The sequence below is a fragment of the Neobacillus sp. SM06 genome, from assembly GCF_050496765.1.
Lineage (GTDB): Bacteria > Bacillota > Bacilli > Bacillales > Cytobacillaceae > JAEVLT01.
Genome location: NZ_JBNWEO010000017.1, coordinates 1 through 57,671, shown reverse-complemented (window position 1 = coordinate 57,671; position 57,671 = coordinate 1). Strand labels below are relative to the sequence as shown.

Annotated in this window: 46 protein-coding genes, 6 tRNA genes and 3 rRNA genes (1 of these 55 running past the window's edge); 39 read left to right on the top strand and 16 right to left on the bottom strand. The window is 42.3% G+C overall.

The genetic code is table 11. The annotated features are described in order from the left end of the window. Together ACQYAD_RS13525 and guaB are read right to left on the bottom strand one after the other, a co-directional pair. Positions 1–763, bottom strand: the 5' portion of a protein-coding gene (locus ACQYAD_RS13525; RefSeq protein ID WP_430239393.1) for a D-alanyl-D-alanine carboxypeptidase family protein. It extends 548 nt beyond the left edge of the window; 763 of the gene's 1,311 nt are visible here — the first part of the coding sequence; its start codon is at positions 761–763; its stop codon lies beyond the left edge, outside the window. A gap of 186 nt (positions 764–949) precedes the next feature. Further along, positions 950–2,416: an IMP dehydrogenase gene (guaB, locus tag ACQYAD_RS13520; protein WP_430238955.1), complete on the bottom strand. Its 1,467-nt coding sequence runs from the start codon at positions 2,414–2,416 to the stop codon at positions 950–952. A 107-nt stretch (positions 2,417–2,523) separates the two neighbouring features. On the opposite strand from guaB, the gene ACQYAD_RS13515 reads away from it, so the two are divergent. After that, positions 2,524–3,465, top strand: coding sequence for a YaaC family protein (locus ACQYAD_RS13515; RefSeq protein WP_430238953.1), 942 nt, complete (start codon positions 2,524–2,526; stop codon positions 3,463–3,465). Positions 3,466–3,528: 63 nt separating this feature from the next. On the opposite strand, the gene rrf is transcribed toward ACQYAD_RS13515, so the two are convergent. The 13 genes from rrf to dnaA form a co-directional block, all read right to left on the bottom strand. After that, a 5S ribosomal RNA gene (rrf, locus tag ACQYAD_RS13510) occupies positions 3,529–3,645 on the bottom strand. Between the two features lie 81 nt (positions 3,646–3,726). Next, positions 3,727–6,667, bottom strand: a 23S ribosomal RNA gene (locus ACQYAD_RS13505). Positions 6,668–6,789: 122 nt separating this feature from the next. After that, a tRNA-Ala gene (locus ACQYAD_RS13500) sits at positions 6,790–6,865 on the bottom strand. Between the two features lie 9 nt (positions 6,866–6,874). Then, positions 6,875–6,951, bottom strand: a tRNA-Ile gene (locus tag ACQYAD_RS13495). A gap of 235 nt (positions 6,952–7,186) precedes the next feature. Continuing rightward, positions 7,187–8,735, bottom strand: a 16S ribosomal RNA gene (locus ACQYAD_RS13490). Together the 16S, 23S and 5S rRNA genes with 2 tRNA genes alongside form the textbook arrangement of a ribosomal RNA operon. A gap of 479 nt (positions 8,736–9,214) precedes the next feature. Next, positions 9,215–10,297, bottom strand: a complete 1,083-nt coding sequence (locus ACQYAD_RS13485) for an HD-GYP domain-containing protein (RefSeq protein WP_430238951.1) — start codon at positions 10,295–10,297, stop codon at positions 9,215–9,217. 124 nt (positions 10,298–10,421) lie between these two features. Then, positions 10,422–12,923 carry a DNA gyrase subunit A gene (gene gyrA / locus ACQYAD_RS13480; protein ID WP_430238949.1) on the bottom strand — a complete coding sequence of 834 codons (2,502 nt, stop codon included), beginning with the start codon at positions 12,921–12,923 and terminating at the stop codon, positions 10,422–10,424. Positions 12,924–13,095: 172 nt separating this feature from the next. Continuing rightward, the gene (gene gyrB, locus ACQYAD_RS13475) at positions 13,096–15,018 is read right to left on the bottom strand and encodes a DNA topoisomerase (ATP-hydrolyzing) subunit B (RefSeq protein ID WP_430239392.1); all 1,923 of its coding nucleotides are present in this window, start codon (positions 15,016–15,018) and stop codon (positions 13,096–13,098) included. A 154-nt stretch (positions 15,019–15,172) separates the two neighbouring features. Next, positions 15,173–15,424, bottom strand: a complete 252-nt coding sequence (gene remB / locus ACQYAD_RS13470) for an extracellular matrix regulator RemB (RefSeq protein ID WP_430238946.1) — start codon at positions 15,422–15,424, stop codon at positions 15,173–15,175. Positions 15,425–15,433: 9 nt separating this feature from the next. Next, positions 15,434–16,552 carry a DNA replication/repair protein RecF gene (gene recF / locus ACQYAD_RS13465; protein ID WP_430238944.1) on the bottom strand — a complete coding sequence of 373 codons (1,119 nt, stop codon included), beginning with the start codon at positions 16,550–16,552 and terminating at the stop codon, positions 15,434–15,436. A gap of 11 nt (positions 16,553–16,563) precedes the next feature. Beyond that, the gene (gene yaaA / locus ACQYAD_RS13460; protein ID WP_430238941.1) at positions 16,564–16,782 is read right to left on the bottom strand and encodes a S4 domain-containing protein YaaA; all 219 of its coding nucleotides are present in this window, start codon (positions 16,780–16,782) and stop codon (positions 16,564–16,566) included. A gap of 138 nt (positions 16,783–16,920) precedes the next feature. After that, positions 16,921–18,057, bottom strand: a complete 1,137-nt coding sequence (gene dnaN / locus ACQYAD_RS13455) for a DNA polymerase III subunit beta (protein WP_430238939.1) — start codon at positions 18,055–18,057, stop codon at positions 16,921–16,923. A gap of 195 nt (positions 18,058–18,252) precedes the next feature. Beyond that, complete coding sequence (gene dnaA, locus ACQYAD_RS13450) at positions 18,253–19,599, bottom strand: chromosomal replication initiator protein DnaA (RefSeq protein ID WP_430238938.1); 1,347 nt, start codon at positions 19,597–19,599, stop codon at positions 18,253–18,255. Between the two features lie 657 nt (positions 19,600–20,256). Between dnaA and rpmH the strand changes: the two genes are divergently transcribed. The 11 genes from rpmH to ACQYAD_RS13395 all read left to right on the top strand — a co-directional run bounded on the left by rpmH (position 20,257) and on the right by ACQYAD_RS13395 (position 30,289). Beyond that, the gene (gene rpmH, locus ACQYAD_RS13445) at positions 20,257–20,391 is read left to right on the top strand and encodes a 50S ribosomal protein L34 (RefSeq protein ID WP_101658869.1); all 135 of its coding nucleotides are present in this window, start codon (positions 20,257–20,259) and stop codon (positions 20,389–20,391) included. A gap of 88 nt (positions 20,392–20,479) precedes the next feature. Beyond that, entirely contained in the window at positions 20,480–20,839 is a 360-nt protein-coding gene (gene rnpA, locus ACQYAD_RS13440; RefSeq protein WP_430238937.1) for a ribonuclease P protein component, read from the top strand. 85 nt (positions 20,840–20,924) lie between these two features. Then, positions 20,925–21,701 (top strand): YidC family membrane integrase SpoIIIJ, encoded by a 777-nt coding sequence (gene spoIIIJ, locus ACQYAD_RS13435; RefSeq protein ID WP_430238935.1) that lies wholly within the window; start codon positions 20,925–20,927, stop codon positions 21,699–21,701. After that, positions 21,698–22,318, top strand: a complete 621-nt coding sequence (jag, locus tag ACQYAD_RS13430) for an RNA-binding cell elongation regulator Jag/EloR (protein WP_430238933.1) — start codon at positions 21,698–21,700, stop codon at positions 22,316–22,318. The genes spoIIIJ and jag overlap by 4 nt, the downstream gene beginning before the upstream one ends. A 299-nt stretch (positions 22,319–22,617) precedes the next feature. After that, on the top strand, positions 22,618–24,003 hold the full coding sequence (gene mnmE / locus ACQYAD_RS13425; RefSeq protein ID WP_430238932.1) for a tRNA uridine-5-carboxymethylaminomethyl(34) synthesis GTPase MnmE: 1,386 nt from the start codon (positions 22,618–22,620) through the stop codon (positions 24,001–24,003). Positions 24,004–24,075: 72 nt separating this feature from the next. Then, the gene (gene mnmG, locus ACQYAD_RS13420; protein ID WP_430238930.1) at positions 24,076–25,965 is read left to right on the top strand and encodes a tRNA uridine-5-carboxymethylaminomethyl(34) synthesis enzyme MnmG; all 1,890 of its coding nucleotides are present in this window, start codon (positions 24,076–24,078) and stop codon (positions 25,963–25,965) included. 19 nt (positions 25,966–25,984) lie between these two features. Then, entirely contained in the window at positions 25,985–26,701 is a 717-nt protein-coding gene (gene rsmG / locus ACQYAD_RS13415) for a 16S rRNA (guanine(527)-N(7))-methyltransferase RsmG (RefSeq protein ID WP_430238928.1), read from the top strand. A 101-nt stretch (positions 26,702–26,802) separates the two neighbouring features. Beyond that, entirely contained in the window at positions 26,803–27,672 is an 870-nt protein-coding gene (noc, locus tag ACQYAD_RS13410; RefSeq protein WP_430238927.1) for a nucleoid occlusion protein, read from the top strand. Between the two features lie 184 nt (positions 27,673–27,856). Continuing rightward, positions 27,857–28,618: a ParA family protein gene (locus ACQYAD_RS13405; protein ID WP_430238925.1), complete on the top strand. Its 762-nt coding sequence runs from the start codon at positions 27,857–27,859 to the stop codon at positions 28,616–28,618. After that, positions 28,611–29,465, top strand: coding sequence for a ParB/RepB/Spo0J family partition protein (locus tag ACQYAD_RS13400; protein WP_430238924.1), 855 nt, complete (start codon positions 28,611–28,613; stop codon positions 29,463–29,465). The genes ACQYAD_RS13405 and ACQYAD_RS13400 overlap by 8 nt, the downstream gene beginning before the upstream one ends. A gap of 110 nt (positions 29,466–29,575) precedes the next feature. After that, a complete protein-coding gene (locus tag ACQYAD_RS13395; protein ID WP_430238922.1) occupies positions 29,576–30,289 on the top strand; it encodes a DUF554 domain-containing protein in 714 nt (237 codons plus the stop codon). A gap of 54 nt (positions 30,290–30,343) precedes the next feature. Here the strand turns inward: ACQYAD_RS13395 and yyaC are convergent, their stop codons facing one another. Further along, the gene (gene yyaC, locus ACQYAD_RS13390; protein ID WP_430238920.1) at positions 30,344–30,970 is read right to left on the bottom strand and encodes a spore protease YyaC; all 627 of its coding nucleotides are present in this window, start codon (positions 30,968–30,970) and stop codon (positions 30,344–30,346) included. A 190-nt stretch (positions 30,971–31,160) separates the two neighbouring features. Between yyaC and ACQYAD_RS13385 the strand changes: the two genes are divergently transcribed. The 27 genes from ACQYAD_RS13385 (at position 31,161) to ACQYAD_RS13255 (ending at position 57,290) form a co-directional block, all read left to right on the top strand. Then, a complete protein-coding gene (locus ACQYAD_RS13385) occupies positions 31,161–32,063 on the top strand; it encodes a mechanosensitive ion channel family protein (protein WP_430238918.1) in 903 nt (300 codons plus the stop codon). A 16-nt stretch (positions 32,064–32,079) separates the two neighbouring features. After that, on the top strand, positions 32,080–32,277 hold the full coding sequence (locus tag ACQYAD_RS13380) for a DUF951 domain-containing protein (RefSeq protein ID WP_430238915.1): 198 nt from the start codon (positions 32,080–32,082) through the stop codon (positions 32,275–32,277). Positions 32,278–32,381: 104 nt separating this feature from the next. After that, complete coding sequence (locus tag ACQYAD_RS13375; RefSeq protein ID WP_430238913.1) at positions 32,382–34,388, top strand: molybdopterin-dependent oxidoreductase; 2,007 nt, start codon at positions 32,382–32,384, stop codon at positions 34,386–34,388. A gap of 141 nt (positions 34,389–34,529) precedes the next feature. Beyond that, positions 34,530–35,630, top strand: coding sequence for a redox-regulated ATPase YchF (ychF, locus tag ACQYAD_RS13370; RefSeq protein ID WP_430238911.1), 1,101 nt, complete (start codon positions 34,530–34,532; stop codon positions 35,628–35,630). Between the two features lie 152 nt (positions 35,631–35,782). Continuing rightward, positions 35,783–36,070, top strand: a complete 288-nt coding sequence (gene rpsF / locus ACQYAD_RS13365) for a 30S ribosomal protein S6 (RefSeq protein ID WP_430238909.1) — start codon at positions 35,783–35,785, stop codon at positions 36,068–36,070. Positions 36,071–36,132: 62 nt separating this feature from the next. Then, positions 36,133–36,639: a single-stranded DNA-binding protein gene (ssb, locus tag ACQYAD_RS13360; protein WP_430238908.1), complete on the top strand. Its 507-nt coding sequence runs from the start codon at positions 36,133–36,135 to the stop codon at positions 36,637–36,639. Positions 36,640–36,696: 57 nt separating this feature from the next. After that, positions 36,697–36,936, top strand: a complete 240-nt coding sequence (gene rpsR / locus ACQYAD_RS13355; protein ID WP_430238906.1) for a 30S ribosomal protein S18 — start codon at positions 36,697–36,699, stop codon at positions 36,934–36,936. A 482-nt stretch (positions 36,937–37,418) separates the two neighbouring features. Beyond that, entirely contained in the window at positions 37,419–38,363 is a 945-nt protein-coding gene (locus ACQYAD_RS13350) for a YybS family protein (RefSeq protein ID WP_430238905.1), read from the top strand. A gap of 24 nt (positions 38,364–38,387) precedes the next feature. After that, the gene (locus ACQYAD_RS13345; protein WP_430238904.1) at positions 38,388–40,361 is read left to right on the top strand and encodes a DHH family phosphoesterase; all 1,974 of its coding nucleotides are present in this window, start codon (positions 38,388–38,390) and stop codon (positions 40,359–40,361) included. Continuing rightward, positions 40,358–40,807: a 50S ribosomal protein L9 gene (gene rplI / locus ACQYAD_RS13340; protein WP_430238903.1), complete on the top strand. Its 450-nt coding sequence runs from the start codon at positions 40,358–40,360 to the stop codon at positions 40,805–40,807. Before ACQYAD_RS13345 ends, rplI begins: the two co-directional genes overlap by 4 nt. 131 nt (positions 40,808–40,938) lie before the next feature. Continuing rightward, the gene (gene dnaB, locus ACQYAD_RS13335; protein WP_430238902.1) at positions 40,939–42,303 is read left to right on the top strand and encodes a replicative DNA helicase; all 1,365 of its coding nucleotides are present in this window, start codon (positions 40,939–40,941) and stop codon (positions 42,301–42,303) included. Positions 42,304–42,488: 185 nt separating this feature from the next. Next, positions 42,489–43,781, top strand: coding sequence for an adenylosuccinate synthase (locus tag ACQYAD_RS13330; protein ID WP_430238900.1), 1,293 nt, complete (start codon positions 42,489–42,491; stop codon positions 43,779–43,781). A 1,126-nt stretch (positions 43,782–44,907) separates the two neighbouring features. Further along, positions 44,908–44,983, top strand: a tRNA-Lys gene (locus ACQYAD_RS13325). 17 nt (positions 44,984–45,000) lie between these two features. Then, positions 45,001–45,072, top strand: a tRNA-Glu gene (locus ACQYAD_RS13320). 10 nt (positions 45,073–45,082) lie between these two features. Continuing rightward, positions 45,083–45,159, top strand: a tRNA-Asp gene (locus ACQYAD_RS13315). 34 nt (positions 45,160–45,193) lie between these two features. Continuing rightward, positions 45,194–45,266: transfer RNA gene (locus tag ACQYAD_RS13310), tRNA-Phe, on the top strand. 402 nt (positions 45,267–45,668) lie between these two features. Then, complete coding sequence (locus ACQYAD_RS13305; protein WP_430238899.1) at positions 45,669–47,138, top strand: peptidoglycan DD-metalloendopeptidase family protein; 1,470 nt, start codon at positions 45,669–45,671, stop codon at positions 47,136–47,138. 191 nt (positions 47,139–47,329) lie between these two features. Then, positions 47,330–48,040, top strand: a complete 711-nt coding sequence (yycF, locus tag ACQYAD_RS13300) for a response regulator YycF (RefSeq protein WP_430238898.1) — start codon at positions 47,330–47,332, stop codon at positions 48,038–48,040. Positions 48,041–48,046: 6 nt separating this feature from the next. Next, on the top strand, positions 48,047–49,873 hold the full coding sequence (gene walK, locus ACQYAD_RS13295) for a cell wall metabolism sensor histidine kinase WalK (RefSeq protein ID WP_430238896.1): 1,827 nt from the start codon (positions 48,047–48,049) through the stop codon (positions 49,871–49,873). Then, entirely contained in the window at positions 49,870–51,192 is a 1,323-nt protein-coding gene (locus ACQYAD_RS13290) for a YycH family regulatory protein (protein ID WP_430238895.1), read from the top strand. The genes walK and ACQYAD_RS13290 overlap by 4 nt, the downstream gene beginning before the upstream one ends. Further along, a complete protein-coding gene (locus ACQYAD_RS13285; RefSeq protein ID WP_430238894.1) occupies positions 51,179–51,973 on the top strand; it encodes a two-component system regulatory protein YycI in 795 nt (264 codons plus the stop codon). Before ACQYAD_RS13290 ends, ACQYAD_RS13285 begins: the two co-directional genes overlap by 14 nt. Before the next feature lie 5 nt (positions 51,974–51,978). Beyond that, positions 51,979–52,773 carry an MBL fold metallo-hydrolase gene (locus ACQYAD_RS13280; protein ID WP_430238892.1) on the top strand — a complete coding sequence of 265 codons (795 nt, stop codon included), beginning with the start codon at positions 51,979–51,981 and terminating at the stop codon, positions 52,771–52,773. Between the two features lie 185 nt (positions 52,774–52,958). Continuing rightward, a complete protein-coding gene (locus ACQYAD_RS13275; protein WP_430238890.1) occupies positions 52,959–54,215 on the top strand; it encodes a S1C family serine protease in 1,257 nt (418 codons plus the stop codon). A gap of 274 nt (positions 54,216–54,489) precedes the next feature. Continuing rightward, on the top strand, positions 54,490–54,711 hold the full coding sequence (locus ACQYAD_RS13270) for a CxxH/CxxC protein (RefSeq protein WP_430238889.1): 222 nt from the start codon (positions 54,490–54,492) through the stop codon (positions 54,709–54,711). 90 nt (positions 54,712–54,801) lie between these two features. Continuing rightward, the gene (gene rlmH / locus ACQYAD_RS13265; protein ID WP_430238888.1) at positions 54,802–55,281 is read left to right on the top strand and encodes a 23S rRNA (pseudouridine(1915)-N(3))-methyltransferase RlmH; all 480 of its coding nucleotides are present in this window, start codon (positions 54,802–54,804) and stop codon (positions 55,279–55,281) included. A 208-nt stretch (positions 55,282–55,489) separates the two neighbouring features. After that, complete coding sequence (locus ACQYAD_RS13260) at positions 55,490–55,987, top strand: hypothetical protein (RefSeq protein ID WP_430238886.1); 498 nt, start codon at positions 55,490–55,492, stop codon at positions 55,985–55,987. 25 nt (positions 55,988–56,012) lie between these two features. Then, positions 56,013–57,290: an IS110 family transposase gene (locus ACQYAD_RS13255; RefSeq protein WP_430235492.1), complete on the top strand. Its 1,278-nt coding sequence runs from the start codon at positions 56,013–56,015 to the stop codon at positions 57,288–57,290. Positions 57,291–57,671 lie beyond the last annotated feature (381 nt).

The following is a 57,671-nucleotide window of genomic DNA, read 5'->3' as shown; positions in this document are numbered from 1 at the left end:
TCGCTGTACCGGTAAAGCTATAGCCGGCAAAATCAGTCGTACCTGTTTTTAAGCCATCCATTCCTTGATACCCGAACACCAGGCTTGGAAGCATCCAGTTCCAGTTGTCCATTTTCGTCCCTTCCACAAAGGTTTTCGTTGGAGTGCTGGCTGTTTTCAACACTTCCGGGAAATCATTAATTAAGCGAAATGCTAGAGTTGCAACTGAGCGGGGGGACATGACGTTTTCCGCATCAGGGCTTGTCCCTTTTGGCTGCATTCCTTGGTAATCTTTATTATTCAAACCGGTAGAATTAACAAATTTATAATTTTTTAATCCGAGTTGTTTCGCTTTGTCATTCATCATTTTCACAAAATTTGTTTCTGACCCGGCAATCGTTTCGGCAATCGCAATCGTCGCGGCATTTGCCGAATAAATCGCCATTGCTTGATACAAATCGCGGATTTTGTATTTTCCGTCTTTTCTTAGTGGAACATTTGATAGATCGCCATTTTGTGAAATTTTATAGGCTAAATCACTGACCGAATACTGCTGATCCCATTTGACCCGTCCTTTTTTAATTGCATCAAGCAGTATATATTCTGTCATCATCTTTGTCATACTGGCAATGCCCAATGCACTGTCAGCATTTTTTTCGTATAAAACTTGACCTGTTTTTCCATCAACCAAGATAGCTCCTGCAGCATTTACATTCAAAGCCGTTTCTGCTTCTGCTTTGCCAAAGCCGGTAAAGAAGCCAAAAAAGAGAATGACCGCCATCATGCTGGCAATCCATTTTTGATAAAAGTGTTTTTTCACGGTAATGCCCTCCAACGATTTAAATACACGTTGGTTATTTTAACACAATTCAAAACTAAATCATAGACAGAGCATTGGCCTATCTTATTTCCAATTCCAACATCTTTACCAATTTTCAGGAAATACAAAAAAAGAAGCAAACGCTTCTTTTTAAGAAAGGGAATAGTTTGGAGCTTCTTTTGTAATCTGCACATCGTGCGGATGGCTTTCTCTCAAGCCTGCACCAGTCATTTTGATAAACTGGGCATTCTCTCTTAGCTCTGATAAGTCTTTCGTCCCGCAATACCCCATTCCGGAGCGCAATCCGCCAACAAGCTGGTAGATCGTTTCCGCTAAAGGCCCTTTGTACGGCAGGCGTCCTTCAATTCCTTCCGGTACAAACTTTTTATTTTCCTCCTGGAAATAACGATCTTTTGAGCCTTTTTCCATTGCTGCAACAGATCCCATTCCACGGTAGACTTTAAAACGGCGCCCTTGGAAAATTTCTGTTTCCCCCGGGCTTTCTGATACGCCAGCCAGCAAGCTGCCTAGCATAACAGCATGTCCGCCAGCGGCAAGAGCTTTGACGATGTCACCCGAGTATTTAATTCCCCCATCAGCGATAATCGTTTTGCCATGCTTGCGCGCTTCTGCAGCACAATCATATACAGCCGTAATTTGCGGAACACCGACACCGGCAACAACCCTTGTCGTACAAATGGATCCAGGTCCAATGCCCACTTTTACTACATCGGCCCCTGCCTCGATTAAATCTTTTGTCGCTTCTGCTGTTGCCACATTCCCGGCGATGATGGTTAATTGCGGATAGGCAGTGCGAATTTCTTTTACGGTATCAAGTACACCCTTGGAATGGCCATGTGCCGTATCAACAACAATGACATCAACATTTGCTTTAACAAGATGTTCCACGCGCTTCATCGTGTCTTTTGTAACCCCTACTGCAGCCCCTGCCAGCAAACGGCCTTGCTTATCCTTTGCCGAATTAGGAAATTCAATGACTTTCTCAATATCTTTAATGGTGATTAGCCCTTTTAAAACACCTGCATCATCCACAAGAGGGAGCTTTTCAATCTTATGCTTCTGTAAAATTTTTTCCGCTTCTTGCAATGTTGTCCCTACCGGTGCAGTGACAAGATCCTCTTTTGTCATAACATCTGATATTTTAAAAGAATAGTCTTGAATAAAACGAAGATCTCGATTCGTAATAATACCAACAAGCCTTTGCTCTTCAAAATTATTGACGATCGGCACGCCGGAAATGCGGTATTTTGCCATTAAATGCTCTGCATCAAATACTTGATGCTCGGGAGTTAAATAAAATGGATCCGTGATGACTCCGCTTTCTGATCTTTTTACCTTCTCTACTTGCTCTGCTTGTTGCTCAATCGTCATGTTTTTATGGATAATTCCCAAGCCGCCTTGACGTGCCATTGCAATTGCCATTTCGGCCTCTGTGACCGTATCCATACCAGCACTGATGATAGGGATATTCAGCTTTACGCCAGGTGCAAGTTCGACCCTAAGATCGACATCACGAGGAAGTACTTCCGACTTTCCTGGGATTAATAACACATCATCAAAAGTTAATCCTTCTTTTGCAAATTTATGTTCCCACATTTCCTTTTCCTCCCGATCAAAAAATTATTATTTGTAGGTTATCAATTGGACAAAATACTGTCAAGAAGAAGATATTTATTTGACTTTTCAAAAAAAGGATGATCACTGTGTTGCACTATACCGGCTGGAGAAGCTTTCTCCGTTTTTTTTCAGCAGAAGATGCTCAAGCATTTTTAAAGAAAAAATATGAGCTTTGCCATATAGAATCTGCCCATGAAAAAAGTTTTGATAACTGCTACACCTTTTTATATTATTTGGAGCACGGGCAAATTTATTATGAGCAGGCTGAAAAAGCCCCGCTCATTTTGAAGCCAATCCTAATTTTCTACGGGCTTGTTCATTTAATTAAAGCTAGCATCTTAACGATTGATCCGAACTACCCTGAGTCTACAACCGTTCTGGCCCATGGAGTATCCACACGCAAACGAAAAAAACAAAATTATCACTTTTTCCAAGATGAAGTTAAGTTACAAAAATATGGACTTTTCCCCTATATGTCGAAGACAATGTTTCACATGGAACAATTGGAAGGCGATAAAATTACGATGGAAGTACTGTTTCAGTTGGTACCTGAACTTAGCTCTCTTTTTTTCCAACTTGATGGGAAAAGAACCTTTGCAGAGCTACTGCCTCAAAATGGACAGTTTCTTATTCCTGAAAAGGTATTAGACCATTACCATATGACGGCTAGCCGCTTTAATGAATTCTTGCTTTCACGGTTTGCTGATAGCGTATCGCTTTCAGCTGACACTCTTTCCTGTACCTTGAACGACTCTTTTCTTAATAAGATTACACCTTTCAAATACAATATTGAAGACCAAACTGTTGTACTGCCATTGATTAAAAATACTTTTTTCCATTATCCAGAGCTGCTTGTTCATTATTTACTTCTCTATAACTTGAGCATGATAGCCCGCTATGAAACGGAATGGTGGGGTGATCTAACCAAATCAATGCCCACAAAGGACTATCCCTTTATCGAGGCTTTTTTATCCATTACAGAACAGAAAAGTCCTTTTCTTATCTATCAATTTCTGATGGAGAAATAAACTGGTTAGCCGACTATTTTGGGCAAAGAAAAAGACAATCCTTAAAGGATTGTCTTTTTCTTTGCTTGGCAACGTCCTACTCTCACAGGAACTTGCGTTCCAACTACCATCGGCGCTGAGAAGCTTAACTTCCGTGTTCGGTATGGGAACGGGTGTGACCTTCTCGCCATTGCCGCCAAGCTATTTTGTTGAGGTTCATTCCCTCAAAACTAGGTAATCAAGAAGAAGTAAACGAAGAACGAGTTCGCGCATTCAACTACATTGGTTAAGTCCTCGATCGATTAGTATCAGTCAGCTCCACACGTCACCGCGCTTCCACCTCTGACCTATCAACCTGATCGTCTTTCAGGGATCTTACTAGCTTGACGCTATGGGAAATCTCATCTTGAGGGGGGGCTTCATGCTTAGATGCTTTCAGCACTTATCCCGTCCGCACATAGCTACCCAGCGATGCCTTTGGCAAGACAACTGGTACACCAGCGGTGCGTCCATCCCGGTCCTCTCGTACTAAGGACAGCTCCTCTCAAATTTCCTGCGCCCACGACGGATAGGGACCGAACTGTCTCACGACGTTCTGAACCCAGCTCGCGTACCGCTTTAATGGGCGAACAGCCCAACCCTTGGGACCGACTACAGCCCCAGGATGCGATGAGCCGACATCGAGGTGCCAAACCTCCCCGTCGATGTGGACTCTTGGGGGAGATAAGCCTGTTATCCCCGGGGTAGCTTTTATCCGTTGAGCGATGGCCCTTCCATGCGGAACCACCGGATCACTAAGCCCGACTTTCGTCCCTGCTCGACTTGTAGGTCTCGCAGTCAAGCTCCCTTGTGCCTTTACACTCTACGAATGATTTCCAACCATTCTGAGGGAACCTTTGGGCGCCTCCGTTACTCTTTAGGAGGCGACCGCCCCAGTCAAACTGCCCACCTGACACTGTCTCCCACCCAGAATTTGTGGGTGTGGGTTAGAATTTCAATACAGCCAGGGTAGTATCCCACCGACGCCTCCACCGAAGCTGGCGCTCCGGTTTCTACGGCTCCTACCTATCCTGTACAAGCTGTACCGAAATTCAATATCAGGCTACAGTAAAGCTCCACGGGGTCTTTCCGTCCTGTCGCGGGTAACCTGCATCTTCACAGGTACTATAATTTCACCGAGTCTCTCGTTGAGACAGTGCCCAGATCGTTACGCCTTTCGTGCGGGTCGGAACTTACCCGACAAGGAATTTCGCTACCTTAGGACCGTTATAGTTACGGCCGCCGTTTACTGGGGCTTCAATTCAGAGCTTCGCTTTGTGAGCTAACCCCTCCTCTTAACCTTCCAGCACCGGGCAGGCGTCAGCCCCTATACTTCGCCTTGCGGCTTCGCAGAGACCTGTGTTTTTGCTAAACAGTCGCCTGGGCCTATTCACTGCGGCTCTTCGGGGCGTAAACCCCAAAGAGCACCCCTTCTCCCGAAGTTACGGGGTCATTTTGCCGAGTTCCTTAACGAGAGTTCTCTCGCTCACCTTAGGATTCTCTCCTCGCCTACCTGTGTCGGTTTGCGGTACGGGCACCTTTTATCTCGCTAGAGGCTTTTCTTGGCAGTGTGGAATCAGGAACTTCGGTACTCGATTTCCCTCGGCATCACAGCTCAGCCTAATGTCAGCGGGATTTGCCTCACTGACAGCCTAACTGCTTACACGCACATATCCAGCAGTGCGCTTACCCTATCCTCCTGCGTCCCCCCACTCGCTCAAACGATAAAGAGGTGGTACAGGAATATCAACCTGTTGTCCATCGCCTACGCCTTTCGGCCTCGGCTTAGGTCCCGACTAACCCTGAGCGGACGAGCCTTCCTCAGGAAACCTTAGGCATTCGGTGGATGAGATTCTCACTCATCTTTCGCTACTCATACCGGCATTCTCACTTCTAAGCGCTCCACCGGTCCTTCCGGTCCAGCTTCAACGCCCTTAGAACGCTCTCCTACCGCGGACACCATCGGTGTCCACCCACAGCTTCGGTGATACGTTTAGCCCCGGTACATTTTCGGCGCAGAGTCACTCGACCAGTGAGCTATTACGCACTCTTTAAATGGTGGCTGCTTCTAAGCCAACATCCTGGTTGTCTAAGCAACTCCACATCCTTTTCCACTTAACGTATACTTTGGGACCTTAGCTGGTGGTCTGGGCTGTTTCCCTTTTGACTACGGATCTTATCACTCGCAGTCTGACTCCCACGGATAAGTCTTTGGCATTCGGAGTTTGTCTGAATTCGGTAACCCGATGAGGGCCCCTAGTCCAAACAGTGCTCTACCTCCAAGACTCTTGCACGTGAGGCTAGCCCTAAAGCTATTTCGGAGAGAACCAGCTATCTCCAAGTTCGATTGGAATTTCTCCGCTACCCACACCTCATCCGCGCACTTTTCAACGTGCGTCGGTTCGGGCCTCCAGTAGGTGTTACCCTACCTTCACCCTGGACATGGGTAGATCACCTGGTTTCGGGTCTACGACCACATACTCTTACGCCCTGATTAAGACTCGCTTTCGCTGCGGCTCCGTCTCTTCGACTTAACCTTGCATGTAATCGTAACTCGCCGGTTCATTCTACAAAAGGCACGCCATTACGCAAAAACGCGCTTTGACTACTTGTAGGCACACGGTTTCAGGAACTGTTTCACTCCCCTTCCGGGGTGCTTTTCACCTTTCCCTCACGGTACTGGTTCACTATCGGTCACTAGGGAGTATTTAGCCTTGGGAGATGGTTCGTCCCAGCTTCCGACCGGATTTCACGTGTCCGGCCGTACTCAGGATCCACTCAGGAGGGAACGAAGTTTCAACTACAGGGCTTTTACCTTCTACGGCAGACCTTTCCAGATCGCTTCATTTACCCCGTTCCTTTGTAACTCCATATTGAGTGTCCTACAACCCCGAAAGGCAAGCCTTTCGGTTTGGGCTGTTCCCGTTTCGCTCGCCGCTACTTGGGGAATCGCGTTTGCTTTCTCTTCCTCCGGGTACTTAGATGTTTCAGTTCCCCGGGTCTGCCTTCATTACCCTATGGATTCAGGTAAAGATACTGTTCCATTACGAACAGTGGGTTCCCCCATTCGGAAATCTCCGGATCAAAGCTTACTTACAGCTCCCCGAAGCATATCGGTGTTAGTCCCGTCCTTCATCGGCTCCTAGTGCCAAGGCATCCACCGTGCGCCCTTTCTAACTTAACCTGCGGCTCATATCAGCTATGCTTCTATTTCGCCTTGAAAAAGGTTGAAAATCTAAAATGGCGATCACTCGGTTCTTGCTTGGTTACTTCTTCTATACGATTATCTAGTTTTCAAAGAACGAATGGTGGAGGATAGCGGGATCGAACCGCTGACCTCCTGCGTGCAAAGCAGGCGCTCTCCCAGCTGAGCTAATCCCCCAGTATGAAATGGTGGGCCTAAATGGACTCGAACCATCGACCTCACGCTTATCAGGCGTGCGCTCTAACCAGCTGAGCTATAGGCCCATATTTTATAAGAGATTGTTCTCTCAAAACGAAACAAGGCTACATCTACGAATAACTTCGCGAAAGGCCTCATTGAATTTTCTTCAAGCTGCCTTGCGACGGGCTGAGGAATTGCTTCCCCGAATCACTGCGGCGCAGGAGCAAACTTGGCGAGAATTGTTCTCTCAAAACCAAACAAACAATATACGTCAATAATCATCCAACTCATTGATGTCCGAAAGGACACTTTCCTTAGAAAGGAGGTGATCCAGCCGCACCTTCCGATACGGCTACCTTGTTACGACTTCACCCCAATCATCTGTCCCACCTTAGGCGGCTGGCTCCTTACGGTTACCCCACCGACTTCGGGTGTTACAAACTCTCGTGGTGTGACGGGCGGTGTGTACAAGGCCCGGGAACGTATTCACCGCGGCATGCTGATCCGCGATTACTAGCGATTCCGGCTTCATGCAGGCGAGTTGCAGCCTGCAATCCGAACTGAGAATGGTTTTATGGGATTGGCTTAACCTCGCGGTCTTGCTGCCCTTTGTACCATCCATTGTAGCACGTGTGTAGCCCAGGTCATAAGGGGCATGATGATTTGACGTCATCCCCACCTTCCTCCGGTTTGTCACCGGCAGTCACCTTAGAGTGCCCAACTGAATGCTGGCAACTAAGATCAAGGGTTGCGCTCGTTGCGGGACTTAACCCAACATCTCACGACACGAGCTGACGACAACCATGCACCACCTGTCACTCTGTCCCCCGAAGGGAAAGTCCTATCTCTAGGAGTGTCAGAGGATGTCAAGACCTGGTAAGGTTCTTCGCGTTGCTTCGAATTAAACCACATGCTCCACCGCTTGTGCGGGCCCCCGTCAATTCCTTTGAGTTTCAGCCTTGCGGCCGTACTCCCCAGGCGGAGTGCTTAATGCGTTAGCTGCAGCACTAAAGGGCGGAAACCCTCTAACACTTAGCACTCATCGTTTACGGCGTGGACTACCAGGGTATCTAATCCTGTTTGCTCCCCACGCTTTCGCGCCTCAGCGTCAGTTACAGACCAGAAAGCCGCCTTCGCCACTGGTGTTCCTCCACATCTCTACGCATTTCACCGCTACACGTGGAATTCCGCTTTCCTCTTCTGCACTCAAGTCCCCCAGTTTCCAATGACCCTCCACGGTTGAGCCGTGGGCTTTCACATCAGACTTAAAGGACCGCCTGCGCGCGCTTTACGCCCAATAATTCCGGACAACGCTTGCCACCTACGTATTACCGCGGCTGCTGGCACGTAGTTAGCCGTGGCTTTCTGGTTAGGTACCGTCAAGGTACCGGCAGTTACTCCGATACTTGTTCTTCCCTAACAACAGAGTTTTACGACCCGAAGACCTTCATCACTCACGCGGCGTTGCTCCGTCAGACTTTCGTCCATTGCGGAAGATTCCCTACTGCTGCCTCCCGTAGGAGTCTGGGCCGTGTCTCAGTCCCAGTGTGGCCGATCACCCTCTCAGGTCGGCTACGCATCGTCGCCTTGGTGAGCCGTTACCTCACCAACTAGCTAATGCGCCGCGGGCCCATCTGTAAGTGACAGCAAAAGCCGTCTTTCAACTTTCCTTCATGCGAAGGAAAGAATTACCCGGTATTAGCACCGGTTTCCCGGTGTTATCCCAGTCTTACAGGCAGGTTGCCCACGTGTTACTCACCCGTCCGCCGCTAATCATCAGGAGCAAGCTCCCAATGATTCGCTCGACTTGCATGTATTAGGCACGCCGCCAGCGTTCGTCCTGAGCCAGGATCAAACTCTCCGAAGAACAGGATGCTCTAGTGTCGACGTTCGCAACAGGACGTTGCGGCTTTTAGTCGACCGAAGAACAGAAACGTTTGATATAGCTCATTTAAAATTAACGTTGGCTGATGTTGCTTTTAAAAGCAAACATCATGATTATTTGTTGACGTAATTGTTTGTTTAGTTTTCAAAGAACAAAGCTACTCTAAATAGTCGCATTAAGTTCGTCGCTCAGAAGCGACTTTTATAATATATCACTTAAAAAATACTTTGTCAACATTATTTTATTTTTTACTTTCGCTAAAAAATAACTATTTTTGTCGACTTGATGATTATATCAGCAGTTATACAATTTGACAAGCATTTTTTACGAATCAAGCAAACTTGTATAAAGTAGCGCAAGAAATAATCTACAGCAGACGGACGTTTCGCCTTCTCTTGAATCCCCTCCAGTTAGTAATAAGGCAATAAAAAACACATATACGAACATGCATATGTGTTAGATTATCGAAGGATTTCATCAATGTAAAGCTGCCGGGTTCTTTCGAGGTGGAGAATCTCTCCTGTTGATTCAATTTTAATTAGCGGACGAGTTGGCGCTTTCTGATCTGCAAATAAAACTTCTGCAACATGCCCATTCGATAATTTGACTTTATCCCCTGGTGAAAAATGAATAATCGCTGAACAAATGGAAGATACGATAGCAAGATCAAACTTCCCAAAACTATCCTCCAAAATCATTTCTAACGCTTTAAATGGAGACTGCTTATTCCGGTAGAGCCTTTCCGACGTCATCGCATGAAAAGTATCCGCAATGGCTATTATTCTCGCATATTGATGTATTTTTGTACTTTTTAACGGATAACCGCTCCCATCCAGCCTTTCATGATGTTGAAGAATAGCTACTTTGGCATCTTTTCTTAAAACAGGAATGTTTTCAACAAGCTTGTAACTAAGAATAGGGTGTTTTTTAATTTCTTCATATTCGCGAATCGTTAATGACGTTTTTTTATTAAGAATAGTTGGGTTAATTTTTGCCATTCCACAATCGGCTAAGCAGCCGGCTAGTGCAAGCTGAAGCCATTCTCCTTTTTCAAGATCCAGCTTTTTCCCGATATAGCCGCTGATCAGGCCGACTGCAACTGGATGTTGAAAAAGATAGGTATCCATCGTTGAAAAACGATAAAGGTTGAAAACTTCAAAAGGATTGTCATCGATCTTTTCCAATAATGGCAGCAGTAATCTTCGAATTTTGGAAATATCAATTGGAAGTCCCGCTTGCCAAGACATAAACTCCTTTTTATATTTCAACACTGATTTCAAAAATAAATCCGTAAAGCTTAACTGAACTTTCTCTTTCTTGTCCTCATTTTCATACTCATCTGTGCTTATAAAAGACGGAATAAAACGTGAACCATCGACAAGTGTTTTTTCAACTTCAACTTCATTAATCATAAATGCCTTTAGTACTTCAATTAATTCTTCTGTCAGTACTGTTTTTTTTGCAAAAATGGGGCGGTTTGTTTTGCTGAATAGATCAGCTTCAAGAATGCAGCCTTCTTGAAGCTCTTGTACAGTAACGCGCAAAGAACTACACCTCAACTAACGTATTAGCTTTTTATTTTTTCTCTATTTTACCATAAGTGAAGGGCAAAATGTCTGATTAGGCGCACATAAAAAGGAGCCTTGAAGGGATCAGGCTCCTTAAAAATTATTCTTCAGTGGTTTCAGGCATATCGGCTTCTGTTTCTTGTTCATCATTTTCATTTTCCACTGATGGTTCTTCTTTTTCGACTTTCGCAACTGTTGCGACATTTTCATTTTCGTCTTTTAAGTTAATTAATTTGACGCCAATTGTATTACGTCCCATCGAGGAAATACTGTCAACGGCAATCCGGATCAAAACTCCACCTGTCGTGATAAGCATTAAGTCTTCTTCGCCAGTGACGGCCTTCATGGAAATAAGATCGCCATTTTTATCGGTAATATTGCATGTCTTGATTCCTTTGCCGCCCCGGCTTTGGACACGGTATTCATGTGCAGGTGTACGCTTCCCGAATCCATTTTTTGTTACAATCAAAATGTCCGTGTTTTCTTCAAGCACTTCCATGCCAACGACTTCATCATCGCTGTTTAACGTGATTCCCTTCACACCTGTTGCTGTTCTTCCCATTGACCGGACATCGGTTTCCGAGAACCGGATTAGCATGCCTTTTTTCGTTCCAATAATAATTTCCTTACTTCCATCGGTGAGGCGAACGGAGATGAGTTCATCTTCCTCTCGAAGGTTTAAAGCAATCAATCCATTGTTTCGGATATTAGCAAAAGAAGTCAGCGGTGATCGCTTGGAGATTCCTTCTTTTGTCGTAAAGAATAAGTACCAGTCATCGACAAATTCTTGTACAGGGATCATCGCATTAATCCATTCACCTTTTTCAATCCCAAGCAGATTAATAATCGGAATACCTTTGGCTGTACGGCCCAGTTCTGGAATCTCATACCCTTTTGAGCGATATACTTTCCCTTTATTTGTGAAAAACAAAATCGTATCATGAGTGGAAGTTGTAATTAAATGCTCGACAAAGTCGTCTTCATTTGTTCCCATTCCCTGGATGCCGCGCCCGCCTCGCTTCTGGGCACGGTAAGTCGATACAGGGAGCCGTTTGATGTAGCCGTTGTGCGTTAGGGTGATCACAACATTTTCACGCGGAATTAAATCCTCATCTTCAATGTTTTCAAGACCACCGGAAACAATCTCCGTGCGGCGCTTATCATTGAAGCGTTCTTTAATTTCCAATAATTCTTCGCGAATAATTTCGAGAACTTTTTCCTCATCAGCTAAAATTGCCTTTAACTCGGCAATTAATTTAACGAGGCTTTGGTATTCTTCTTCAATTTTTTCGCGTTCCAAACCGGTTAAACGCTGCAGGCGCATATCAAGGATGGCTTGGGCTTGTTTTTCGGATAACTGAAACTGCGTCATTAAGCCTTCGCGGGCAATATCGGTTGTTTGCGAGCTGCGGATTAAGTTAATAACAGCATCCAAATGATCCAATGCTGTCCGCAACCCTTCTAAAATATGAGCGCGTGCTTCTGCTTTCTTTAACTCAAATTCAGTCCTGCGGCGAATCACCGTTTGTTGATGACTCAAATAGTGTTCAAGGCATTGTTTTAAATTCAATACCTTGGGTTGGCCATCGGCGAGTGCAAGCAGATTAATTCCAAACGTTGTTTGCAATGCGGTATGCTTGTACAGATTATTTAACACAACGTTTGCATTCGCATCTTTGCGAACCTCGATATAAATCCGCATCCCTCTGCGGTCTGATTCATCCCTTAAGTCCGTGATGCCGTCAACTCGTTTTTCGCGGACAAGTTCCGCAATTTTTTCAATTAATTTTGCTTTATTTACCTGGTAGGGCAGTTCTGAGACAATAATAACTTCCTTACCGTTCGATTTTTGTTCAATTTCAACTTTTGCCCGAAGAGTAATTGAACCTCTTCCGGTCATATAGGCTTTGCGAATTCCGCCTCTGCCCAAAATAAGTCCAGCAGTAGGGAAATCCGGGCCAGGTATATAATCCATCAGTTCTTGAATGGTAATGTCCGGATCCTTGCTGAGCGCCAAAACGCCATCGATGACCTCACCCAATTGGTGTGGTGGAATATTCGTTGCCATTCCGACTGCAATCCCGGATGTACCATTTACCAATAAATTAGGAAAACGGGATGGGAGGACAACCGGCTCTTTTTCTGCTCCATCATAGTTGTCTTGATAATCTATTGTGTCTTTATTGATGTCGCGAAGCAGCTCCATTGAAATTTTGGACATTCTTGCTTCTGTATAACGCATTGCGGCGGCCGCATCACCGTCCACAGATCCAAAGTTTCCGTGACCATCAACAAGCATGTAGCGATAGTTAAAGTCCTGTGCCATCCGAACCATTGTGTCATACACGGCCGAGTCGCCGTGCGGGTGGTATTTACCGATTACTTCTCCGACAATACGGGCCGACTTTTTGAAGGGCTTATCCGCATGCATGCCTAAATCGTGCATAGCATAGAGAATGCGGCGATGTACCGGCTTTAGTCCATCACGGACATCCGGTAGCGCCCTTGATACAATGACACTCATTGCGTAGTCCAAAAAGGATGAACGCATTTCCTGACTTATATTAATCTCTTTTACTCGAGAGCTGGGTGTATCAGCCATAATTGACAAACCTCCTTATAAGAAAAGCGTACTGACTTTAAAATGCGGTGCGGCTAAGTACCGATGATGGCCAAAGCCATAAAAATCTTTTCTTTTATGTAAAAGCAGGATAGACGGCGATCTATCCTGACATTCTCATTGATGAATAAAAATTCACACATAAACGTTTCTGTTAAATATCCAAGTTTTTTACATATAAGGCATTCTCTTCGATAAATTGCCGGCGAGGTTCCACTTTATCGCCCATTAATATTTCAAACGTTTCATCCGCTTCAATCGCATCTTCAAGGCTGACTTGAAGCAATGTCCGTGTCTCGGGATCCATCGTTGTCTCCCAAAGCTGCTCAGGGTTCATTTCACCGAGACCTTTATACCGCTGAATGCTCGGCTTTGGCTGAGCACCAAGCTGGTTCATAATCTCATCAAGCTGCCGATCATTGTAAGCATATTCCACTCGCTTGCCTTGTTGTACTTTAAACAATGGAGGCTGGGCAATATAGATATAGCCTGCTTCGATAATTTTTCGCATATAGCGGTAAAAGAAGGTTAATAATAATGTTCGAATATGGGCACCATCAACATCGGCATCGGTCATAATCACAATTTTATGGTATCGGGCTTTGGATATATCAAAATCCTCCCCAATTCCAGTGCCGATTGCAGTAATGATTGCCCGAACTTCATTATTTGACAAGATTTTATCCAATCTTGATTTTTCTACGTTGAGAATTTTTCCCCTTAGTGGCAGAATGGCTTGAAAATGACGATCACGCCCTTGTTTAGCCGATCCGCCCGCCGAGTCTCCCTCAACCACATAGATTTCACTAATGGACGGGTCTTTCGAGGAACAGTCTGCTAATTTACCCGGAAGGCTCGAAACTTCCAGTGCACTCTTTCGCCGCGTGAGTTCACGTGCTTTTTTGGCTGCCAATCTTGCTCTGGCTGCCATTAATCCCTTTTCTACAATTTTCCTTGCAACCATAGGATTTTCGAGGAGAAATTTATCAAGATGATTGGCAAAAACAGCATCTGTAATGGTCCGGACTTCTGAATTGCCGAGCTTTGTTTTTGTTTGCCCTTCAAATTGCGGATCCGGGTGTTTCACAGAGACAATGGCCGTTAAGCCCTCCCGTACATCTTCTCCAGAAAGGTTTGTTTCACTTTCCTTTATCATCCCATTTTTTCGTGCGTAGTCATTGATAACCCTTGTTAAAGCTGTTTTAAATCCAGACTCATGTGTACCGCCTTCATACGTGTGAATATTGTTGGCAAACGAATAAATACTTTCTGTATATCCTTCATTGTACTGAAGTGCCACTTCAACCGTGATGCCGTCGCGATCGCCTTCAAGGTAAATCGGTTCTTCGTGAATCACCTCTTTTGTACGGTTTAAATGCTCAACATACGATTTAATTCCGCCTTCATAATGGAATTCACTATGTTTATTTTCAACTCGTTTATCATCGATTGTGATTTTAATTCCCCGGTTTAAAAAGGCAAGCTCACGAACCCTTGTTGCAAGGGTATCGTAGTCATATTCCAAGGTTTCTGTGAAAATTTCACCGTCTGGCGAAAAGTGGGTCGTTGTGCCGGTATGATCCGTTTCCCCAATAATTTTAAGATCAGCAACCGGGACTCCGCGTTCGTATTTTTGATAATAAACATGGCCGTCGCGATGGACAAAAACCTCGAGCTCTGTCGACAACGCATTTACAACAGAAGCGCCAACACCGTGCAGTCCACCTGAAACCTTGTAGCCTCCACCGCCAAATTTTCCGCCTGCGTGAAGTACCGTCATGATGACCTCTACTGCCGGCCGCCCCATTTTTTCTTGAATATCGACAGGAATCCCCCGTCCATTATCCTTAACGGTTATGCTGTTATCTTTTTCGATGATCACATTAATCTCGTCGCAATATCCGGCTAAAGCTTCGTCAATACTGTTATCAACGATCTCCCAGACTAGATGATGAAGTCCTTTGCTACTTGTCGAGCCAATATACATACCCGGACGTTTCCGTACAGCTTCAAGCCCTTCAAGAACTTGAATTTGATTGGCATCATATACTTGCTCTTCGACTTCTTTTTGTTCCATTGTCATACCGTTCACCTGCACTTTCTTTTGAAAAACGGAATATAATTCCAAACTACTTTTACTAAATTTTGAATACAGACGCACACTATGAAAAACGTTTATATGCTTTTCCCATGTCATCACAAAGGTTTGGACAAACAGGGCGCTCCATTCTTTATAAAAAACCTTGCATAACTGGGGGATTTGACCGTTTTCTAAGAGTTCCCGAAGCAAGGGGAGATAAATAGACACTGTCTTTTGTAATGACGACAGATTTAAATGATTTTTTCGAAAGGTTGATGACCATTTCCGGATGGCGTTTTAAAAACTCTTCAACAAAGAATGAAGAGTTAACGCTCTTTTTATCAATGATCGCAACAACATCTTGCGCTCGAATGTTCAGATCTTCACCGATATGAATATACACACCGACACCTCAATTCCTTTTGTTGATCGTTCCCGAATCAACCGTAAACGTTGCAGCGTTTTTTAATGTTTGGTGGTCAATGCCATCAATGCTCGTCGTGGTGACAAACGTTTGCACCTTTCCTTGAATGGTATTTAATAAATGGGATTGACGATAGTCATCCAATTCGGATAAAACATCATCTAGCAGCAAAATAGGGTATTCGCTTATTTCTGATTGAATTAATTCGATTTCTGCTAGTTTCAGCGACAGCGCCGTTGTACGCTGCTGTCCTTGGGATCCAAATGTTTGGACATCCCGTTCATTGACAAAAAAGAGCAAATCATCACGATGTGGACCGAATAGCGTCGTCCCGCGTTCAATCTCTCTTTCTTTCACTTTGTAAAATTTTTCTTCAAAACTTGCTATCATTTTCGACAATTCTTGGTCTTCTGATACCTCTAAAGACGGTTTGTATTCAATTTTTAGCGTTTCCAGACCTCTGGAAATGCCATTATGGATTGGCTGTGCCCATTTTTCCAATAAAAGGAGAAACTCAAACCGCTTCGCCACAATCTTCACAGCAGTATGAATGAATTGCTCTGTTAAGATTTCAAGCATGGTTTGATCGTTTTGCTTTTTGAGTTGCATCATTTTTAAATAATGATTGCGTTGTTGAAGTATTTTCTGGTATTGGCTCATATCATGTAAATAAATAGGGGATACCTGGCCAATTTCCATATCGATAAACCGGCGTCGAACCTGCGGACTGCCCTTGACAAGATTCAAATCTTCAGGTGCAAACATAACCACATTCATGTTGCCGACATATTGGCTCAATCTTTGCTGTTCAATATGGTTTAGCCGCGCTTTTTTCCCTCGCTTCGAAATAACGAGCTGCATCGGCAGGCTGCCATACTGTTTTTGAACCCTGCCTTCTATTTTACCATACTCTTGGTCCCAGCGAATCAGTTCTTTGTCATTGGAGGTCCGATGGGACTTTGCCATCGCTAAAACAAAGATTGATTCCATTACATTTGTTTTTCCTTGAGCATTCTCTCCTAAGATCACATTCACCTTGTTTTCAAACGTAATATCCAGCTGTTCGTAATTGCGAAAATCTTTTAACAATAATTGCTCAATAAACATGGATTAATCCTCTACCGATCCTTAAGGATAAAGTCACCGAAGCCTTCAACCTTGATTTGATCTCCAGGGTAAAGTTTTCTGCCTCTTCTCTGATCTTGTTGGCCATTAATCAAAATTTCGTGTTCACTTAAAAACCATTTTGCCATTCCACCGGTTTGAATCACATCCGCCAATTTTAAAAATTGGCCAAGCGTAATATATTCCGTGTCTACCTCGATTTCAATTGTCAAAGGTTATCACTCTTTTCTAAAATGGTCTCCAATACTTTATTTTACTAAATAATCGGCTTAGATACAAAGAAAACTAAAAATCCACTAAAAAGAACAAAAGCTGCCTTAGGTAAAGCAGCTTTGATCTATTTTCACATTTTAATACGTCCTGACTGGCAAAATTAGCTGCAGGATGGTTTCATCATGAAGGGGGCGAATGACAAATGGTCGCATGGCTCCTGTGAAGCTGACCCTAATATCGGTTCCTTCCAATGCTTTCAGTGCATCCATCATATATTTAGCACTAAAGGAAATTTTCAACTCTTCCCCTTCAATTGATTGACTCTGAACTTCTTCCACAACTTTCCCGATTTCTGGCGTATTCGAAGAAATTTCAATGCTTTCTGCTTCGATTGTTGAAAACTTGACAACATTGTTCTTTCCTTCCCGAGCCAGAAGCGACGCGCGATCAATTGCTTGTAAAAATTCCTTTGTATTCACAGTGACCTCTGTTTTGCTTTCCGTTGGAATCAATCGTGAAGTATCCGGATAATTTCCTTCAAGCAATCTTGAGAAAAACAATAAATGCTTGGCTTTAAACAAAACTTGATTTTCTGTTATAACAATATCAATTAAATCGCTTGTATCATCAATGATTTTACTTAACTCACTTAAACTTTTTCCTGGAATAACGACATTGTATGTTTCGTTTGCTTCACTTTCAACCTTTGCCTTTCTCAATGCAAGCCGGTGGCTATCTGTTGCAATACAGATCAGTTCATCGTTTTCAACCTTCCAGTTGACACCTGTCAAGATCGGTCGTGTTTCTGAGGTGGACACTGCGAAAACAGTTTGGCGAATCAAGGCTTTAAGAAGGTCGGCAGCAATTTGAAATTTGTTGTTTTCTTCGATCAACGGAAGGCGGGGATATTCCTCCGCATCAAGACCATTTAAATTAAATTCGGATTTCCCGGATCTGATAATGGTTTGCAAATGATTCAATACTTCAATTTCAACAAAATCAGTCGGCAGTTTTTTGACAATTTCGCTAAAGAATTTTGCTTGAAGGACAATGGAACCGGTCTGTTTCACTTCGACAATTTCATCGCCATTTTCTTCTTTCGGAATAGAAGATTCAATGGAAATATCCGAATCACTTCCTGTTAACGTTACCCCATTTTCAGTTGCAGTGACTTTGATCCCCGTTAAAATGGGAATTGTTGTTTTTGAGGTAACAGCCTTCATAACGTCTTGCACACTTTGAACTAGACGATCTCGTTGGATTATAAATTTCATTTCATAAATCCTCCCGCATTGGCATATATTTAGAATGATGTGCAACTTTGCAGATTGTATATAATAAAATTTTAAAAAAAAATAGAAGTACTAGTAGGCGCTGTTGATTTGTGGATAACTTCATTTTTCAAAGGAAACACAGTCTATCCACATGTGGACAGACTGTGTATAAGTCCAAAGAAGTTATGCACAATTTTATAGTTTTAACATTTCATTTAATTCTTTCATTTGCTTTTGCAATTGGGCATCCGACTGCAGTAGTTTTGAGATTTTTTCATGGGCATGGATCACTGTCGTATGATCTCTGCCGCCGAATTCTTCCCCGATCTTTGGCAAGGAGTAATCCGTTAATTCCCTTGATAAATACATCGCAATTTGCCGTGGAAATGCAACCGACTTTGTTCGTTTCTTTGCTTTAAAATCTTCAAGCTTAATATTAAACTGTTCCCCGACTGCTTTTTGAATATCATGGATGGTTACAACTTTTGGTTTCGAACTTGGGATAATATCCTTTAATGCTTCAGCTGCCAGATCGGCATTAATATCTTTATTGATCAGTGATGAGTAGGCAACAACCCGAATCAGTGCGCCTTCTAGCTCACGGATATTGGAATCTATTTGATTGGCAATATAAAGCATTACTTCATTCGGAATATCCAAACCATCTGCTTTTGCCTTTTTACGCAGAATTGCAATCCTCGTTTCTAAATCAGGCGGGGTAATATCTGTGATTAATCCCCATTCAAAGCGTGAACGTAAACGATCTTCCAGCGTTGGGATTTCTTTTGGCGGCCGATCACTTGATATGACAATTTGCTTGCTTTCTTCATGAAGACTGTTAAAGGTATGAAAGAATTCTTCCTGGGTTGATTCTTTTCCGGCCAGGAATTGAATATCATCGATTAACAGGACATCGACATTGCGATATTTGGTACGAAAATTTTCAGCTTTATTGTCGCGAATGGAATTGATAAATTCATTTGTAAATTTTTCCGAAGACAGGTACACCACTTTTGCTGCTGGATTATGTTCCAACACATAATGGCCGATTGCGTGCATTAAATGAGTTTTGCCTAATCCTACTCCCCCATAGATAAACAGCGGATTGTATGCTTTTGCAGGCGCCTCGGCAACAGCCAGTGATGCTGCATGTGCAAAACGATTTCCTGATCCAATCACGAAAGTGTCAAATGTATACTTCGGATTTAAAATATTTTGCGGAAAATCGCTGTGATCATCATCTTTTTTTTGTTTTTGCGGAGGGACGGCCATTTCAAATTCTTGTTCAGTTGGACTTTGCGGGATAATAAATTTTACCGCCAGTTCTTCACCTGTAATTTCATATAGAATTCCTGAAATTAACTGTGAATATCGTTCTTCCAGCCAATCACGCGCAAATTCATTTGGAGCAGTGATAACTAGCAGATCCCCCTGCAGGGAATGTGCTTGTGTTGACTTTAACCATGTGTCGAAACTTGGTTTGCTTATTTTTTTTTCTACTTTTGTCAACGCTGCATTCCAAAGATCCGCTATGTTTTCCAAATCAGTTCCCTCCTTTTTCATACTTGAAATTTGGTTGTTTCAAATTGATTTGCAGCTTGTCCACTGTACCTGTTTCTTACCGTATCCATGCTTGCCCGCAATCCTTTGAATTGAAAAAAAATAAATGTTCAAACTAGCTTATGAGCGGCTGTCTGGACACTAAAACAGCCTGAAGCGCAGATTTTTATAAATATACAAGTGACTGTTTGTGGAAAAATATATAATAAGGAATAAAAGTGGAGATTCGACAATATCCACTCATTGTGGACAAGTATCTTCAGATGAGTTGAATAACTATCCACAACTTATCCACATAATGTGGATAAAATAAAATTTCCCCTATAGTTATTCAGAGTGAAAACACAAATATAATACCAGATAATAGATAGTGGCGCAATGGTTTTTCAGTATTTATCCACAACAGTGACGTTAGCTGAATAAATTTTGTCCACAAGCTCTGCCTTTGTGCAAAAACTGTCGATAATTTGTGTACAGTGCAAAAATTGTCGTTTTTTTTATCCACAGTCTGTTTTTGGGGATATGTTGCTGGTAAAAAGTGAATTTGTGAGGTGGTTGACAATTCCTGTTTATCATCTATATAATAATTAAGACTGTCTAATTGAATTTAAGGGCTATTCCTTTTGGGAGGTGTCATAGATGAAAAGAACGTATCAACCAAATAAACGAAAACATAGCAAAGTTCATGGCTTCCGCAGCCGAATGAGCACAGCAAACGGACGTAAAGTTCTGGCTCGCCGCCGCCGTAAAGGAAGAAAAGTTTTATCAGCATAGACCACTGAAACGTCTCAGTGGTCTTTTTTCTAATAGGAAGAACGGAGCGTCATCTGTTGGACTAACCAAAATTGAAGGTGTTTTTTCCGTGAAAAAAGAATTGCGAATCAAAAAGAATCAGGAATTTCAAGAAGTATTTAAAAAAGGACGATCTTTCGCCAATCGGCAATTTGTCGTGTATGTATTAGCGAAAGAAGGACAGACTTCTTTCCGAATCGGGCTGTCCGTCAGCAAAAAAATTGGCAATGCTGTTACGAGAAATCGAGTTAAGCGTTATATTCGCCAGGCTATTTTCGAAATGGCTGATCTTCTTTACGCTGAGCGAGACTATGTGATCATTGCCAGAAAACCGACGGCTGAAATGTCCTTTTTTGATGTAAAAAAAAGTTTGCAGCACGTTTTAAAAGTAGGGAAAGTTTTAAAGAGAGAAAAGCAAACTGAAAGATGAGCCACTTAAACAATTTTATGAACTTTTACATACTGCAATAGCGGAGCTTCTAAAAAATAGATAGAATTAAAGGAGGAAAACTTGGTTGAAAAGGCGAATAATTGTTTTAATCAGTATAATCTTTTTGTTGCTGCTTGCAGGTTGCACCCAGATCAATCAGCCGATCACCCCTGAGAGTAAAGGGATTTGGAATGAATACATTGTCTATCCATTATCATGGCTTATTACAAAGGTTGCCCAGGTTCTTGGAGGAAGTTACGGTCTGTCGATTATTGTTGTTACCATCGTGATCCGGTTAATCATTTTCCCGCTGATGGTCAAGCAAACAAAGAGCTCAAAGGCAATGCAGGCGCTTCAGCCGGAACTAAAGAAACTAAGAGAAAAATACAGTTCAAAGGATCAAAAAACACAGCAAATGCTGCAGCAGGAAACAATGGCATTGTTCCAAAAGCATGGCGTCAACCCGATGGCCGGCTGTTTCCCATTGATTATTCAAATGCCGATTTTAATCGGATTTTATCATGCGATTTCAAGAACGCGCGCGATTGCGCAAGATACTTTTCTCTGGTTTGACCTTGGAGTAAAAGATCCATATTACATTTTGCCGATTATTGCAGGAATCACAACGTTTATTCAGCAAAAAATGATGATGGCCGGTACAGAAAACCAAAATCCGCAAATGGCCATGATGGTATGGATGATGCCGATAATGATCGTTATCTTTGCGTTTAATTTTCCGGCAGCCCTCTCGTTATATTGGGTTGTTGGTAATATTTTTATGATTGTGCAAACCTACTTTATTAAAGGACCGGAGCTCCAGAAAACATCAGCATCCGGCAATGCGGGAGGAGCGAAAAAGTGAGACAAGTAACTGCTACAGGACAAACGGTTGTCGAGGCAGTAGAATCAGCTTTAGCTCAATTAAATACAACCCAAGACCGCACAGAAGTTTCCGTTATCGATGAAGGAAAAAAAGGCATTTTCGGTATTTTTGGATCGCGGCCGGCGATCGTCAAAGTAACGGTAAAAACGGATCCAATTGAAGAAGCAAAGAATTTTCTCATTCAAGTCAGCGAGAAGATGGGGGCACCTGTCACAATTGAGGTTCACCAAGACGGAAAACAGATTCTTTTTACCTTGAAGGGTGAAAAAATTGCTTTGCTAATCGGAAAAAGAGGGCAAACGCTTAATTCATTGCAATATTTAACACAGTTGGTCATGAATCGTTTTGCCGAACACTATTTCACTGTCATACTCGATGCGGAGGATTATCGAAAAAGAAGAAATGATACATTGACCCAGCTTGCGCATCGATTAGCCGAAAAGGCGATGCGGACAGGAAAAGCTGTATCGTTAGAACCAATGCCTTCTTATGAGCGAAAAGTGATTCACACCGCTTTGGCAGAAAATCGTCGAATTAAAACGTATTCCGACGGAACAGAGCCTAACCGTTTCATTGTGATTACACCAAACAAATAAAACGTAAAGAAAAAAACACGAAAAAACATCCTATCAATTTGATGATAGGGTGTTTTTTTATGCATTCACGATGGTTGGACAGGGGCGGATGCTTGAGAATTTTGTAGTGGATAATTGTTCATGGCTGTTTTATTGTTATTCACATGTGGATAAGTTAAAATATAACGAGTACTGTTTTTTGAGTGTGGATAACTTGAAAAGTTTTTTTGCTCTAGAAATGAACCTATGCTATTCTAAATGTTTGGGATAAATTCTTGATTTATATAGATCGTACTTTATTTGAAACGGTGGTGAACAAGATGGAGATGGATACGATTGTGGCAATTTCGACACCGATGGGGGAGGGTGCGATTGCGGTTGTCCGATTAAGCGGGTCTGACGCCATTTCAATCGCCGGTCTGCTTTTTAAAAGTGTCAGCGGCAAGCAGCTAGAGGATGTGGCTAGCCACACGATCCACTATGGGCATTTAATCGATCCGAAAAGCGGACAGGTTGTCGAAGAAGTGATGATGACCGTGATGAAAGGTCCAAAGACGTTCACAAAAGAAGACGTTGTTGAAGTGAATTGCCACGGCGGGATGGTGTCGGTTCATCGGGTATTGCAGCTTGTCTTGAATCATGGCGCAAGGTTGGCTGAGCCAGGTGAATTTACCAAGCGGGCTTTTTTAAATGGCCGAATTGACTTGTCGCAAGCGGAAGCGGTTATGGACTTGATCCGGGCAAAGACCGATCGGGCAATGAATGTTGCTCTTGGGCAGATGGAAGGCCGGCTATCGAGATTGATTCGTAAACTAAGGCAAGAAATATTGGAAACCCTTGCCCATGTAGAAGTGAATATCGATTATCCGGAATACGATGATGTCGAGGAAATGACCCATAAAATGCTACTGGAAAAAGCATCATATGTACGTGATGAAATTCAAAAACTTTTAGAGACGTCACAGCAAGGAAAAATTTTGCGCGAAGGATTGGCAACCGTAATCGTCGGCAGGCCGAATGTCGGAAAATCCTCGCTTTTAAATAGTCTTGTCCATGAAAACAAGGCGATCGTGACAGATATTCCCGGAACGACGCGCGATGTGATTGAGGAATATGTCAATGTAAAAGGTGTACCTCTAAAATTGCTTGATACGGCAGGAATACGGGAAACAGAAGATATTGTTGAACGGATTGGGGTCGAAAAATCGCGCCAAGTTTTAAAGGAAGCCGATCTTATTTTGCTTGTGTTGAATTCGGCGGAAAAATTAACCATTGAAGATGAGAATTTGTTTAAAGCCACAAAAGGCATGGATGTCATTGTGATTGTGAATAAAACGGATCTTCCGCAGCAAATTGAAATGGACAAAGTACGGGAACTTGCTGGTGATCAAAGAATTGTGACAACTTCTCTCCGGGAAGACCGCGGGGTTGAAGAACTCGAAAAAGCGATTGCTTCTCTTTTCTTTTCCGGTTCGATTGAAACGGGAGACAGTACGTATGTGTCAAACAGCCGGCATATTGCGTTGTTGAATCAAGCACACCGTGCCATTGAGGAGGCAATCGATGCAGTTCGCTCGGGTGTACCCATTGATATCGCCCAAATTGATTTGACTAGATCGTGGGAGCTATTAGGGGAAATTATTGGTGACAGCGTGCATGAAAGCTTGATTGACCAGTTATTTTCCCAATTCTGTTTAGGAAAATAAGCGAGGAAGAAAAGTGTTCACATTGATAATCATCCGTTTGCAATAAGTGAAAAGTAAAAAAGGAGTAGAAAAATGGAGTACGAAGCTGGAACATATGACGTGATCGTTGTTGGAGCGGGACATGCCGGAAGTGAGGCCGGCCTTGCAGCAGCAAGGCTCGGTGCCAAAACGTTAATGATCACCATCAACTTGGATATGATTGCCTTTATGCCATGTAACCCCTCTGTAGGCGGACCTGCAAAAGGCATTGTCGTACGTGAGATTGATGCTCTTGGCGGAGAAATGGGCAGAAATATTGATAAAACGTATATTCAAATGAGAATGCTGAATACCGGCAAAGGTCCTGCCGTTCGTGCTTTAAGAGCACAGGCCGATAAAGCCGATTATCAGCGGGAAATGAAGAAGACGATTGAAAACGAGCCGAATTTAACGCTGATTCAGGGAATGGCTGAGCGTCTCATTGTTGAAGATGGCATTTGCAAAGGGATTGTGACCAAAACCGGTGCCATTTACCGTTCGAAAACCGTTGTCATTACAACGGGGACTTTCCTGCGCGGGGAGATCATTATCGGTGATTTAAAATATTCAAGCGGGCCAAACAATCAGCAGCCGTCAATTAAGCTTTCGGAGCATTTGGAAGAGCTTGGTTTTGAGCTTGTCCGCTTTAAAACAGGGACGCCGCCGCGCGTCAACAGCCAGTCGATTGACTATAGCAAAACAGAAATTCAGCCTGGTGATAAAGAACCAAGAGCTTTTTCATACGAAACAACAAAGTTTATTACCGATCAGCTTCCATGCTGGCTAACCTATACAAATGAGCATACGCATCAGCTGATTGACAACAATCTTCATCGCTCGCCAATGTATTCAGGAATGATCAAAGGAACGGGCCCCCGCTATTGTCCTTCAATTGAAGATAAAGTGGTTCGCTTTAATGATAAGCCGCGTCATCAAATCTTTCTTGAACCGGAGGGGCGCAACACGGAAGAAGTCTATGTGCAGGGATTGTCAACAAGCCTTCCGGAAGATGTGCAGCAACAAATTTTAAAAACAATCCCGGGACTTGAAAACGCACAAATGATGCGCTCCGGCTATGCGATAGAATATGATGCGATCGTCCCTACCCAGCTTTGGCCGACGCTTGAAACGAAGGTAGTGAAAAACCTTTATACTGCAGGACAAATTAACGGAACATCCGGGTATGAAGAAGCAGCCGGACAGGGGATCATGGCGGGGATTAATGCCGGATTGAATGCCCTTGGCCGCGAGCAGTTAATCCTTAGCCGTTCCGAAGCCTACATTGGCGTGCTAATTGATGATTTAGTCACAAAAGGAACAAATGAACCGTACCGCTTGTTGACTTCCAGAGCGGAGTACCGGTTGCTGCTTCGCCATGACAATGCCGACCTAAGGCTGACGGAGATTGGCCATCGAATTGGTTTAATCTCCGATGAACGGTATGAGAAATTTTTAGCGAAAAAAGCAGCAATTGAAGCAGAAAAGAAAAGGCTCGAGTCGATCATTTTGAAACCAACAGAGCAAGTGCAAGAATTGATAAAAAGCATTGGTGGCAGCGAATTAAAGGATGGGATTCGAGCTTCTGATCTTTTAAAACGGCCGGAAATGACGTATGGGCATATTGAAAGCCTCGCACCATGTGATATTCTGTTATCAGAAGAGGTGAAAGAACAGGTAGAGATCCAAATTAAGTATGAGGGATACATCGAAAAATCGCTGCAGCAGGTTGACCGGCTGAAAAAAATGGAGAATAAAAAGATTCCTGAGGACATTGACTATGATGCCATCACTGGTATTGCAACAGAGGCAAAACAAAAGCTGAAAAAAATCAAACCATTGTCCATTGCCCAAGCCTCACGAATTTCAGGGGTCAACCCGGCAGATATTTCAATCCTGCTTGTGTACTTGGAGCAAGGCCGAATTGCCCGCATTGCCAATGAATGATGAAGAGGAAGTTTTGCCGATGAAAATAGATCAATTTACAGCCATGCTTGCGGAAAAGGGATTGACTCTCTCCGCACAGCAGCTGGAACAGTTTGAAGCATATTATGAAACATTGGTGGAATGGAACAACAAAATGAATTTAACGGCAATTACCGATAAGGAAGAGGTCTACCTAAAGCATTTTTATGATTCCATCACGGCTGCTTTTTATTATGATTTTTCAAAACCAATCCGACTATGCGATGTAGGCGCTGGTGCCGGCTTTCCGAGCATTCCATTAAAAATAGCTTTCCCGCAAATTGAAGTAACCATTGTGGACTCATTAAACAAACGAATTACGTTTTTAACACATCTTGCCCAAGTTTTGAAGCTTGATAAAGTCCACTTTCTTCATAATCGAGCCGAAGTTCTTGGAACGGATCCGCAGCATCGGGAAGCGTATGATGTGGTAACCGCCCGTGCAGTTGCGAGGATGTCTGTTCTAAGCGAGCTATGCTTGCCGCTTGTGACAGTCGGCGGCCATTTTTTAGCAATGAAAGCAGCCCAGGCGAAGGAAGAACTGACTGCTGGAAAAAAGGCCGTTTCCCTTTTGGGCGGTAAGGTGGAAAATTCATTTACGTTTACGTTGCCTGTCGAAAAAAGTGAACGCACCATTTTTATGATCAAAAAGGAAAAGCCGACACCAAAGAAATATCCACGAAAACCAGGAGTACCGGGGAAAAGTCCACTTGAATAAGCGCGGCAATTTTGTTTTAAAATTGACCGCTTTGGCAGCAGGAAATTGATATTTCCACAGAGAATTAGTATAAGGGAGTTTCGTAAAGGTGGTGTTGGGGGATGAAGCATACAATTACGCGCTTTTTTGGCCTCGGTGAAAAAGAAGGGCAAGAACAGCTAAACCAAGATTTTGACATAGAAAAGCCTAGTGAACAAGACGAAATCCGAAAAATTCCCATTGATCAAATTGTGCCCAATCGTTTTCAGCCACGGACTGTTTTTGATGATGAAAAAATTGAAGAGTTATCCCGTACAATCCACATCCATGGGATTATTCAACCAATTGTTGTCAGGGAATTTGAAAAGGATCAATTTGAAATTATTGCTGGTGAGCGGCGTTGGCGGGCAATGAAAAGGCTTGGCTGGGATCTCGTCCCGGCCATCATCAAAAATTTAAGCGATACAGAAACGGCTTCTGTTGCGCTGATTGAAAATTTACAACGTGAAGAACTTTCTCCGATTGAGGAAGCCATTGCTTATGGGAAATTGCTTGAACTGCACAATTTAACCCAGGAAGCACTTGCTCAGCGGCTGGGAAAAGGGCAGTCAACCGTCGCAAATAAACTGCGCCTCTTGAAGTTGCCGCAGCCTATCCAGGATGCATTATTGAATAAGCAAATTACCGAGCGTCATGCGCGTGCACTCATTCCTTTGAAAGACCCTGATAAACAAGTTAAGCTTCTTGAAGAAGTGATCGAGAAAAACTTAAATGTTAAGCAGACTGAAGAGCGTGTTATCCGCCTTTTGGAAAGCAAAACGCAAAAACCCAAGCCGAAGCGAAAGGCTTTTAGCAAGGATATGAGAATTGCGGTCAATACGATCCGCCAATCGCTATCGATGGTAACGGATAGCGGAATCAAGCTTGATTCTGAAGAAGAAGAATTCGATGAATTTTACCAATTCACGATCCGCATTCCCAAAAAGAAATAATCAGATTGATAGGAATCAGACACTCAAGAAGTCTGGTTCTTTTTTTTATAAATAAAAATAGACGATTGAAATTTTTAGAAAAAAAAACAACAACCAAACAGTTTCATGCTAAAATAAATACTATGGCTGTTTAGCTTCTTTTAAAAGAGTTTTCTATTATGAAAAAATAAAGGTAGGTGACATCGTGAGCAAAGTACTTGCAATCGCGAACCAAAAAGGTGGGGTCGGTAAAACGACTACATCCGTCAACCTAGGCGCCTGCTTAGCTTACATAGGAAAAAAAGTTTTGCTTGTCGATATTGACCCTCAAGGGAATGCAACAAGCGGAATTGGAATTGACAAAGCAGATGTCGACCAATGTATCTATGATGTTTTAGTCGATGATGTTGAAGCAAAAGCAGTGATCAAACCAACTGCAGTCGAAAATCTGTACGCAATTCCAGCAACCATTCAATTAGCTGGGGCAGAAATTGAACTTGTCCCCACCATTTCCAGGGAAGTGCGGCTAAAGAGGGCGCTTGAGGAAATAAAGGAAAGTTTTGACTATATTATCATTGATTGTCCACCTTCATTAGGACTTTTAACCATTAATGCACTTACAGCTTCAGACGCTGTTTTAATTCCAGTTCAATGTGAATATTATGCACTGGAAGGTCTTAGCCAGCTGTTAAACACAGTCCGGCTTGTTCAAAAACACTTGAACCAGGATCTGAAAATAGAAGGCGTGCTGCTAACCATGCTGGATGCTAGGACAAACCTGGGATTGCAAGTCATTGAAGAAGTGAAAAAATATTTTCAAGACAAAGTATATAAAACGATTATTCCGAGAAATGTCCGTTTAAGTGAGGCACCAAGCCATGGTGAACCCATTATTACATATGACCCCAAATCACGCGGTGCAGAGGTATATTTAGATTTGGCGAAGGAAGTGGTTTCAAATGGCTAAAGGATTAGGAAAAGGACTTGATGCATTTTTCCCAAATATGAAGGTTGACAAGGAAGAAACCATTCAGGAAGTACAATTAAAGGAATTGCGCCCAAATCCTTATCAGCCGCGGAAAAATTTCCATCAGGAAACAATTAACGAGCTGAAAGAATCAATTATTGAGCACGGCATACTTCAACCGCTCGTTGTTAGAAAAAGTATTAAAGGGTACGAAATTGTTGTCGGTGAACGCCGATTCCGTGCTGCCAAGGAAGCAAAATTAAAAACAGTACCGGTTGTGGTTCGCGAGCTCTCGGAACAGCAAATGATGGAACTGGCAGTTCTGGAAAATCTGCAAAGAGAAGACTTAAATCCAATTGAAGAAGCCCTTGCCTACCAAACGCTTATGGAAAAATTGAGTTTAACCCAGGAAGAGGTTGCAAAGCGGCTAGGAAAAAGTCGGCCGCATATAGCCAACCATATCCGCTTATTGTCGCTGCCGCCAAAAGTGCAGCAGCTGATCACAGACGGGAAAATATCCATGGGACATGGGCGTGCATTACTCGGACTTCGGAAAAAAGAAACCCTATCTGCGATCGTTGAAAAAATAATCAACGAAAATTTAAATGTCCGGCAGCTTGAAAAATTAATCCAGCAATTAAACGAAAATGTTTCACGTGAAACAAAAAAACCTGCCAAGAAAAAGGATGTTTTTCTGCAAGAACGAGAACAATCGCTTCGAGAGCGGTTTGGAACCACGGTTAACATTAAGCAATCGAAAAATAAGGGGAAAATAGAAATTGAATTTTTCTCTCCTGAAGATTTAGAGCGAATATTGGAATTGCTTGATCGGGAATCTTCACTGTGAACCATCAACCAGGATGGTTTATTTTTTTTATTCCGGTTTCCTGTGTTTATATTGTTACAAAAACATCCTACTATTGAATAAAACTTTATTTTGAAGTTAGGTGGAATGAAATGTTTTTATTGGGTACTCTTGTAAATGGATTATTAATTATTATTGGAACATTGCTAGGGAGACTGCTGCAGCGGATTCCTGAAGGCATGAAAACAACCGTTATGTATGGGATTAGTTTATCGGTTATGGTACTTGGACTGCAAATGGGTCTAAAGAGTGAAAATTTTTTGATTGTTATCTTAAGTCTTGTTATTGGTGCTGTTCTTGGAGAGGTTTTCCAACTAGAGGAAAAATTAAATCAGCTTGGAAAATGGCTGGAGAAAAAGCTTGGATCAAGTGAAAGAGGAAGCATTTCGGAAGGCTTTGTAACCGCTACGTTAATCTTTGTTATTGGCGCAATGGCAATTATTGGTGCTCTTGATAGTGGAATTCGCGGTAACCATGCTGTTTTGTATACAAAATCAATCATTGACGGATTTACAGCCCTTATTTTGTCAACAACTCTTGGAATTGGGGTATTGTTTTCGGCCATTCCAGTTGTTCTTTATGAGGGGGGAATCGCTTTGTTTGCCACACAGATTGACCGCATTGTACCAAAGGAGTTAATGAATCAATTTATTGTTGAAATGACTTCTGTTGGCGGAGTAATGATTTTTGCAATTGGCCTCAATTTGGCTGGCATTACAAAAGTAAAAGTAGCCAATTTCCTTCCAGCCATTATTGTCGTCGCCATCATGATCACCATTTTATACAAATACAATCAATATTTTTAAAAAAGCAAAATGAAAAAGGAATCTGCCTTTTTGGCGATTCCTTTGAGCCCTTCTTTATTGCTCGGCTGCTTCGATTTTTTCATGATTCCAACTGTATTCAGGCCATTTTGGCTGCTGCGGGTAGCGAAGATTTGCCTTATAGATCCCGTTTGCGATCATTTTGGCCATTTTTAAAACCAAATTGAGGCGGGTATTTTGCAACACAAAGAACTCCATAAAACCACTGACATTGACGATTCCTGTAACATGTATATGACCAACGGCGGGCAAATCCTTGTTCACTCCTGCTCCAGGCTTTACCGGTCCTTCACCGACTTCGATCATCCCGACGCTTTTAAAACGGCCTAAACAGGCATCAATCCCTATAATAAACGGGTGAAAATGCCGTTCTTTAATCCATTTTAATTTTTCTTCCAAATTGACAGCATGGATGGGATCATCAAGCGTTCCGTATACGAAGAAAGATGGCAATTTCTTTTCTTCTAAAAAAGTGCCGACAAGTGGCCCTAATGAATCGCCTGTAGATCGGTCTGTACCAATGCAAACAAAGACAATCGGACGGCTGGTAACAGCAGGAAAAAGCGAAAGCAATTCGACTGCAAGCTGATCGGCTGCATTGCTTTCTTCATGGCTGATTCGCTCACTTGCCCTCCTGTCAAAAATTTTTGATTTCAGATCCATCAAGCCCACTCCTTCGCTTTATTCATTATAGTATACGGAGATTTGCTGTTATCTATACATTCCTGTAATAAAAATGAATGAAACCAATTTTTAAGAGAAAAAATTCACTAGACTACAATGTTGCAATAAAAATTTGCTAAAATAGATTCATCCGTATAAATGGTATCTTTCCAAATGAGAAGGTGGTAAAATGTTTCCTACTGAAAAAGTTATTCAAGGGTTCATGAATAAATTCCAAAATGAAGAGACATGGCTTGTAATCGGTACAGGGATTCTAAAAATCCTCGCCATCTTAATTATTGCAAAAGTTCTTATTCGTGTTGGCAAATTAGCCATCCATAATATGGTGAAAATCAGAACACGGACGTCGCTTTCGCCGTTTGTTTCCCTAAGGATTTCGGAACGCAGGGAGGCGACATTGCTAAAATTGATTGATAATATCCTGTCATATGTCGTTTACTTTATTGCGTTTATGATGATTCTTTCGCTTTTTAACATTAATGTGAGTGCATTGCTTGCTGGTGCAGGTATTGTCGGTCTAGCTGTCGGTTTTGGAGCGCAAAGTTTAGTAAAAGATATCTTATCCGGTTTTTTTATTATTTTTGAAGATCAGTTTTCTGTCGGCGATCATATTCGCGTTGGCCAATTTGAAGGAAATGTTGAAGCAATTGGCTTAAGAACAACCAAAATTAAGAACTGGACGGGCGAAGTGCATATTTTACCAAACGGAAGCATCAACCAAGTAACCAATTTTTCCTTGAACAATAGTGTTGCAGTCGTAGATGTCGGCATTGCTTATGAGGAAGATATTGAAAAAGCAGAGACGGTAATTGAGGAACTTTTGGAAAAACTGCCTGGCCAATATGAACAGCTTGTGAAAAAGCCGGAATTGTTGGGAGTTCAAAATTTAGGTCCTTCAGAGGTTGTTTTAAGAATTGTTGCCGAAACATTGCCAATGCAGCACTTTTATATAGCAAGAGTGCTGCGCAAAAAGGTAAAACTAGTACTGGATCAGCATGGTATTGAAATTCCATTTCCGCGGCTTGTCATGTACTCAAGAGAAGGAGAACAGGCCAAAGAGCCAGGGGTTTAAATAGGAGGGACTCAAGTTGGAGCAAAAGGAATTTGCCATAAACGATATTGTTGAAATGAAAAAACCGCATCCATGCGGGATTAATCGCTGGAAAATTATTCGCATGGGAATGGACATCCGCATTAAATGTGAAGGCTGTTCCCATAGTGTGTTAATTCCTAGAAAAGAGTTTTCTCGTAAAATGAAAAAAATACTGGTGAAGCATGAAGAATAAAGGGAAACTTCACTCAGTGGGGGTCTTCTGTCTCCTGCTGATTGTTCGTTGAACGAATCATAAATTTTTCCATGCTTTTTTTTCTAAGGAAATGGGGAGGAGAAATGGAGACCATTCAACATTCAGCATGTCCATTAAATTGCTGGGACAACTGTGGATTACAAGTAACCGTTGAAGATGGAAAGGTAACAAAAGTAAACGGCGATCCAGATCATCCCATTACAAAAGGAAAAATCTGCAGCCGCGGTCGAATGTTGGCTGATCGGGCCAATGGATCGGAAAGACTGCTTTTCCCATTGAAACAAGTGAATGGGCAATTTAAGCAAATCCCTTGGAACCAGGCTCTTGATGAAATTACCGCAAAATTAACGGATGTCAAACAAACGTATGGTTCAACTGCTGTCTTGCACAGCCATGATTATGCAAATAACGGGATTTTGAAAAACCTTGATCAACGGTTTTTCAATTGTTATGGCGGGGTAACTGAAATTGTCGGCTCTCTTTGCTGGGGAGCGGGAATTGAAGCGCAAAAGTGGGATTTTGGCAATGCAATCAGCCATGCTCCAAATGATCTTGCAACCAGTAAAAATATTATTGTTTGGGGAAGAAATGCAGCGAGGACGAACATGCATTTCTATGAAAAGCTGCTTGAAGCAAAAAAACGCGGCGCCACCATTTACGTGATTGATCCCGTATACAATGCCACGGCCAAGATTGCCAATCAGTATCTATCCGTTAAACCAGGAATGGATGGTTTTCTAGCGATTGGAATGATGAAGGAAATGATCCGTCTCCATTTGGAAGACAGGGAGTTTATTGAGACTTCAACGATCGGATTTGCGGACCTTCTCGAGCTGATCAACGGGATTTCGCTTGAAAAAATAAGCGAACTGACAGAGGTTCCGGTACCTGTTTTCAGCCAGTTCGCGCAAATTTATGCAGATAAACCAACCGCCACCTATATGGGTCTTGGCATGCAGCGCTATCGAAATGGAGGCAATACGATCCGATTGATCGATGCTCTTGTGGCCATCAGCGGGAATATTGGTATCCCTGGCGGGGGAGCAAATTATGCCAATATCCAAGTAGGGCAAAGTTTCTCATTTGAACAATTGACATTGCCGAATCGAAGACAAAGGCATCGGCAATTCCCAATCATGCACCAGGCAGAAGAAGTGTTAGCAGCAGCCGATCCGCCAATCAAAATGATTTTTGTTACGTGCGGCAATCCGCTTACTCAATTGCCCAATACGTCAATTGCAGAGAAAGCTTTTTCATCAGTTGAAACGCTCGTGGTGATGGATTCATACATGACAGATACCGCAAAGCTTGCCGATTACGTGTTACCTGTTGCGGTTTCCTTTGAAGAGGAAGACTTCTACTATTCTTCTATGTATCATCACTATGTGAATTACGGCCCGAAGCTAGTCGACCCGCCAGGTGAAGCAAAGTCTGATTTATGGATATGGACGAAGCTTGCAGAACATCTTGGCTTTGGCGGTGATTTTGCTTTTACGAGAGAGCAATGGATGGAGATGTGTCTAGCTTCACTTAAAAACCAGGGAATTTCATTGGAAAAACTAAAAAAGCAAAGATGGATTGAGTTGCCTGTTCAGGAAATTCCATGGGCCGACCGTAAATTTCAGACCCCAAGTGGAAAATATGAATTTACCTCTAGCCTTGCGTCAATAAAGGGGATGGATGGGCAATTAACGCTTTCACTGCCAAGGGAATCGAAATGGTCGCAGCCAGATTTAGCAAAGAACTATCCATACCATTTGCTCACGATTCACCCGCTTCGTTCGAACCATTCGCAGCACTATCCTATATGGAAAAATGAACCGCAAGTAAGGGTGGAAATTGCCAAAAATATTGCGGATCAACTGAATTTACAAGATGGCGATCGGGTGAGGGTTTGGAATGAGCGCGGCACTATTGAAGGAACAGTAGCCATTGCTGGGAAAATCCATCCCGATACGATTGTGATGGATGAAGGGATCAGCAAGGTGTTTGGCGGTTCCGTTAATCAATTAACCGCAACGCTCGAATCGGATAATGGCCTTGGCAGCACTTTATACGATTGTCTCGTAAATATTGAAAAAATAGGATGATGCCGTCCTTTCATGGCGGCATCTTGTCTTTTGGGCGGCAAATGCCTATAATTGTGAGAGGCTTTTTATTTTTATTTCCAACTAAATTTAAAAAAAACTTAAGAGAATAGATGATGTTTTAAACAGAGGAGTGATCGTTCGATGGCCTTGACAGCAGGAATCGTCGGACTTCCAAATGTAGGGAAGTCCACGTTGTTTAATGCAATTACCCAGGCAGGAGCAGAATCTGCCAATTATCCGTTTTGCACCATTGATCCGAATGTTGGGATTGTGGAAGTTCCGGATGAACGGCTAAACAAGTTAACAGAGTTGGTGCAGCCAAAAAAAACCGTGCCAACCACGTTTGAATTTACCGATATAGCTGGAATTGTGAAAGGGGCAAGCAAAGGTGAAGGGCTTGGCAACAAATTCCTTTCCCATATCCGTGAAGTGGATGCCATTTGCCAAGTTGTCCGTTGCTTTGCAGATGATAATATCACGCACGTATCAGGGAAGGTTGATCCGATTGCCGATATTGAAACGATTAATCTTGAATTAATCCTTGCTGACATGGAAACCGTTGAAAAGCGGATTGGCCGTGTTGAAAAATTGGCCAAGCAGAAGGATAAAGAAGCAGTGGCCGAATTTGAAGTGTTAACGCTTCTCCGTGAAACGTTTGAAACAGAAAAGCCGGCGCGGACGATTGAATTTACCGAAGATCAGCTAAAAATCGTGAAAGGCCTTCATTTATTGACTAGTAAACCTGTTCTCTATGTGGCCAACGTTGGTGAAGAAGATGTTAGTGATCCGTCAGCAAATGAATACGTGCAAAAAGTTCGTGAATTCGCAGAAAGCGACCATGCAGAAGTGATCGTCATCTGCGCTAAAATTGAGTCGGAAATTGCCGAGCTTGAGGGTGAAGAGAAGGCAATGTTCTTAGAAGAGCTGGAAATTGCAGAATCGGGCTTGGATCAATTGATCCGGGCAGCCTATTATTTGCTCGGCCTCGCCACTTATTTCACGGCTGGTGTGCAAGAAGTACGCGCATGGACGTTCCGAAAAGGCATGAAAGCACCCCAATGTGCGGGGATTATTCACTCTGACTTTGAACGCGGCTTTATCCGGGCAGAAACGGTCTCTTATGATGACTTAATGGCAGCCGGATCAATGACGGCTGCTCGGGAAGCAGGAAAAGTCCGCCTTGAAGGAAAAGACTACGAAGTAAAAGATGGAGATATCATCCACTTCCGCTTTAATGTATAGCCTGACAAAAACTCCGCCAACTGGCGGGGTTTTTTCGGTGAAAATACCGTCATTGCTTTTCATAGAAAGCTGTGCTATACTTTTAACTTGTGAGTAATGAATAATTGCTCCTTGCCCATTCGGGCCGTTTAGACCAAAAGGAGGTGACAGTGATGAAAAAGTACGAAATCATGTACATCATCCGCCCAAATATTGAAGACGAGGCAAAAAAAGCGCTTGTTGAGCGTTTCAATACAGTCCTTAGCGACAATGGTGCGGAATCAGTAGAAGTAAAGGATTGGGGCAAGCGCCGCCTTGCATATGAAATCAATGATTTCCGCGATGGCTACTACCAAATCGTAAACGTTACTTCTTCAGCTGCAGCGGTTGAAGAATTCTCTCGCCTGGCGAAAATTAGCGAAGATATCATTCGTCATATCGTCGTTAAAGTAGAAGCATAATCTTAGTTGATAATAAATGTTCCACATGAAACAATAAATGATTGAAAAAGGAGTTGATTCTGATGATGAATCGTGTCGTTCTTGTTGGCCGATTGACAAAAGACCCGGACTTGCGCTATACGCCAAATGGTGTTCCTGTTGCAACGTTTACTTTGGCTGTAAATCGTACGTTTACGAACCAACAAGGAGAACGGGAAACAGACTTTATTAATTGTGTCGTTTGGCGGCGTCCAGCTGAAAACGTGGCAAACTTTTTGAAAAAAGGCAGTCTTGCTGGCGTTGATGGCCGGATTCAAACACGCAATTATGAAGGACAAGATGGTAAGCGCGTATATGTTACAGAAGTGCTGGCTGAAAGTGTTCAATTTTTAGAGCCAAAGAGCAGTGCGTCAAGCTCAAGAAATGACAACGATTATTACAATGCCCCAAGGGAACAAAATAATCCATTTGCGGGTGGCAATCAGAATCAACGCCAAACTAATTCGAATCAAGGTTTTACAAGAGTGGATGAGGATCCGTTTGCCGGAAACGGCCAAATAGATATCTCAGACGATGATCTTCCATTCTAACCAACAACTTTTCAGTGAAATTTTAGGATACAAACAATTGCAAAGGAGGGAATTTTCATGGCAGGAGGACGCAAAGGCGGACGTGCGAAGCGCCGCAAAGTTTGCTATTTCACCGCAAACGGAATCACTCACATCGACTACAAAGATGTAGATTTATTGAAAAAATTCATCTCTGAGCGCGGTAAAATTTTACCACGCCGTGTGACTGGTACGAGTGCAAAATACCAACGCAAATTAACAATTGCCATCAAACGTGCACGCCAAATGGCATTACTACCATTTGTTTCAGGTGAATAAGCGTAACAAGCAAAAACAGCAAGGGAATTCCCTCGCTGTTTTTTTAATGCGAAAAAAACCTATTGGGTTCTGTCATGTGTCGATCGACCTCCGTAGTTACTAAAGTATATCACTAAAGTTCCCTACGACATCTATCCTAACAGAGGGGGGCATTACATATATTGAACGAGAGCAAGCGTTACTGGAACCTTATTCAGTGGAAGCACAGCACATTTATCGAGCCAAGTGGAAAAAAGAATGATGAAAGATTTTAAAACAAACCAAAACCTAAAAAAGTACGCATTTTTTGACGCCAAAAAAACCACAAGAAAGCCTGTCATTACAGCATTCTTGTGGTTTTAACTGTCAAACTTGAGATTATAAAGTATTTTTGTTGATTTTAAAAGTGATTTTCTTTAAAAGAATTGTGTTCTGTTGAATCGAGGGGCTGAACTGGCTACAATAAAGGGAAAGGATTTCAGACTATTATTAGGGGTGAAGAAGTGAAGAATGCGCGAAAATTGACGGAAGGAGCTATTTTACTAGCTGCCTTTATGGTGTTACTGCTGTTAACTATTTATGTTCCGGTCATTGGCATCGTAGTTAATCTGTTCTTGCCAGTTCCGTTTATTCTGTTTGCTGTAAAAAATGATTGGAAAAGTGTGCTTGTTTTTATTGTGGCGTCCTTATTGATTTCCTTCATCACGGGCACCATATTAGCATTGCCGCTCACGCTCGCATATGGAACAACCGGGGCAATTATGGGGTATATGATTCAAAGGCAAAAAAGCAGGACAGCCATTTTAATTTCGGCTTCCATCGTTTTTTTAGTCAACCTTGTCGGCCAATACATTGTCTCCATTGTCTTTTTTCAACTAAATTACATTGATGAATTGTTTAAAACAATGCAGGATTCTTTTAAAATGTCAGCAGATATTATGAAGAATTTTGGTTCACCGCAAGGAACGACCCAAGTTTTAGACCAATTTACAAAGGCATTGGCATTGCTTAAAACCCTTTTGCCCAGTTTGTTCGTAATGGTGTCATTTTTAACCGTTTTTATCATTCAGCTCCTTTCCTTGCCGATTCTTAGAAGGTTCGGGATCAAGGTTGAAAATTGGAAGCCGTTCCGGGAAATCTCACTGCCAAAAAGTTTTATTTGGTACTATTTGCTTACAATGCTTGCGGGAATCGTGTTTCACCCTAAAGCTGGTACATATGGTTTTGATGTTTTAACCAATTTAACGTATATTTTGCAACTGTTTATGGTTTTTCAGGGATTAACCTTTTTGTTTTTCTTTTTTCACCAGAGGGGAACATCAAAGTCCATCCCGGTTATCCTTGCGATTTTTTCCTTCCTTGTGCCAATATTGCTGTATCTTATAGGGATATTAGGTATAATTGACTTAGGCTTTGGTTTGAGAAGACGATCAGAACCAAGAAAGTAAAGACGACTGTTAGGAGTTGAAACAATGCCTGCATATTTAGAAAAACGGTCAAGCCGATACCCATTCTACGGTTTATTGGCGATTACAGTGGTGCTTCTTATCGTCTTGTTTTTATATAATTGGATTCTCAGCTTGGGCGGTCTATTAATCATGTTTTTGCCCGTTTATTATATGTTCTCGATTGATCGGCGCCAGAGAAGGGAAATGGAAGAATACATTTCTACCTTGTCCTACCGGGTAAAAAGGGTCGGCGAAGAAGCCTTAATGGAAATGCCAATCGGGATCATGCTGATCAATGACGAGTATTATATTGAATGGACAAACCCGTTTCTTGCCTCATGTTTTGGCGAGGATACCCTTGTTGGAAGATCACTTTATGATGTTGCTGAAGCGCTAGTTCCGCTAATTAAACAAGAGGTGGAAACGGAAATTATAAAGTTGCATGAGCGCAAATTCCGGGTGATACATAAGCGTGAAGAACGCCTGCTTTATTTTTTTGATGTAACAGAACAAGCAGAAATTGAGAAAATGTACCAAAACGAACGCCCGGCACTAGCCATTATCTTTTTGGATAACTATGATGAGCTAACACAAGGGATGGATGATCAATCACGCTCGAGCATCAACAATCTAGTGACTTCACTATTAAATAAATGGGCACAGGATAATGGAATTTTTCTCAAAAGAACTTCCTCTGAGCGCTTTATAGCCGTTTTTAATGAAGGGATTTTGCATGTTCTTGAAAAAGAAAAGTTTGCAATTCTTGATATTGTTCGTGAAACAACTTCGAAGCAAAATGTTTCAGTTACCTTGAGCATCGGTGTTGGGGCAGGGGTCTCGTCCTTGCCTGAACTGGGAGATCTCGCGCAGTCCAGCCTGGATCTGGCCTTAGGCCGCGGCGGCGACCAGGTTGCGATCAAACAAGCAAACGGCAAGGTGAAATTCTTCGGTGGAAAAACCAATCCAATTGAAAAACGGACAAGGGTAAGGGCACGGGTTATCTCACATGCATTAAAGGAATTAATAGCCGAAAGTGATAAAGTGATCATTATGGGTCATAAAAACCCCGATATGGATTCCATTGGGTCTTCTATTGGCATCTATAAAGTAGCCCAAATGAATCAAAAAGAGGCCCATATTGTTGTTGATTCTCAAAAAGCTGATACAGCCGTGCAACGGTTAATGAATGAAATTCGCCAAAGCGAACAATTGCTGTCACGCTTTATTAATCCGGAGAATGCACTCGAACTCTCAACTGACCGCACCCTGCTGGTCATCGTCGATACGCATCGTCCAGGACTTGTCATTGAAGAAAGGCTCTTAAATAAAATTGATAAAGTAGTGGTTATTGACCACCATCGCCGGGGCGAAGATTTTATCAAAAACCCGTTGCTTGTCTATATGGAGCCATATGCTTCCTCAACCGCGGAGCTAGTGACAGAACTGCTTGAATACCAGCCAAAACGGGGAAAAATTGAGATGCTCGAAGCAACGGCTCTTTTAGCTGGGATAATTGTGGATACAAAAAGCTTTACCTTGAGAACCGGCTCGCGAACGTTTGATGCGGCGTCCTATTTGCGTGCCCAAGGAGCGGATACTGTCCTTGTTCAAAAGTTTTTGAAAGAAGATTTGGACACCTATATACGAAGATCCAAATTGATTGAATCCGTAGCTTTTTATAAAGATGGGATTGCGATTGCCCGCGGACTTGATGATCAAGCGTTTGACCAAGTATTGATTGCACAGGCAGCGGATACGCTGTTAACCTTCGACGGGGTCGTTGCGTCATTTGTTATTTCCAAACGGAAGGATGACCTGATCGGGATAAGCGCGCGTTCCCTCGGTGAAATAAATGTTCAGGTGATTATGGAAAGCCTTCATGGTGGCGGGCATTTGACCAATGCTGCTACCCAGCTCTCCGGGATAACGTTAGAGGAAGCGGAGAATCAATTAAAACAAGCGATTGATGATTATTTTGAAGGAGGAAAAAAGGAATGAAAGTGATTTTTCTAAAAGACGTTAAAGGAAAAGGAAAAAAAGGTGAAGTAAAGAACGTCGCTGACGGCTATGCACAAAATTTTCTTTTCAAACAGGGGCTGGCGACTGAGGCAAATCAGGCAAACATGAGCTCGCTTTCCGCTCAGCAAAAGAAAGAAGAAAAGCTTGCAGCTGAGGAATTAGCGGAAGCAAAAAAATTAAAGGAAATCCTGGAAAAAGTTACGGTTGAATTAACCGCTAAAGCTGGCGAGGGCGGCCGTCTATTCGGCTCAATTACCTCAAAGCAAATTGCTGAAGAACTGCAAAAGAAACACGGTATTAAAATTGATAAACGCAAAATGGAGCTGGAGGATGCAATCCGTTCCCTCGGACATACGAAAGTGCCGGTCAAGCTCCATCATGAAGTAATGGCAATGCTGGATGTACATGTTAAAGAAGGAAACTAATTTTCCAGTTCATTTTCTTAGCAAACATGATAAAATAAACAAGAGATAAGATGTGATCGGTTGAGACTGATCACTCTTTCTGCTTTATAGAGTAGATTTCATCCTTCTTCGAAGAGGAGGTTAAGCATAGAATGAATGAACTATTTGCGGACCGTCTGCCACCGCAAAATATTGAGGCAGAGCAAGCTGTTTTGGGGGCAATTTTTCTTGAACCTTCCTCACTTACGCTAGCATCGGAAATTTTGATTCCAGAGGATTTTTATCGGGCCGCCCATCAGAAAATTTTCAATGTGATGCTGAAGTTGAGCGATCAAGGTAAAGCGGTTGATTTGATTACCGTTACAGAAGAATTGGTTGCGACAAAGCTTATTGATGACACGGGCGGCGTCAGTTATTTAAGTGAGCTGGCGGCATCTGTTCCAACTGCAGCGAATATTGAGTATTATGCAAGAATTGTAGAAGAGAAATCTTTGCTCAGAAGGCTAATTCGCACCGCAACGACCATTGCCCAGGATGGGTATACGAGGGAAGACGAAGTTGAAATTGTTTTAAGCGAAGCGGAAAAAAATATTCTTGAAGTTGCTCAGCGGAAAAATACTGGCGCTTTTCACAATATTAAAGATGTTCTTGTTCGCACATATGACAATATTGAATTTATGCATAGCCGCGTCGGTGATATTACGGGGATTGCGACCGGATTTGCTGAACTTGACCGGATGACAGCAGGCTTTCAGCGCAATGATTTAATCATCGTTGGTGCCCGTCCTTCTGTTGGTAAGACCGCTTTTGCGTTAAACATCGCGCAAAATGTTGCAACCAAAACAGGTGAAAATGTTGCGATTTTCAGTCTTGAGATGGGTGCGGAGCAGCTTGTCATGCGGATGCTTTGTGCTGAAGGAAATATTGATGCCCAAAGGCTGAGGACAGGATCACTGACCGATGAGGACTGGGGAAAACTGACGATGGCGATGGGAAGCCTCTCAAATGCTGGGATTTTTATTGATGATACCCCCGGTGTCCGAGTGGGCGAAATTCGTTCAAAATGCCGCCGCTTGAAGCAGGAGCACGGTTTGGGAATGATTTTGATTGATTATTTGCAGTTGATTCAAGGCAGCGGCCGTTCGGGAGAAAACCGCCAGCAGGAGGTTTCGGAAATTTCCCGGTCCTTAAAAGCGCTGGCGCGTGAGCTGCAAGTTCCCGTCATTGCCCTCTCTCAGCTATCAAGGGGTGTGGAGCAGCGCCAAGATAAGCGTCCGATGATGTCTGATATCCGTGAATCGGGAAGTATTGAGCAGGATGCCGATATCGTTGCCTTCTTATACCGCGATGATTACTATGATAAAGAATCAGAGAACAAAAACATTATCGAAATCATTATTGCCAAGCAGCGTAATGGTCCGGTTGGTACCGTTCAGCTTGCCTTTGTCAAAGAATACAATAAATTTGTCAACTTGGAGAAGCGGTTTGATGATTCTGCGATTCCTTCGGGTGCCTAAATCAAAGGATTGGCCTATTTGTGCTAATCCTTTTTTTATAGAGTAATGGTTTGGTATTTTACGAACATCTTTTTCTTTTAAAATATTAAATGTTCGTGTTTAATTGATTTTTTTGTGGTGAATTGGTAAACTAATGAAGGATTCATTTCAAATTTTATGAATGGTTAACATTCGGAGGTGCTTTTATGTCATCAGTTGTAGTGGTTGGAACCCAATGGGGTGACGAAGGAAAAGGGAAAATTACCGATTTCCTTTCTGAAAATGCAGAAGTTGTTGCGCGCTATCAAGGTGGTAATAATGCTGGACATACCATTCGATTTAATGGAGAAACGTATAAGCTGCACTTAATTCCATCCGGAATCTTTAATAAGGAAAAAATTTGTGTGATTGGCAACGGAATGGTCGTTGATCCGAAAGCACTGGTTGAAGAACTTGCCTATATTCATGAAAAAGGGGTTACAACAGATAATCTTCGCATCAGCAATCGCGCCCATGTGATTCTTCCGTACCATTTAAAATTAGATGAAGTGGAAGAAGCGCGGAAAGGTGCAAATAAGATCGGGACAACGAAAAAAGGCATTGGCCCGGCTTACATGGACAAAGCAGCTCGTGTTGGGATCCGTATTGCCGATCTGCTTGACCGAGAAGTTTTTGAAGAAAAGCTGGTGCGCAACCTCGAGGAAAAAAACCGCCTGTTCGAGCGGATTTACGAAACCACCGGTTTTACGAAAGAGGAAATTTTAGAAGAATATTACCAGTACGGCCAACAGATTAAACAATATGTATGTGACACTTCCGTCGTGTTAAATAATGCTTTGGACGAAGGTCGCCGCGTTTTGTTTGAAGGTGCGCAAGGCGTTATGCTCGACATCGACCAAGGAACATACCCGTTTGTTACCTCATCAAATCCGGTTGCGGGCGGCGTGACCATTGGCTCTGGTGTCGGCCCAACGAAAATTAATCATGTTGTCGGCGTTTGCAAAGCCTACACTTCGCGTGTCGGCGATGGCCCGTTCCCAACCGAATTGCATGATGAGATTGGCAACCAAATCCGTGAAGTAGGCCGCGAATATGGTACCACGACGGGACGCCCGCGCCGCGTCGGCTGGTTTGACAGCGTTGTTGTCCGTCATGCCCGCAGGGTCAGCGGCATCACCGATTTATCGCTAAATTCAATTGACGTGCTAACAGGAATTGAGACGCTAAAAATCTGTACGGCATACAGCTATAGAGGTCAGATGATCGATGAATTCCCGGCAAGCTTGAATATCTTAAAAGAATGCGAGCCTGTTTACGAAGAACTTCCAGGCTGGACAGAAGACATTACCAGCTGCAAATCATTAAATGATTTACCGGAAAATGCACGCCATTACATCGAGCGTGTTTCCCAATTGGTCGGCATTCCGCTTTCAACCTTCTCTGTCGGCCCAGACCGCAACCAGACCAATGTGGTCAGCAGCCCTTGGAGACAAATCTAATCAAAGTGTTCATATGCCCTGCCCCTGATAAAGGAGCGGGGTTTTCATTATACAAATTTTTTAGGGTAAACCGGTCATTACTGGCTTCTCTAATGCCCGATTCTCCTGTTTTTCAGTGTTCAACGGTCATTACTGGCTTCTCTAATGCCCGATTCTCCAATTTTTTAGGGTAAACCGGTCATTACTAGCTTCCCTAATGCCCGATTCTCCTGTTTTTCAGTGTTCACCGGTCATTACTAGCTTCCCTAATGCCCGACCCTCCTGTTTTTCAGTGTTCACCGGTCATTACTGGCTTCTCTAATGCCCGATTCTCCTGTTTTTCAGTGTTCACCGGTCATTACTAGCTTCCCTAATGCCCGATCCTCCAATTTTTTAGGGTAAACCGGTCATTACTGGCTTCTCTAATGCCCGATTCTCCTGTTTTTCAGTGTTCACCGGTCATTACTAGCTTCCCTAATGCCCGATTCTCCAATTTTTTAGGGTAAACCGGTCATTACTAGCTTCTCTAATGCCCGATTCTCCAATTTTTTAGGGTAAACCGGTCATTACTGGCTTCTCTAATGCCCGATTCTCCTGTTTTTCAGTGTTCACCGGTCATTACTAGCTTCCCTAATGCCCAATTCTCCAATTTTTTAGGGTAAACCGGTCATTACTAGCTTCCCTAATGCCCGATTCTCCAATTTTTTAGGGTGAACCGGTCATTACTGGCTTCTCTAATGCCCGATTCTCCAATTTTTTAGGGTGAACCGGTCACTAGTGACTCGGCGAACGCCTCCGGAAAGCGTGCACCTGGAGCGGAAATCAACAGACTAGTTGTCAGAACCAAACAAAAAAGGATCGGGCGGTTTTTCCCCGGTTTTTCTTACATCGTTATGTATATCCATAAATTCTGAAAGCATAAATATTTTTTAAAAAACCTATTGCTAATCTCTATTTGCATATGATATTATTAAAAACGTCGTCAAGTTTAGAGAAACATTTAGAAAAATAACCAATACGAGCCATTAGCTCAGTCGGTAGAGCAACGAGCAAAGCATCTTGAATAAACAGCGAGTTGCGAGAAAGATCGGGAGATTTTTCGAGCATCTGACGAAGGAAATCATTTCTTAGGGTACAAATTTAATACGAGCCATTAGCTCAGTCGGTAGAGCATCTGACTTTTAATCAGAGGGTCGAAGGTTCGAGTCCTTCATGGCTCACCATTCATTTAACTAAACATGGCCCCTTGGTCAAGCGGTTAAGACACCGCCCTTTCACGGCGGTAACACGGGTTCGAATCCCGTAGGGGTCATAACAATTTTGGTCCGGTAGTTCAGCTGGTTAGAATGCCTGCCTGTCACGCAGGAGGTCGCGGGTTCGAGTCCCGTCCGGACCGCCATCCTACATAACCTACAGAAGATAAAGAAATATACGGCTCGGTAGCTCAGTCGGTAGAGCAAAGGACTGAAAATCCTTGTGTCGGCGGTTCGATTCCGTCCCGAGCCATCCTTGAAAGGAGTTTGCCAAGCGCAAACTCCTTTTCTGTGGTTATCTTTGTTACCTTCGTAATACTGTCGTAAAATCTGAACCAATTTTTGCAAAAAAATAAAAAACTTGTCCTATTTTGTAATCCAAAATGTATCTGTCCATCCTTGAAGAAAAACCTTGTATTTTCAAGGTTTTAATAGGTTTTCATCATTAACAAAGTATTAATTCCTTAATCTGAACGATTCCACAAATTACTATTTATCGTCATAAAATGACAGCAATTATACATTTTTGTTACATTACCAAGGCTTCTCATCTTTTTTATAGTAAATATGGTAAAGTTAAAAGGTGAAAAAATTGATTAATAGACCATAAGAACTAGTTTAGAAGATTTGTTCTGTATCTTAGGGAGGATAAGTAATGGCGTTCCAAAAACAAAGAATATCCAATCTAATGAGCAACAACAAACCGATCAAGAAAGCCGGCATAAAAACGGCTCTTGTATCCGCAATTGCAGCATCAGCGCTTATTTTCAGCAGCAGCCCAACAGCCAATGCAAGCGCTTCAAATTTAACAACCATCTACTACGTTTATCTAAACGATACATTTGTAGGCACAGTTTCTGATAAAAAACAAATTGACCAAACACTAAAAGAAAAAGTAAACACATTAGCAGAAGCAAATAAAGATCTCAATCTTCAGCTTTCATCACAACTTAAATACATACCTGAACAGGTTTTCCATTCTACTGCAGACAATGAAAAAACAATTGAGAAGTTAAAAAACTTTTTCCAACTGCAAGTAAAGGCATCTGCAATCGTCATCGATGGGCAGCCAATTGTTTACCTTGATAACAGCAGCACGGCAGAAGAAGTCATAAAAAAACTTAAACTTCAATATGTGACGGAAGAGCAGTTAAAAGAGCTTGAGGCTAGAAAAAATACACCAGCTTCCTTACCGGCGCTTAAAAATAACGAGACACGAATAGTAGACGTTCGTTTATCCAAAAATGTTTCATTTGCGGACGCAAAGGCTGCACCGGAAAAAATATTGACAGCTGACAATGCTGTGACCTTTTTACAAAAAGGAACGGTAGAAGAAAAGAAATATCAGGTAAAAGACGGAGATGTACTTGGATCAATTGCAAATGATCATCAGTTAAAATTAGCTGAATTACTTGCAATCAATCCTGGTTTAAATGAAAATTCAGTCTTAAAAATTAGTCGGGAAATCAATATAACGGTACCAAAATCGTATCTTGATGTTATTGTTGAAAAAGAAGTAAACCAACAAGAACCGATTCCATACCAAAATGAAGTCATTGAAGATCCGAATCTGCCTACAGGTGAAACAAAGGTGAAGCAAGAAGGGCAAGACGGACTCCAAGCTGTCACATACAAAATAACGGAGCAAAATGGCACGACAACAGCCAAGAATGTTATCAGCCAAAATGTCCTCAAACAGCCGGTTAAAAAAGTGATTGTAAAAGGGACAAAAGTTATTCCATCTCGTGGTGAGGGGAGCTTTGTTTGGCCAACGGTCGGCGGCTATATTTCAAGCCAACAAGGGGTGCGCTGGAATAAACTTCACAAAGGGATTGACATCGCCAGACCAAGCAACCGGACAATTAAAGCAGCCGATAATGGTGTAGTGGTTTCAGCTGGCTGGGATGGCGGATATGGAAACAAAGTAGTAATCGACCATCAAAATGGTTTTCGGACTGTTTACGCTCATATGGCATCCATAGGCGTCCGTCCAGGCCAAAGTGTCGAAAAAGGCTCGGCCATTGGAGTAATGGGGTCAACCGGAGACTCTACAGGTATCCACCTTCATTTTGAAGTCTACAAAAATGGGCAGCTGCAAAATCCATTAAACTACGTTAGTATGTAAAGTCTCTAGTATTCCTAGAGGCTTTTTTTTACCGATTGCTGTCAATTGTTGTTAAAAGATGAATTACGACAAATAACATGGTAAAGTAAGATAGAGTAAATAGACTCTTTTAGGACTAAGAAATAGATCTGAGAACGAATAATTTAGTGATGAAATTAATATAGACCGCCATTGTGAAAGGGGCAACCAGTATGGAGAAAAAAATTCTAGTTGTAGATGATGAAAAACCGATTGCAGATATTTTGCGATTTAATTTAAAAAAAGAAGGTTTTGATGTTTATTGTGCTTATGACGGGAACGAAGCAGTCGAGATGGTGGATGAAATTCAGCCGGACTTGATTTTGCTTGATATCATGCTTCCCATGCGTGACGGGATGGAAGTATGCCGCGAAATCCGAAAAAAGTATGAAATGCCGATCATTATGCTGACGGCCAAAGACTCAGAAATTGACAAAGTACTTGGCTTGGAGCTTGGTGCAGACGATTACGTAACAAAACCATTTAGCACAAGGGAATTAATTGCAAGGGTTAAAGCCAATCTGCGGCGTCATCAGCAGCTCTCCAGCCAATCTGTTCCAGATGAGGACACAAATGAAATTGAAATTGGCTCTCTTGTCATCCATCCCGATGCCTATGTTGTTTCGAAGCGAGGAGAAGTCATTGAATTAACCCACCGCGAATTTGAACTGCTCCATTATTTAGCGAAACATATTGGACAAGTAATGACAAGAGAACATTTGCTGCAAACCGTTTGGGGTTATGACTATTTTGGCGATGTTCGAACGGTTGACGTTACCGTCAGGAGGCTGCGGGAAAAAATTGAAGACAGCCCAAGCCACCCAGCATGGATTGTTACCCGCCGCGGGGTTGGATACTATTTGCGCAATCCTGAGCAGGAGTAAATGTAGATGAGAAGAGTAGGATTTTTTCGCTCGATTCATGTAAAGTTTGTTATCATTTATGTTCTGCTTTTATTGGTTGCGATGCAGATCATTGGGGTTTACTTTGTTAAGCAACTGGAAGAGACGCTAAGGACAAACTTTCAAACATCCTTGAAAGCACGGGTGAACTTGCTCGCTTACAATGTCGTTGAAGAAATGCAGAAACAGCGCACAGCGGATGACCCGACGCTGGAAGAGGACATAAAAAAAGTTCTTAAGGATTTCTCTGCAGTCGATATTTCAGAAGTACGAGTGATTGATGCGAGATCGCTGAAAATTCTCGGGACATCTTCTCCAAGCAATCAAGGCCTTGTTGGTTCAAGAACAACGGAATTGCGAATCAAGCAATCGATTATTTTAGAAGAAGACCAGAGCAGCATTTTAATTGATCCGCAATCAGGCCATCGGCTTTGGGTCTTATCAACGCCGATTAAATCAGGCAAAAAAGTTATCGGTGCCATTTATGTAGTGGCGAAAATTGAAAATGTATTTGAACAAATGAAAACAATTAATCGGATTTTTGCCACTGGAACAGCCATTGCATTATCGATCACTGCCGTATTAGGGATTTTGCTGGCACAAACGATCACAAGGCCGATTGCTGATATGAAAAAACAAGCACTGGCAATGACGAAAGGCAATTTTTCACGGAAAGTAAAAGTATATGGCTTTGATGAAATTGGTACACTTGCGATTACGTTTAATAACTTAACGAAAAAACTTCAAGAAGCTCAGGCGATGACCGAAGGCGAGCGAAGAAAACTTTCGTCTGTCCTTTCTTATATGACCGATGGAGTGATTGCAACAGACCGGAAAGGCCGGGTGATTTTAATTAACGATCCCGCTGCGGAGATGCTGGATGTTTCACGTGAAACAGTGCTGTCGCAGCCAATTGTTTCGCTGCTTGGTTTAAGCGACCAATATACTTTCGAAGATTTAATCGAAGAAAAGGATTCGCTGATTTTGGATTATAGCACGAAAAATAAGCCATATATTTTGCGGGCAAATCTTTCTGTTATTCAAAAAGAAACGGGGTTTGTTAACGGCTTAATTACGGTTCTTCACGACATTACTGAACAGGAAAAAATCAATATGGAGCGGCGCGAATTTGTTGCAAATGTTTCGCATGAATTAAGGACACCATTGACGACAATGCGGAGTTATTTGGAGGCATTAGCAGATGGCGCCTGGAGAGATGAAGAAATCGCTCCAAACTTTTTGGAGGTTACAAGAACAGAAACAGAGCGGATGATCCGCCTTGTAAATGATTTGCTCCAGCTTTCCAAGATGGACAGTACCGATTATCAGTTAACAAAAGAATGGGTGGATTTAGTCGACTTTTTCAATCAAATTATTGACCGTTTTGAAATGGCAAAAGAACAAAATCTGACATTTAAACGGGAGCTGCCTGGGCACTCCATTCTTTTGGAAATCGATGAAGATAAAATTACGCAAGTTTTATACAATATCATTTCAAATGCAATCAAATATTCTCCAGAAGGGGGACAGATTACTTTCTCGATAAAGGAAGAGGAAGAGAAAGTAATTGTCAGTGTCGCCGACCAAGGAATGGGAATTCCAAAAGAGAATATTGGAAAAATTTTCGAGCGTTTTTACCGGGTAGATAAAGCAAGATCAAGGAAATTAGGCGGAACAGGATTGGGTCTTGCCATTGCAAAAGAGATGGTTCAGGCACATGGCGGCAGCATTTGGGCAACAAGTGAAGAAGGAAAAGGAACCGAGATTGCATTCTCGCTTCCATATGAGCGTTCAGAAGAGGATGAATGGTCATGAGATATGAAAAAATCAAATCAATTGTGCTAACTGTATTAGTGTTTGGCAGCATTTTTTTAACATGGAATCTATGGACGTATCAGCCCAATTATGACACGATGGAAAACAGCAATTATGTGGCACAGGTCACATTAAGTCAAAAGCGGGAAGTGAAAAAAATTGTCCGCCCAGATATCGCGTTGTATCATATAAAAGGTGAGCATTTTGGGACAGTTGACCCGGCAGAATTGGACAGGCTGACGAAAGAATTAAGCAGATGGGTTTTCACTGATGTAAAAAATGTAACGAGTCAAATGGGCAATATCAATCAGTTAACCCAAGCAAACGGAAATGTTGAAATTGCGTTTCCGACCGATATTCCAATTGATCTTTACCGGAACGTTCTTCACTTTCAAGAGAAAAAAATTCTTTCGTTTAATTTTGATAAAATGATTGTAAATGTCGAAAATCCGGAAAAGGATAACGGGGTTGTCTATTTTGTTTCAACCAATACTGAACAAGTTTATGCAAGCCGGATTGCGGTTAGTTTTTTAAATGAATTTATTCGGGATTTCTATAAAGGGGCATGGCAGTATCCGCATTATTTTGCCTATAACCGGCCCAATAAACCAACCCTTTTTTTGCCGGATAAAGATCAGGATATGATGGAATACAAGTACCTTCCTGTTACCCTCAATTCCGATGAATTTAAGGAAGCTCTTTTTAATGATCCAAGCTTTGTGCAAAAGAGTTTTGTATCGCAAGGCGAAGAATATACAAATGGCTCGAGCAAAATGAATATTAACTATGACCGCAATATGCTTCTTTATGTAAATCCAACGGTTGACAGTGATTTTACGGAAAGTACAAATGACCTTGTGAAGCGCAGCATTGATTTTGTCAATGAACATGGCGGCTGGACGGATTCGTACCGCTATGTTGAGAAAGATGAGCTGCAGCATAAGGTAACATTTCGGATGTATAGTGACGACGGTTACCCGGTTTTCAATGATAGCGGCATGTCCGAAATCAATGAGACATGGGGCCGCAGAGAAATTAATAAATATGTCCGACCCAATATATCTTTAGAATTACCTCTCAAATCAGAGATGAAAAAAATCAAATTCCCATCCGGATCCCGGGTGTTGAATTATTTATTGTATGAAAAGAAAATCAAGCCTGAACTGCTTGAAAAAATTGTGCTTGGCTATAAAATGAAGCGGGACACGAAAACGTCAAAGCTCATCCTCTTAGAACCCACATGGTTTTATCGTTATGATAAAACGTGGAATGAGGTAACGATGGCTGATCTGGGAGGGGCAGCGAATGGATTGGAGTAAAATCAAGACCATTTTTATCGTGACCTTTTTGATTTTGGATGTGTACCTTTTCTATCAATTTGTAAAAATTCGCGACGCAAATAAATACGAATTGATAACCGAAATATCGTTTGAGGACAAGTTGAAAGCCGATGAAATTCACTATGTCGAGCTTCCGAAAACACCCATTAAGGATCAATACATTAGCGCGAAGCCGAAAGCTTTTTCCAAAGAAGAACTTGCAAAGCTTAAAGGGCAAACGGTTTATTTGAAAAATGCAACAACACTTGAATCAACGTTAGATAAACCGATTCAGTTAAATTCAAAGTTTGAAGAAGCCAGTATGTCTTCCTTTTTAAAAGAAAATGTTCTTTACAGCGAGCATTACGCATTTTGGGAAAAAAATGATAAGAAAAATACGATAACGTATTTGCAGCAATACGAGGGCGACACTTTTTTTAACAATCTCAGCGGAATGATTACCTTTTATTTTAATAAGGATAATCAAATTTATGCATATGAACAAACATATCTTGAGGGAATTGAAAAGCTGACAGCCAAACAGGAAATTCTCCCGCCGTTAAAGGCCATTGAAACCCTCCATCAAAAAGGAATGCTGAAGCCAAAGAGCAAAATTACCAAAGTGGAGCTTGGCTATGCAACGCTCATCCAGCTTGCGGCTTCGCAAGTGATGGCGCCCACATGGCATATTGTGGTTGATAACAAACAGGATTTGTTCGTTAATGCGTTTGAAGGGCAGATTATCGATTTTAAAAATGATGAAAATAAGGTAGTGGAGTGAAAACAATGTCTTTGCAGTTTAGTGTCCTTGCAAGCGGGAGTACTGGTAATGCCATTTATGTAGAAGATGGCCAGCATTCGTTTCTGGTTGATGCTGGTTTAAGCGGTAAACAAATGGAAACCCTTTTTCAAAAAATTGATCGGGATATGGGCCGTCTTTCCGGCTTATTTGTTACCCATGAGCATAGCGATCACATTAAAGGGCTTGGTGTCATTGCCCGAAAATACAAAGTTCCGATTTACGCAAATCAAAAAACGTGGCAGGCCATGGAGAGCCATATTGGGGAAATTCCTACAGAACAAAAGTTTATTTTTGACATGGAAACGGTCAAAAGCTTTGGTGCGACTGATATTGAATCGTTTGGTGTCTCACATGATGCTGTCGAGCCGATGTTTTACGTCTTTCATCATGCTGGAAAAAAACTTGTCCTCATTACCGATACAGGCTATGTGAGTGATCGAATGAAAGGAATCATCTCGAACGCAGATATGTATGTGTTTGAGTCAAACCATGATGTGCAAATGCTTAGGATGGGGCGCTATCCGTGGAACATTAAGCGCCGAATTTTAAGTGATGTCGGCCATGTTTCGAATGAAGACGCCGCGATTGCGATGAGCGACGTGATCGGCGACAAAACAAAGCGCGTGTACCTTGCCCATTTAAGTCTTGATAATAATATGAAGGAATTAGCCAGAATGTCCGTGACTCAAACCCTTGAATCAAGAGGCCTGATTGTTGGCGAACAATTTGATTTGTATGATACGGATGCAAAAAATCCGACCGTCTTAACGGCTGTGTAGGTTTAGCAGATTTTGATATTGGAAATAAAAAAGAGAGAAGGTTCTTTGCGAAGAATTTTCGTCTCTTTTTTTTGCATTTCACAGGCAACATTTTTTAGAAAGTGAAAAAGGATTGAGTATAATGGTTTCGAGAAAGCCAAAATAATGGATAGAGGGTTTATTTTTTGGAGAGAGGAATGGTGTAATTGGGCTATTATGACGATCATGCAGAATCGCGTTATAAAGAACAGCCAAGAAAAAAAGGCGGTTATTTTTTGGCAAGTTTGGCAGGGGCTATTATCGGTGCTGTTCTCGTCATCTTTGCAGCTCCATCATTGGCTGAACGCGGTATGCTGCCAAATAACATCCAACCGGGAAACACGACTGGTCAAAACAATTTAATTACCGGAAACAAAAACGAAATTGTCCAGCGACAAGTTGCTGTTGACGTCGAAACGGATACGACAAAAGCTGTTCAAAAGGCAAAAAGCGCTGTTGTTGGGATCACCAATATTCAATCATCGAATTTCTGGTCGGATGGCGGCAGTGCGCAGGGAAATGGTGAACAGGCCGCAGGGACGGGTTCAGGTGTGATTTATAAAAATGATGGGACGTATGCATATGTTGTGACAAACCATCATGTTGTTGAAGGAGCAACAAAGCTGGAGGTCAGCTTTGATGATGGAACAAAGCTTCCTGCCAAGCTCTTGGGGAGCGATATTTGGACGGATTTAGCCGTGTTGCAGATCGATGGAACGAAGGTGAAAAATGTAGCGGAGTTTGGTGATTCCGATAAGTTGAAGATAGGTGAACCAGTTATTGCAATTGGAAACCCGCTTGGTCCTACTTTCTCAGGTTCTGTTACAAAAGGAATTATTTCCGGCTTAAAACGTACCATCCCTGTGGATATTAATCAGGATGGTGTCATGGATTGGCAGGCGGAAGTTTTACAGACCGATGCGGCAATTAACCCAGGTAATAGCGGCGGAGCGCTTATTAATATTGCCGGTCAGGTCATCGGAATCAACTCAATGAAAATTGCCCAGAATGCTGTGGAAGGAATTGGCCTATCGATTCCGATTAATTCGGCAAAACCGATCATCACCGACCTTGAAAAATTCGGCACAGTGAAGCGGCCATACTTGGGAGTTGATTTAAAATCAGTAGCCGAAATTCCAGCCTACTATCAGCAGCAAGCGTTAAAACTGCCGAATGATGTCAATTACGGGGTTGCTTTAAGACAAGTGATTCCAGGCTCACCAGCTGACAGAGCAGGCTTGAAAGAGTTGGATGTCATTGTCGAACTGGATGGCCAGAAGATCAATGATGTCATCGATCTCCGTAAACACTTATATCAGAATAAAAAAATTGGTGAAAAAATGACTGTAAAGTTTTATCGGAATGGAAAACTGCAAGAAACAACCGTCACTTTAGGTGAAGATAAAACGAATATCAAGGGATAACGAAAAAGGCGGGGTGATTGCTCCGCTTTTTTCTTGGCTAATCAGAATGTATATCCACAAATTCTGAATGCATAAGGGGAACTACATCTCTATCTTCGCCAAAGGCTTGCCGAGCGGTGAGTTTTCTTTAGAGAATACCGAGCGATTTTGAACACTCGATGGATAGGACATGCCGTTTAAAGCAGTATAAGGCAACTACGCCTTTTGAACCGTACAAAGGCTGGCCAATCGTCGGGTTTTCTTTTGTGTTAAAATGGGGAAGGCTGCAGCAGGAATGCAGATCGGCCAATTGGTTAAGACTAAGAGTACATTCTCTGATGAAGGGTTGAGTAGAAAAATGATTTATTGTTGTGAAGAGCATGTGGATCTTGCACTGGATATGATTGTGGACGAATTTGAAACATTTCCGATTTTATCAAAATTAGATGTGGATAACTTATCAACAAACTGTGAATTTTGTCGAAATACGGCTGTATATGTTGTGGGGAACGAGTGATCCCACACAATATGTGGATAAAAAATGTGGATATGTGGATAAGAACTGTGGATATCATGTTTGTAATTACATAAAAGAGAGTTGTGGATTGTGAATATCTCAATTGTTACGGTTGGTAAATTAAAAGAAAAATATTTAAAACAGGGAATTGAGGAATACGTAAAGCGTTTATCGGCATATGCAAAATTGGAAATGATCGAGGTCGCCGATGAAAAAGCCCCAGAAGAATTGAGTGACTTGGAAATGGCACAAGTCAAACAAAAGGAAGGCGAACGCCTATTGGCCAAAATCAGCACAGATGCCCACGTCATCGCCCTCGCCATCAACGGCAAAATGCAGTCATCCGAAGAACTGGCCGACAGCCTAGACAAACTGGCCACCTACGGAAAAAGCAAAATCGCCTTCGTCATCGGCGGCTCCCTCGGTTTAAGCGACGAAGTGCTGCAACGCGCAAATGAGCAACTCTCCTTTTCACGGATGACCTTTCCCCACCAGCTTATGCGGCTCATTTTAGTTGAGCAGATTTACCGGGCGTTTCGGATTAATCGGGGTGAACCGTATCACAAATAGTGGTAAAACAAAAAATAGAAATATTAGTTAAGAAGGAATACTTAGATAAATTAATGTAGGAAACCCTAAGTTAATAAGGAGTTCTTGATTTAGGGTTTTATAATATAATTAAATTAAAGATAATCTTTGCATAGCAGGGAAATTAGACTTTTTAAAATTGCATATGTTTCTAGTAATAATTGCATATCCAAAATTTAAGGGTGGGAAAATGGACAATTTAAATATATTGAGTCAGATAGAGACAAATATAGAAGAAACCGTGGATAGGTATAAATCAATACTATCTATACCCAGACTTAATGACTGTTTAGTTGAAGATTTTGAATTGGTGTTATCATATGTAAAAAACAACGGTGAAGTGCCTGATGATCAATTAACAAATAAAATTATTGAAGTCTTTAAAGTTTCTCAAACCACCGCGCGAAATGTTAGACCTACGCTAGAAAGAGCAAACCTATTAATGAAGAACAAAAATAAGAAAATCAAATTAACAAAAATGTCTGAGGGGTATTATAAAACAAAGGATATAGGGTATTTAAGTAAGGGATTTATAAATAATTACTTCGGATTTTTAGAAGTTCTGTATCTTATTCAAAAAAATAAGCCAAAAAGGAGCATTCCTGTTAGAAGGATTTTCGGGGACTTGAACAAAAAGAGCCCTCTTGGTATGATGCGGGGTGTCAAATCTCGACGAATTAACCCCTAATTTGTTAACCAAGGAGGACTCCATAATGGATTTTAAACAAAATCAAAAAATAAATCAAGTTACCGAGAAAACACTTGTTGTCGGAATCGACATTGCTAAGCGTACACATTACGCTTGCTTTGTAGATGACCGCGGCCGAGTGCTCCAAAAGTCATTTGCAGTTTCGCAGTCTTTTAACGGTTTCGAGTTTTTCTATCAACGTATTTTGAGTGCGATGAAAGAACATGAAAAAACAGAAGTCATTGTAGGGATTGAACCTACAGGACATTACTGGCTCAATTTAGCCTACTTCCTTGAGGAACGAGGCATTCCCTTAGTCATGACGAATCCTATGCACGTCAAACGATCAAAAGAGTTGGACGACAATCTGCCAACCAAGCATGACCGCAAAGATGCGCTGGTGATCGCTCGTCTTGTAAAGGACGGACGCTTTAGTTATCCACGGATACTTAAAGAGATGGAGGCCGAACTTCGTGTTGGCTCAACCTTCCGAGGCAAGTTGACAGAGGAATTAGGCACTGTCAAAAACATGATGATTCGCTGGCTAGATCGCTATTTCCCTGAGTTCACTCAAGTATTTCCATCCTTCGGAAAAATGGCCATGGCTGTACTAGAATGTACCCCATTTCCAAGTGATCTTCACGAGAAACAACCCGATGAAGTTTTAACCCTTTATCGAGAGGTTGAGGGGCTCAAATCCCCCCAAAGACCAAAAGCAATACGTCTTATAGAATTAGCAGCTAACTCTATCGGAGTAACAGAAGGACGTGAGATGGCCCGTATTGAAATTGCCACACTCGTCAGCCGTTACCATCAGTTAGAAGAAGATATCGAAAACATTACCGGGCACTTGGTTGAGCTAGTAAAAACGTCTGTAGAGTACGAATGGTTATCAACTGTACCAGGGCTTGGAGATACAACGATAGTTGATCTATTAGCGGAAATCGGAAGCTTTTCACACTACGAAGACCCACGCCAAATAATCAAACTTGCGGGATTAACGTTACGTGAAAATTCCTCCGGTCTGCATAAAGGACAAAAGCGAATCTCCAAACGGGGCAGAAGGAAGCTGCGCGCCCTCCTGTTCCGAGTGATGATGCCAATGATTCGCCATAACGAAGCTTTTAGAAAGCTACATGAGTATTACACGAACCGTCAGGTTAACCCGTTACGTAAGAAGCAATCCATTGTGGTCCTATGCGGTAAGCTATTAAAAGTATTACATGGAATTAGCACGAAGCACAAAGCGTTCGACGCACAGCGAATGATGAGGGATATTCCTAGTCTCGCAGAGGCTATGTAAAGCCCTACATCCCCTTTAATAGACCTAGACAACAGGATGACACGGAGAAGCTGGCATTATATTTTCCATTCGACCTCGAGTCCCTAAAGGAGCTTCGCTAGCCTCTGCCTTATGACTAGACCGAACGAAGGAATGTAGGCACACTGATGCCCAGAGACATGGGAGGGTACGTCATCATAAGCTACGCAGAGATCCATTGTGCATCACATAAATTCCTTTCACTACTTTCCACTAATATCCAGTAGTGACCGCGTAGCGTACCCATATGGTGGAATAGTTTCACATATAATGAAAATACTGTAGGGGACTTTGTCGAAAAATATTTTTTTGACACCGTACCAATGGCTCAAACCCTTGGTACATCAACATTTATAGAGGGAG

Coding starts and splice junctions, on each gene's coding strand:
- ACQYAD_RS13400 (WP_430238924.1), top strand. CDS start 28,611: ATGGCTAAAGGATTAGGAAAAGGACTTGATGCATTTTTCCCAAATATG.
- ACQYAD_RS13305 (WP_430238899.1), top strand. CDS start 45,669: ATGGCGTTCCAAAAACAAAGAATATCCAATCTAATGAGCAACAACAAA.
- guaB (WP_430238955.1), bottom strand. CDS start 2,416: ATGTGGGAACATAAATTTGCAAAAGAAGGATTAACTTTTGATGATGTG.
- ACQYAD_RS13385 (WP_430238918.1), top strand. CDS start 31,161: ATGTTTCCTACTGAAAAAGTTATTCAAGGGTTCATGAATAAATTCCAA.
- rpmH (WP_101658869.1), top strand. CDS start 20,257: ATGAAAAGAACGTATCAACCAAATAAACGAAAACATAGCAAAGTTCAT.
- ACQYAD_RS13280 (WP_430238892.1), top strand. CDS start 51,979: ATGTCTTTGCAGTTTAGTGTCCTTGCAAGCGGGAGTACTGGTAATGCC.
- gyrB (WP_430239392.1), bottom strand. CDS start 15,018: ATGGAACAAAAAGAAGTCGAAGAGCAAGTATATGATGCCAATCAAATT.
- ACQYAD_RS13395 (WP_430238922.1), top strand. CDS start 29,576: ATGTTTTTATTGGGTACTCTTGTAAATGGATTATTAATTATTATTGGA.
- rsmG (WP_430238928.1), top strand. CDS start 25,985: ATGAAAATAGATCAATTTACAGCCATGCTTGCGGAAAAGGGATTGACT.
- mnmG (WP_430238930.1), top strand. CDS start 24,076: ATGGAGTACGAAGCTGGAACATATGACGTGATCGTTGTTGGAGCGGGA.
- dnaB (WP_430238902.1), top strand. CDS start 40,939: ATGAATGAACTATTTGCGGACCGTCTGCCACCGCAAAATATTGAGGCA.
- ssb (WP_430238908.1), top strand. CDS start 36,133: ATGATGAATCGTGTCGTTCTTGTTGGCCGATTGACAAAAGACCCGGAC.
- ACQYAD_RS13375 (WP_430238913.1), top strand. CDS start 32,382: ATGGAGACCATTCAACATTCAGCATGTCCATTAAATTGCTGGGACAAC.
- rpsR (WP_430238906.1), top strand. CDS start 36,697: ATGGCAGGAGGACGCAAAGGCGGACGTGCGAAGCGCCGCAAAGTTTGC.
- ACQYAD_RS13290 (WP_430238895.1), top strand. CDS start 49,870: ATGAGATATGAAAAAATCAAATCAATTGTGCTAACTGTATTAGTGTTT.
- ACQYAD_RS13285 (WP_430238894.1), top strand. CDS start 51,179: ATGGATTGGAGTAAAATCAAGACCATTTTTATCGTGACCTTTTTGATT.
- rpsF (WP_430238909.1), top strand. CDS start 35,783: ATGAAAAAGTACGAAATCATGTACATCATCCGCCCAAATATTGAAGAC.
- rplI (WP_430238903.1), top strand. CDS start 40,358: ATGAAAGTGATTTTTCTAAAAGACGTTAAAGGAAAAGGAAAAAAAGGT.
- ACQYAD_RS13270 (WP_430238889.1), top strand. CDS start 54,490: ATGCAGATCGGCCAATTGGTTAAGACTAAGAGTACATTCTCTGATGAA.
- ACQYAD_RS13330 (WP_430238900.1), top strand. CDS start 42,489: ATGTCATCAGTTGTAGTGGTTGGAACCCAATGGGGTGACGAAGGAAAA.
- dnaN (WP_430238939.1), bottom strand. CDS start 18,057: ATGAAATTTATAATCCAACGAGATCGTCTAGTTCAAAGTGTGCAAGAC.
- walK (WP_430238896.1), top strand. CDS start 48,047: ATGAGAAGAGTAGGATTTTTTCGCTCGATTCATGTAAAGTTTGTTATC.
- noc (WP_430238927.1), top strand. CDS start 26,803: ATGAAGCATACAATTACGCGCTTTTTTGGCCTCGGTGAAAAAGAAGGG.
- ychF (WP_430238911.1), top strand. CDS start 34,530: ATGGCCTTGACAGCAGGAATCGTCGGACTTCCAAATGTAGGGAAGTCC.
- mnmE (WP_430238932.1), top strand. CDS start 22,618: ATGGAGATGGATACGATTGTGGCAATTTCGACACCGATGGGGGAGGGT.
- yyaC (WP_430238920.1), bottom strand. CDS start 30,970: ATGGATCTGAAATCAAAAATTTTTGACAGGAGGGCAAGTGAGCGAATC.
- gyrA (WP_430238949.1), bottom strand. CDS start 12,923: ATGGCTGATACACCCAGCTCTCGAGTAAAAGAGATTAATATAAGTCAG.
- recF (WP_430238944.1), bottom strand. CDS start 16,552: ATGTTTATTGAGCAATTATTGTTAAAAGATTTTCGCAATTACGAACAG.
- ACQYAD_RS13260 (WP_430238886.1), top strand. CDS start 55,490: ATGGACAATTTAAATATATTGAGTCAGATAGAGACAAATATAGAAGAA.
- ACQYAD_RS13255 (WP_430235492.1), top strand. CDS start 56,013: ATGGATTTTAAACAAAATCAAAAAATAAATCAAGTTACCGAGAAAACA.
- yycF (WP_430238898.1), top strand. CDS start 47,330: ATGGAGAAAAAAATTCTAGTTGTAGATGATGAAAAACCGATTGCAGAT.
- ACQYAD_RS13345 (WP_430238904.1), top strand. CDS start 38,388: ATGCCTGCATATTTAGAAAAACGGTCAAGCCGATACCCATTCTACGGT.